The organism is Nitrincola sp. (assembly GCF_048264025.1).
In the GTDB taxonomy this organism is placed as follows: Bacteria; Pseudomonadota; Gammaproteobacteria; order Pseudomonadales; family Balneatricaceae; genus Nitrincola.
On the sequence record NZ_JBLXDN010000030.1, the window covers coordinates 1 to 43,710 of the forward strand.

A 43,710-nucleotide genomic window follows, 5' to 3' on the forward strand; every position below is an offset into this window, starting at 1 on the left:
ATAAGGTATCACCAGGTCTTCTCAGACCACTTAAGGATGTGAAGTAAGTCTATAACGTCCTAGAATGAACGATTACCCCTGCAGGTCAACGAAAAGTACAATATTGGTACCAAAATTGAGAAAGGTATTCGGGTACAAATTTGCTTCAACATAACCCGCATTACGGTCTTGGGCAAAGGTGTAGGTGTCGTCCCAGGCAGACCAGTCGTAAACGGTCGCATCGATACTATTAAGCTCCAGCGAAAATCGATTGATAATCCGGTCAATGTTAAGCTTAGCAAACTCCTGCTCCAGAAATTGAAACTCGGTGTTCACCAAATAGCGCTGTAAACCAACGACGGTTAGGCCCAAAACCAAGGCCATAAAGAGCATTGCTGTGGTTACTTTGAGAGAAATAGACACCTTGATTCACCACGCTGGATAATACGGCCAATGACCAGTAACTACCTATTCATGCTATAAACATCAGTTCAGCGCGTCTGCACGGCATCTAGATTAATTAAACCTAGACATAATAGAGATTATAGTAAATATAAAAGTATTTATTTGGGCTGCTTCATACCCAAGTTCCGGATGACACCTGAGTATAGGAAAACTATATGATATTTAAATTAAAATTATCTATATATACTATATTTTTTTATACCCATCATCAACGAAATTTTAAATATCAATCGACACCAGTCGCTCTATTAGACTTCAAAACAAACCATAATTCTTAAATAAAAAAGACGCTTACGACGACAATCAAGCGGCTGTTTCATTTTACAAACACATAAAAATAGACACACCAGGAATCTGCGCTTTCGGCGTAAACCCTCTCTCTTTTTGCACCTATTTAGGTCAAGAGAGAAGGTTTGGCACCGACCTAATATTTACAGACGTTCAAAAATGGTCGCGATTCCTTGGCCACCGCCAATACACATAGTGACAAGTGCATAACGCCCACCAGTTCGCTCAAGCTCGTAAAGCGCCTTGGTAGCAATAAACGCCCCGGAGCAACCCACCGGATGCCCCAACGCAATTGCACCACCATTTGGATTGGTTTTCTGCATATCTAAGCCCAAACCCTTGGCAACAGCCAAAGCCTGCGCGGCAAAGGCTTCATTGGACTCAATGACATCCATATCGTCCAGAGACAAACCAGCCTTCTTCAGTGCCAGACGTGATGCAGGTATCGGGCCTTCACCCATGATATCGTTAGGTACGCCGGCTACAGCGTAAGAAACAATGCGTGCAATCGGCTTATGTCCGGCACTGGCGGCCGCGTCGGCAGAAGCCAGCACCATAAAGGCAGCGCCATCATTAATACCGGAGGCATTGCCCGCAGTTACTGTTCCATCTTTTTTGAAGGCAGGACGCATTTTGCCCAAGCTCTCAAGCGTAGTGCCTGGTTTTACATGCTCATCGGTGTCAATCACCACGGTCCCTTTGCGGGTTTCAAAGGTGATCGGTACGATTTGAGACTTAAACCGTCCTTCTTCAATGGCGCGTGCCGCACGAGCGTGTGATTCTACCGCAAATGCATCCTGCTCCTCGCGGCTGATACCCCATTTTTCAGCCAGATTCTCGGCGGTAATCCCCATATGTCCGACACCAAAAGGATCATTCAGCGTCGCGACCATCATATCAATCATACTGGTGTCACCCATGCGTGCCCCCGAGCGCATCGCTGGAGACAGGTACCCTGAACGAGACATCACCTCAACACCGCCACCGATACCGTAATCACAATCGCCCAACAGAATATTCTGCGCGGTGGTCACTATTGCTTGTAGTCCTGAACTACACAAGCGGTTGACTGCCATGGCGACAGATTCCATCGGCAGGCCAGCCTGGATAGAGGCGACGCGTGCCACATAGGCAAAGCGTGCGTCCGTGGGTATGCAATTACCCACTGTGACATAGTTAATCAGGTCCGTATTTACCTGTGAACGACTCACGGCCTCTTTCATCACTTTACCGGCAAGCTCATGCGGCTCTATGGAACTCAATCCGCCCCCAAAGGCACCAATGGCTGAACGTACGGCACTTAAAACAACGACTTCTCTACCCATTATAATGTTCCTTTTGTTGTTATTTGCATCTGACTACACAAGCCTGGTAATCATTCACCAACCCTTGTTTGAGAATAGCACAGAGTCGTTTTCTTAGTCGCCGCCCCCTTTAGCCTTATACTGGCCGTTATAACGCAGCGAATTCCAGGATTTGATCGAGTTAGATGTGTTTCATCAGTCGATATACAAACAAGCCTAACCATTCATGCAAGGCTTGAGAGCTTTGTCGAAAATGGTAGGACGTTGGTAGCCAGCTGACTAACCCCTCAGGTGGCGGAGTAGCAAATTGGATAGGCGCGGGCAGTACCTGTAAACCCTGTGCTTCAAATACCGGCACAGCCCGGTTCAAATGCCAGGCCTGACTGACCAGAACAACCTGCGACAAGCCGGCCTGTCGAAGCATTTCAGCTGAGTAAGCGGCATTCTCATAGGTGTTGCGGCTACGATCTTCAACCCAATCGGCACTCAGATCAAAGCCCGATTTAAGCAGCCACTGCATCAGTTCGGCTTCACTGTATTCTTCACCATAAACTCGCCCTCCCGTGAGCAGAATAGGTAAGCCACTCTGCCGCTGCAGGAATGCCGAGTAAGCCAGCCGACTGATGGTTTGCTCACTGGGAGCATCCGGCCAACCGTACTCAGCACCATCAAAAGCACGCCCGCCTCCCAACACAACAATCACCTCAGCGGAGCTCACCGCTTCCATACTGACCGGTGGAAAGTGCTCCAGCGATTGCTGTAGTGAGTAACTGATAACGGGCAACCCCAGCAACCAGAGTGACAAGCCCGCAAAAAACACTAACAAGCCACCCAGAAAACGCCGCCCCAACCCGATCAATAGCAATCCAAACAGCACAGTTAATGCCTGTAACGCTGGAGGTAGCAATAGGTATTTCAGCAAATTTATCATCATAATGAATCTCAGATTAACGCATCTATAAGTAACGGCAATAAATAATGGCCTATGTCAGCCTGATATAACTGCTTTGGCCAACATGTATCAACTTTATTTATCCTCTTTATGATGGCCTGCTAGTGCTAAAATCGGTTATGTTACGCCTTTTTGTTCAGCTTACCAGCCAACACCTTTGCTGATAGGTAGAATGTCTGTATCTATTTTCAGGATTTAAATCATGTCGTTAAGCCAACGTCCGGCAACCTGGGTAGTCATTTTTCTGCCCTTTGCTCTCGGTTATTACCTATCCTATCTGCTGCGTACAGTGAATGCTGTCATTTCACCCGATCTGACTCAGGACCTGGCCCTATCTGCCGCCGACCTTGGCTTACTAACGAGTGTGTATTTCTTAACCTTTGGGGTGGCACAAATCCCGCTGGGCATTGCCCTGGATCGTTACGGCCCCAAGCGTGTACTGGGTAGCTTGTTGTTGCTGGCGGCTGTGGGCTCTGCAGCCTTTGCCATGGGCGACTCGCTAGGACAGCTAACCTTGGCACGTGGTCTTATAGGCTTGGGCGTTTCAGCCTGTTTGATGGCAGGCCTGAAAGGTTTCGCCATGTGGTATCCAGCTGAGCGTCAAAGCTCAATGACCGGGTTTATCATGGCCGCTGGTGCCTTGGGCGCCTTAACCGCGAGCACCCCAATGGAAGCAATGCTCCCCTTTCTCGGCTGGCGGGGCGTTTTCTGGGTGATCGCCAGTCTTGCCGCCGCCCTGTCCGCATTAGTGTTTTTTGTACTACCCGGGGATATAAAGCAAACCTCTCACGAGTCCCTGGGTTCAACACTGAAATCTGTAGCCGGAATTTTTATTGCACCAGATTTTCTTCGCTTCGCCGGGTCTGCCACCTTTTTTACAGGGGGGTTTATGGCGATGCAAAGTCTCTGGGCCGTCCCCTGGCTCATGAATGTAAATGGCTTACCCTTGAACCAGGCTGCCAGTTACTTGATGATTCTCAACCTCGGTATGCTGACAGGCCAACTCTCCGTGGGTCTGTTTGGCACGAGACTTAGCCAGCGGGGTGTCACGCCACTTAATTTTATGCAAGTCGGCTACGGTATAATGTTGCTGGTACAGGGATTGATCCTGTCTGGTTGGGGGCCAATACTGCTCTTTTGGTTCCTACTGGGAGTTTTATCCTCAGTAAATGCACAAACCTACATTGCCACAGCCGCTAACTTCCCTAAGTCAGCCTTTGGTCGTGTCAGTACAGCCATCAATTTGATGGCCTTCGCTGGTGCCTTTATCGTCCAGTGGGGATTGGGGATTGCGCTGGATCTACTGCAGCAAAACGGCGCATCAGTACCTGGTTCACTTCGCATAGCTTTTGCCGGACTTATTGCACTGCAAGTGATGAGTTTTATACCCCTCATATATAAGAAAAAACTAAACAAACAGCTTTAAGATAATATGAATTAAGCCATCCAAGAAAAGCTTACATAATAGCCCTTATAATTTAAGGGCTATATATCCATACAAGTAAAAATTTAAAATCCTAACCACTTGTTCAGGATTAACAACAAGTCTCCAATATACCAGGATCATTGAATTACTTGTCGCTTACTGGCAGACATATGTCGCATTCGTGTTAATTAAATTTTTAACTCAATATAGTCTGAAAAGGTATTCACCAACATTAGGACTAAAGCATGACAAGCAACGCTATTACGACCAAAGGCTTTCGATTAAGCCATAAATTATTAACTTCAATGATTATCGGAGCAAGCGTTTTTTCAATCCAGGCATTCGCTGAAAATATCAGCATGGATTTTTCTAATGAATATAACGCCAGCTCTATTCATGCAGAGGGCGATGCCTATTTTATTGATAGAGTAACTGAATTAACCGAAGGTGGTATTAATATCACTTTACATACCGGGGGTGCTCTGGGATTCAACTCCGGTGATCATTTCTATGCTGTTGCAGACGGAGCGGTTGAAATTGCAGACACGCTATCTGGAACAATGAGTGGTATTGATCCTATTTTCCTGCTCTCTTCACTGCCATTCATTGTCGATGATATAAATGACGCTCATCGTCTCTACGAAATCGCCAAACCCTTCTATGAAGAAGTCTTTGAAGATAATGACCAAATCCTGCTGTATGCATCCCCCTGGCCGCCTAGCGGGGTCTGGTCAAAAACAGCCATTAATAGTCAAGATGACCTGCAAAACCTGAGAATCAGAACATTCGACCGTAATGGTACAGAAACCTTTCGTAATATCGGCGCAGCGCCTGTCAGCTTGTCATGGGGTGATGTCGTACCGCAACTGGCAACAGGCGGTATTTCGGCTGTGTTGACATCAGCGGAAGCCGGCGCAAGCGGGAGCTTCTGGGAACATCAGGATCACTTTGCAGCCATTCAATATGCGATTCCATTGAACATGGTTCACATGAACAAAGCCGCGTTTGATAGTTTAAATGAAGCGCAGCAGGCAGCCATTATGGAAGCCGCAAAATTAACTGATGAGCATAATTGGAAAGCGGTTAAAAATCGTACAGAAGAAAACTATAAAACGCTGAGTGAGCATAACATAACCATCAATGATCCGGTTTCCGAAGAATTATTTGGAGCTCTGTCAGAAGCGGCTTCAAGCGTGGTTGAAAACTGGCTTGAAACTACTGGCGAAAACGGCGTAACGATTATGAGTCAATTCCGAGGTGAATAATGCTCTTGTTACGACTCTTTGAAAGCTTATCAAAAATACTTAACAGAATTGGTGCTACCATTTCCATCATTCTAATCATTTATATGCTTGCTCATATACTCATTGAGATCATATTAAGAATGTTAGGAAAGTCTACATTTATTCTGGATGAGTATATTGGATACGCTGTAGCAGTCATGACATTTCTAGGGCTTCCTTACGTACTGGAAAAGGGGGGACTCATTCGAGTCTCCCTGATTCTGGATCGTTTCCCAAGCAAATATCATTGGCCACTGGAGCTATTCAGCAGTCTGATAACAGCAGGCTGTTTTTTATGGATATCTATCTTCTGGTTCAAAAATGTTCAGCGTAGCTATAGTCGCGGAATCATCAGCGATACCATGGCAGAAACGCCAATATGGATTCCAGAAGGTGCTGTTCTGATCGGCATGTGGCTGGTTGGATTAACGCTGTTAATTCGATCATTAAAAATACTGGTACTTCGCACAAACTACCTTTCTGAAAAGCAATAAGCTGAACTTGAATAGGCATTCGTATGGATATTTTCTGGGTTGCTATTGGTGTAGCGGCATTTCTAATATTTTTCTTATCCATGGGCACATGGATCTTTGCATCAATGCTGGCGGTTTCAATCGCCTCATTGTTACTCTTGGGCGATTTTCAGCCTGACAGAATAGGTCTGATTTTTTCAAGAATCCTCTATCGCGCCAGCAACAGCTGGGAACTATCAGCAATTCCTCTGTTTATTCTGATGGGAGAGTTGATATTTAGATCCAATCTCTCTGAACGTCTTTTTAAAGGCCTGGTGCCGCTTACCAGCCATTTGCCTGGTGGAATACTTCACACCAATGTGTTGGGGTGTACACTATTTGCAGCCGTCAGTGGCTCCAGTGCCGCGACAACCGCTACGATAGGAAAGATCACCACACAAGAACTCAAGGCGCGCGGTTACGACCGCAATCTGTCGATAGGTTCACTCGCCGGTGCCGGCAGCCTGGGATTGCTGATCCCTCCTTCTATCGTAATGATTGTTTACGGTGTACAGGCCGAGGTGTCGATTAGCCAATTGTTCATGGCAGGCGTCATCCCCGGATTACTTATTGCGGTACTCTATGCGCTGTATATTATCGCCAGATCAGTGTTGTCTCCCCACCTGGCACCAAAACAGGAAATACCAGGACAGACTATATGGCAGTCGCTGGTACTCTTATCTCCTATTCTGGTATTGATATGCATTGTTATCGGGTCAATCTACACCGGCATTGCAACTCCCTCTGAAGCCGCTGCTGTAGGTGTCGCTGCGACACTGGTACTCTTGTCATTAGAAAGGCAACTCAACATTAGCCTGCTGATTGAAGCCCTCAAAGGGACTCTCATTACGACTATTATGGTGTGTAGTTTGCTGGTAACCGCCATGCTGCTATCCACAGCTATGGGTTATCTGCACCTGCCCAGAGAGTTGGCGGCCTGGATTGCCGGTCAGAATTTCAGCCCCTTAATGCTGCTGGTTGCACTTGCCGTGTTTTACATTGTGCTGGGTCTGTTCCTCGATGGTATTTCCATCACTGTGATGAGTCTGCCCATTACTTTACCCATTGTCATCATGGCTGGGTTTGACCCTATCTGGTTTGGTATTTTTCTCATCATCATGATTGAGTTGGGACAAATCACACCACCAGTAGGATTCAACCTGTTTGTGCTACAAAGCCTGACTGGGGAAAGCATCAGCCGGGTTGCCCTGGCCGCTTTCCCCTTCTTTATTTTGATGTGTATTGCGGCAGTCATCATCAGTATATGGCCGGACATAGCCCTCTGGCTGCCCAGGTATATGACTCAATAAAAAAAGGGAGCCCAGGCTCCCTTTTTGATGCGTTCCAAGTGTAGGTTATAGGCGGGTAATCCAGAGAATAATGTCAGGATAGAGGGTGAACACCAGCACCGAACCCAACAGTATCAACCAATAGGGTAATGACGCTTTGGCAGCATCTGTAATAGTGACATCATTATTCGATATAGATGACAATACAAACAGATTCAACCCAACCGGTGGTGTGATCATACCTATTTCAATCAGCAACGTAACAATAATGCCAAACCAGATAGGATCAAAACCAAGGCTGGTAATCATCGGAAAGGTGATTGGTAAGGTCATTAACAACAGTGAAATACCATCGAAAAAGCACCCCAGCACGATATAGACAATCACGATCATAAAGAGCACACCGTAGGGGCCCAAGCCAAAACCACCTATGGCATCCACAGCGGCTCTGGGAATACCCAGGATACTGACAGCCTGAGACAGGATCACTGTACCTACAAGAATCATACCGATTGCAGCAAACATAAATGAAGCACGCTGGAAGGCGATCCAAAGCCGTCTAAGGTTAAGATCCCCCCAGGTAAAGCCAATCAGAATGCTTGCCATAACACCCAGCGCAGCCGACTCTGTCGGCGTTGCAATCCCCAGATAGATCGTCCCCAGCACAAAAAATATCAGGATGGGCAAAGGCCAAATCTGCAGAATGCCACGGCGCACCTCACCCCAATCCATACGATCCATCGCCGTGGGTGTAACAGGCTCTCCTATTTTGGAACGTATCATGATCCATACTGAAAAGCTGAAAGCAATCAACAGGCCTGGGATCATCCCGGCAAGAAACAGCTGTCCAATGGATACGCTTTGTGTCGCTCCATAAATAATCAATGCAAGACTAGGTGGTATCAACAGACCCAGCGTTCCTCCGGCCGCCAGGGTTCCCACAACAATGCTGGGATTGTAGCCTCGCCGCTTAAGTTCTGGATAACCTACCGAACCAATAGCCGCCGCCGTAGAGGTACTCGAACCACTGACAGCTCCAAATATAGTGCAAACAGCTATATTAGTGTGCAGCAACTGGCCCGGAACTCGTTTGAACAAGGGTGTCAGGCCATTGTATACACGCTTGGAAACACCGCTGGCTAATAAAATCTCGCCCAGAAAAATAAACAGTGGCACTGCACTTAATGTGAAATCGGTCAATAGGTTCCAGGTAGCCGTTATTGCCAATGGCGTTGCACCATTAGCCTGGAAATGCAGCAAAATCATACCGGTAAGACCTAGCGCAGCCCCTAACACGGCTCCCGTTGACAACAAAACAAATAAACTTCCACTCAATAGTACCCAGCTCATAAATACACATCCTCGTTATCATGTCTTTGAAGAGCCGGCTGCTTAAAACCATGCCGAAACTGCACTAAAATGCATAAAACCATAGAGAAAGGCATAATGGCCATCCAAGGCCACAAAAGAATACCGCTAATATCTGTTGTTGAACTAATCTCTTTAGAGAAGTTCATAAAATCATAAGATTCATAAAGAAAAATTGCACAAAACAAAACTAACGCAACCGTGGCAAAAAAATCAGCAATCATAACTAATTTCTTAGGTAAAATTTGCAGCAAAATTTCAATACGTATATGCCTGCCTTTATTCAGGATATGCGGCAAGCAAAAGAATGCCAATGAGATAAATAGCAATCCAGCTAATTCATCAGAAAATCGTACCGGCTTACCACCAATATAACGCATTAACGTACTGACAAATATCAGCAACGTCATAGCCATGCCACTAATAACGCCTAGCAAAAAGCAATAATGTGCCACTCTATCAATAATTGTTTTATAAAAATTCATTTACAACACCTATAAGCCCCTAGGCCAAGACCCAGGGGCTATATAAATTCATTTACGTTAGTTAGAAAGGTGGCTGGTTACCGTCTCATAGTATCTGACGCCATCGTCTCCAGCATTTTCTGCCATTGACTGCCATACCTTCCAGGCCGCATTTACGAAGGTTTCCACATCTTCATCTGAAAAAGGCTCCAGAAGGGTGATACCCAACTCAGCACGCTCTTCCCTTGCCAAGCTTTCACGCTCTGGATCGACAGACAGTTCACGGGTGATATCCCATACTTCCATAGCGGCTTCCCGCAATGCTGCCTGCTGTGTATCGGTTAGTTTCGCCAGGCTTACATCACTGATACCAAACTGCCAGGGTGAAGCCGCCCAAGGATGCAGGTAAGCCTCATACTCTGTCACTTCATGCAATGAAACGGTTTTTGCGACCGTTGATAAATAATAAGCACAGTCGACTACACCCGTCTGAAGTGCCATATACATATCATTCTGAGGGATAACCTGTGCAGCAATGCCCAGCTCTTCAAAGGTATCTACCAGGTGACGAGACCATACGCGAACTTTTTTCCCTTGAAGACCTTCCAGGGAATTAATCGGCTCTTTACAATGCAAACCGACATCAAAAATAGGCGCAACTACTCCACCAATAGTGGTGATGCCCCATTTTTTATAGCCTTCATTATAAAGCTCAGTAATCACCGGCAGGATTTCAAGGTGTTGCTCAGATTGGGTAATAGCACCCTGAGCATAAACTGTCGAAAGCGCTGGGGCGTCACGTGTATAGTATTCACCATACATTAGCGCCATATCGACCATGCCACGTTGCAAAGTACGTAGTATATCGGCTTCTTTAAGGCCTAACCCACCGCCATGATAAACCTCAACCTTGAGCTCGCCATTAGACTTTTCACTGACCAGACGAGCAAACTCATCAATATGCGCTGCTTCAGGACGGCTTTGAGCCAGACCGCTATGAAAACGCAAGGTAGTTTCAGCTACTGCAGTTCCACAAAAAGCAAATACACAAGCCACAGAAAGCGTCTTTGCTATTTTTTTTCCGATTAGATAATTCATTAAGACAACCCCATTTAATTAAACACGCTTCATTAAATGGTCTACCCAATGTAATTACAACTTCGAAAACGACACAGTATTATAATATAGCGACCATAGACCCTATACCATTACTTTACATATGCCTTTAACAATTAAAAAAACTAAATAAACACACTTAAACTGAGTAATAAATTAATCTTTACCCGGTTCAAAGGGTTCAAATGGCTTTATGGCACGGAAGTGGCATGCAGAATCCATATCACGACGCATGATAAACTGAGCCAGAACCACAAGCGGATCGAGCTGATCCAGTGCTGCAAAATTCAACTCCAAAAAACCTTGCCGTGGAACACGTACTGACAGCAGATACTCATCCTGCTCAAAACCTGTTTCCGGATTGACCCGCTGGGTATACCCGGAGGCGGTAATCTCATCAATCGCCGGTAAACTAGCCAGCAATACGCCAACCAATCTGAATAAGGTACCATGGGCATAACGGGCATACTCCCGGTGTCGCTGAGCTTCCGATTTTGCTTTCAGCTGCAGACTCTGGCCTCCACTGGCAAGTTGCGCACTCTGCAGAGGAATAGCATCCAGAGCAGGAAGTTTCAGATCTAGCCATATCTGCTTATTATCCAGATCAAGCTGAAAATCTACCAGCGTTTCACAAGGCCAGTCCAACTGTTCAAGCTCAGCAATCAGTACCTCCGTCATCAGACCTTCATCAGTCATTAACAGGGTCACAAACTGCTCGGCATACACAGACTGCTCGGCGTCATGCGCGGCTTTACGAGCCTTCCATACTGAGGTATAGGCTTTATAGCGCTGCCTGGCACGATCAGCCGCAGACCTGGCCTGATGTGTTTCAGCTTTCCAGCGCAGCTTGGCTGTCTGCCACTCATGAACGGCCTGCTGATGAGCCCGAACCAATTGTTGCTGCCGCCCTGGAACCAGACGATGCCAAAAGCGCACAGCGGGTGGCTGCGGATAGATGGGTTCAGCTGGCAGTTTTAGTAGATCCGGACGTAACGGTTCAGGATCTGCAAAAGGTGCAGGCAAATAACAAGGTACTTTGGTGTCAAGCGCAGGGACTTCCTGATATAGATCGATATAATCAGCAATATCACCATTGACCAGCGCAGCCTGCTCGTCCAGCCAGCCCCGCAGTAACTGCGGATGGGAATCCCACAGGGATATCATTTGTTCATCGGTCAATTGACGACCATCCGGCAGTGACAGCTGCAGCCGTCCCTGATCACCTAAAGAGACACTTAGTTGTTTCGGATCAATGCCAGATTTTTTTGACTGTTCATTTTCAGCAGCATAGAGCAGCTCCCGCTGTTTCTGCTGCTGTTTCTGCTGAAATGCACGGTGCTGATGTGCTCTGGAATTATCAAACCTTGTACGATAGGTCAGGCCAGCACTGGGCATATTAATATTGCCATACATGGCCTGATCATGATCATAGAGAGCCTGAGCTCTTACCGTATCAGCAAGATTGATGCCCCGTTTACCGCTTTTCAGGCGAACGCCGGGTACAATCCGAATAGAATGACGAAATCGAAATGCCAACGCTTTATCCTTAAGACCTGTGTTCAAGTCATCCACTTTGCCAGCCCCGGTAGTAGGGGGCAAGCGCTATATAACAAAAATACTCGCTTGGGTTTACAAGCCAAAGCACTCAACGCTTGTTCTGGATCAATACCTGTAAACGCTATACACCCTAGTATCCCTGTGAAAGTGCGCACCTTCGTATTTTGTGTGCAAACGGCCCTGCCATATCTGAAACTCTGGGGATACCATGAATGCAGTCATGTTGTTACGTTGCAGGTTACCAATCAGTGCACTAATCCTTCTGTTGTGCCTGCTCCCTGTTACCTCTGTTCTGGCAGAATCCCCTCCCATTGTTTCAGCTGAATGGCTACAGCAAAACCTGGCTGACGAAAATCTACGCATCATTGACATGCGTGAGGCCGAACAGTTTGAGCAAGGGCATATTACATCAGCCGTCAACATCCACTACATGATGTTGTTTGACGAAAATTTCAACATGCCGCGACTGGATTATCTGCGTGAACTCTTCAGCCAGGCAGGCATAGACCACCATACCCATGTAGTCGCCATGGATGACGGCAGCTTCACCTGGGCTGCACGCCTCTATTGGTTGCTTGAAACCCTTGGTCACGAAAAGGTTAGCCTGCTGAATGTCGGTTATGGCAACTGGCCTGATGGCTTATTACCCACGAGCACACAAACTATTGTAGCCGAACCCAGAGAATTTATTCCGATGGTGGATAACACCCGGTTACAAACCAAACTGGGAACACTGCTGGCCATCGACAAAAAGCCGATCCTTGACGGTCGCAGCCAATCACATTATCAAGGACTGGAGTCTACAGCAAAACGCTTTGGCCATGTTCCAACCGCACTGAATTTTCCTTGTTCCCAGAACTTTGAAACCTCTGACACAGGTAATCAAATACGCGAACTGTCTGCACTGGCCCCCATTTATGAAGCGCTTCCTCAGGATCAGGAGATCATTCTCTACTGTGACGGTGGCGCAGAAGCGGCTTTGAATTACGTCATTATGCAAGCCCTGGGTTACAAGGTAGCCGTCTACGATGGCTCATGGATAGAATGGGGCAATGATCCAGCCTTGCCAATTACCAATCCGTCTAATGAATCCGATGCAACCGATTAAATTATCGTCTTTTAATAAGCCGTATTAAGAAGTAGAGCATGAAAGACCCTAGATTTAAAGGATCCATCCGCAGACGCTTAATTGTCATGATTATGTTATTGGTGTCGATCACCGGTTTGAGCGGTTATTGCTCATTTCTCTACTGGTTTATGTCTAACCAACAACAACACGCAGTCAGTCAGGCAGAAACGGTTGCATTGGTATTGAGTCAGGATTTTGCCCGCCTGCTGCTGTTGAACGATGTTACCGTAGCGGCTGATATTTCAGCCAAGCTTGTCTCCTTCCCCACCCTGAAATCGATGGTGCTCTATAACCACGACGGAAAGCCGGTACATCAATACCAGCACAATGCTGAACGAATTATTCCAGCCGATCTGGCTGACCAGTCGGCGGCACTGGCAAAGGGAGAACTCCGGGATGACCGGCTGCATTTCATGCTGCCAGCCAGCTATCAGGGTAGTATCTTTGGTCAGGTCTACATTCAGTTGCAAGCAACCCGGATTTTGCAGATCATTCAACGCGATGCCCCGGCGCTGGTGGTGATAGGCCTGCTGATGATGCTGGCATCATACATACTAGCGGCAACCGTAGAAAAACGCTTCAGTGGACCCATTTTGCGCCTGGTCAGTTTTCTTGAACGCATCAGTGACTCAAATCAGTTACAGCAGTGTATCGTTACGCGTGAAAACAATGAATTCGGAAAGCTCTATCTGGAAGTGAACACCATGCTTGAACGCCTGGATCAGTCGCAGAAAGCACTGCAATTGGCGGCTATTGCCTTTGATACACCCAGTGGCATGTTCATTACCGATGCTAACAACCGAATTTTGCAAGTTAACCGCGCTTTCACTGAGATTACTGGCTTCACCGCTGACGAGTGTATTGGTAATACACCCGCCATGCTCAAATCCGGCCGCCAGGACCTAACCTTTTATGAAGCCATGTGGCAGCAGATAAAGACACGTCACTATTGGGCAGGTGAAATCTGGAATAAGCGTAAAAACGGTAAGATATATCCTGAATATCTGACCATACAACCGGTACTCAATGATAACCAGGAACCGCTCAACTATGTGGCAGCCTTTATTGATCTCAGCCGCCAAAAGTCCGCTGAAGACAAACTGGAATATTTCACCCTGCATGATCCATTAACGGGTTTAGCCAACCGAAAGCTACTCACCGAAACCTTGGAGCAGCAGCTAAAAACTAATGCGGCTGGAGCATTGCTGTGTTTCGACCTGAATAACTTCAAGCTGGTAAACGACTCTTTTGGTCAGGAAACCGGCGACCACTTGTTACTGCAGATCGCTCACCGGATGCGCAACAAGCTCAAAGATGCCGATTTGATGGTGCGTCTAAGCGCTGACGAATTCGCACTCTGGTTTAACCAACTCAGCGATCAACCTCAATCAGTTGCTCTGGAAGCCGAAGGCTTGGCAGAACGCGTCATGGATCTGATGGCCTCGCCCTTTATTATCAACAACCAACCGTTATCTTGCAGCGCCAGTGTCGGTATAGCCATCGCCACCTCATCAGATCCAGTTTCGGCTACACAACTGGTTCAACAGGCTGACTCAGCCTTGCACCAGGCCAAGCAGGGAGATGGCAGCCAGACAGCCTTCTACGATGCCAAGGCAGCGACGATTGCCAGAGAATATATTCAATTGCACACAGCGCTGCTCCAGGCATTAAAAAACCATGAATTCTGCCTGTACTATCAGCCACAAACCAATGCACAAGGCCGAGTAATTGGTGCTGAAGCATTAATTCGTTGGATAAATCCAGAAAAAGGACTGATCTCACCACTGCATTTTATACCCACCGCTGAGCGCTCAGGGCTCATCCTGGCGATAGGTGAGTGGGTACTGCAAACCGCCTGTATGACACTGCGAAGCTGGCAGGAATCCGCCTCTACTCGCGGAATTTCACTCTCGGTGAATGTCAGCACACGCCAGTTTTACCAGGAGGACTTTATTGATCAGGTCAAGCAGGCGCTGCAGCTCAGCGGAGCAAATCCACGCCAGCTAAAGCTTGAGCTGACTGAATCATTATTAGCAGATGATCTCAGCCGGGTGGTTGAAACCATGAAAGCGCTGACAAGTCTTAATGTGCAGCTTTCACTGGATGACTTCGGTACAGGCTACTCCTCTCTGCAGTACTTACAGCGCTTGCCACTGGATCAAATAAAGGTCGACCAATCCTTCATCAAGGATATGCTCAACAGCCATAGTAAGAATGAAGCCATCGTACGCACCGTGCTGTCACTGGGAGAAGCCTTCGGTTTTGAAGTCATGGCCGAAGGGGTAGAAACTCTGGAGCAACTAAAATTCTTACAGCAAATAGGCTACCGGCAGTTTCAGGGATATTATTTCTGTCGGCCAATCCCCCAGGGTCAGTTTTTGGATTACTGCATACAATACAACTACAATCCGCCGGATAGGATGCACTAGGCTGCCACAAGCAGATTATCCCAGGCAACGCCGCCCCAGAGTAGCAGCGTTATCATCAGTGCAAAGAATACAGCGGCAGAACCCAGATCCTTGGCAAAGCCTGCCAAGGTATTAAATTCTGTACCGGTTCGATCAACAACGGCCTCTATCGCGGTGTTCAATAGCTCGAAAATCAACACCAGCAACAGGGAACTAATCAGTAACCCTAACTGCAATCCCGACTCGGCCAGCCAGAATGCGCCTGGTAACAACACCACGGCGGCCCAGATTTCATAGCGAAAGGCTGGCTCACTCACATAAGCCGCTTTAATCCCCTTAATAGAATACCGGGTGGCATAATAAAAGCGCTTCAGCCCGGTTGTTTTAGTGATCATCATCAATTGACTTCCTTACTATCACCGAGCAAATATTGATCAAACAAGTTGCGATAACTCAGCTCCCACTGCGTATAGGGGATCACAATCTCACTCCCGGGAATGCGCACATTGCCATGCTCAAAATCGATTTCATAAATACTGCGATCTGGTAAAACCAAGGCGGCACGCGGATCATTGTGCAGTGTTTTCATATAGGCAGTGACTATGCGCAAACGATTTTCCGGTATCGATGCTAACAGACTTAATCCATCTATTGGTGTGACCGCATCCACCTTCATCAGCGCCAGCATTGTTGCAAATACATCTGCCTGAGACAGTGGCGCATCGACCTTAGCTGCTATTGCGTCATAAGCCGATTCCGGTGGAAAAACCAGCAAAGAGTTATGCGTCACCTCGTCCTGAAAATCACCATGAAACGCACCACCCTTCCCGGTTACATGCTCACCATGATCGGAGGAATAAAACATCCAACTATCAGGGGATAGTGCACGAACGGATTCCAACAATGCATTCAATACATAATCGGTATACCAGACGGTATTGTCATAGGCATTGATACTGTTTGGGTTTTCTTCTGGCACAAACTGCTTCATCGACTCAGGTACTTGCTGAGAGAAAGGTGTGTGGCTACCACTCATCTGCACCACGAGTATAAAGGGTTGGTCACTTTCACGCTGTTCAGCCAACCAAGGACGAATGCCCTTTTCCAGAACCAGCAAATCATCGGCACCAACTGAAACACTCACATCCGGGCTGAAGTCACTGCCTTGTTCGAAATGATCCATGTCCTGATCAACGAACAACTTATCCATATCACGCCATTGAAAATCTTGTGCTGTAATTAGCGCCGTTGAATAGCCAGCACTTTTGGCATAATTGAATAGTGTTGGTACAGAATAGATACGCCCCTGCGGATCGATACCCTGTAGTCCGGTCAACATATAGGGCACCGATGCCAGCGTACGTGGACCGATGCTGACGGCATTACGCATGGCTACTACTTGTTGAGTTGCAGATAAACGGCTTAGGTTGGGTGTCGTATCACGTTCATAACCATACACTCCCATATGATCAACATTCAGGGATTCACCAATAACAAACACCATTGAGGGGCTACCGGCTGGTGCAATATCACGGTATACCAGCGTCGGTTTTGCCGGATAATTATCGCGATTAAAGTTAAATTCAAAGGCACTGATCAAATTACCTGCATAAGCCACCGGTGCCAACTGAAAGTGCGGGGCACTATACCAGTTCAAAGTCACCAGCATAAACAACCCGACACCCAAGGCCCCTTGGCTCCAGCGCAGCCAACGCCTAGGCGACGGACGCATGCGCATCACGCCGAACAAAATACCACAAGCAACCAGTGTAACCACGGCGGGCTTTACAAGAAGGCCATGCTCCCACCAGAGCTCCAAGGTCATAACCGGGTCTGTAACAAAAAAACGGAAATCAAAAACCGTAACAAATTTACGGTACACACCGAAATAACTACTTTGTGCAAAATAGGCAGTTGCACTAAAAACCAGCAAGGCAATAGCAACCTTTCGGTGCCTGTGCCAGTAACCTCGAAGATTAAACAACAACACCCAAAGCACAAAAGCCGTAATGAGATAATTTACCCAGAAGCGTTTACCGCTGTAGTTCTCTACTACCCATGCTGTATCCCTGACCCAAAATAAATCCATCAAAATCAGAGTAAAAAGGCCTGTTAGTAGCCACAAGCCATGGAGAAAGCGAGTATCTCGAAGAGTCACGAAAATGCCTCAAAAACAAAAATTGTGCCGTATTTTAGGCCGCTATTGGCGATATTAAAAGTCCGCTTATAGTACATTGGCACTGTGCTTAAGACGTTCCAACTCATCGCGATAATTAGCCGCTTTTTCAAACTCAAGATTGCGGGCCGCTTCATACATCTGATCTTCCAGACGGGACAGCGCTTTAGCCAACTCTTTAGGTGACAAAGCCGCTTCATTAACCAGGTACTCACCCTGCGTCTCGGCCGCCTTGCGTGCGCCACGTGACGATTTACGTGAACCCGGTGCCTGCGCACCTTCCATGATATCGGCTACGGACTTAAAGATACCTTTCGGGGTAATACCATGTTGCAGGTTATATTCAATCTGCTTGTTGCGGCGTCGCTCGGTTTCATCCATAGCACGCTGCATTGAACCCGTAATCCGGTCGGCATAGAGAATCGCCCGGCCATTGACGTTACGTGCGGCACGGCCAATGGTCTGGATCATCGAGGTTTCTGAGCGCAGGAAACCTTCTTTGTCCGCATCCAGAATAGTCACCAGCGATACCTCCGGCATATCGATCCCTTCTCGCAGCAGGTTAATCCCCACCAGCACATCAAACTCACCTATACGCAGATCGCGGATAATCTCCACCCGCTCCACCGTATCTATATCAGAATGAAGGTAGCGTACCCTGACACCGTGTTCAGCCAGGTACTCGGTGAGATCCTCCGCCATACGTTTGGTCAGTACCGTCACTACCACACGTTCTCTCAGCGCAGTAACTTTATGAATTTCACCCAGCAGATCATCCACCTGAGAAACCGCAGGGCGTACCTCAACCATGGGGTCGATCAAGCCGGTAGGTCGTACCACCTGCTCGACGATCTGCTGCGCATTCGCCGCTTCATACTTGCTCGGCGTGGCTGAAACGAAAATCATCTGTGGCGCCAGCTCTTCCCACTCTTCAAATTTGAGTGGCCGGTTATCCAGCGCTGAAGGCAGACGGAAGCCATATTCCACCAGAGTTTCCTTACGCGAACGGTCACCCCGGTACATCGCCCCGATTTGTGGCACGGTTACATGCGACTCATCTATCACCAGCAAGGCATCGTTCGGCAGGTAATCAAACAGTGTAGGCGGTGCCATACCCAGATCACGCCCAGACAAGTAGCGTGAGTAGTTCTCGATACCGGAGCAATAACCCAATTCCAGAATCATTTCTATGTCATATAAGGTGCGCTGCTCCAGACGCTGCGCCTCTACCAGTTTATTGTTCTCTTTCAGCAGTGCCAGGCGTTCGATCAACTCAGCCTTAATATATTGCGTCGCCTCGACCAGCGTATCGCGAGGGGTTACATAGTGAGTCTTGGGATAAATTGTAGCGCGCGGCACACGGCGCAACACTTCACCGGTGAGAGGATCAAAATAACTAATCTGCTCCACCTCTTCATCGAAGAGTTCGATACGAATCGCTTCCATTTCCGATTCAGCCGGAAACACATCAATCACATCGCCACGCACCCGGTAATTACCGCGATGCAACTCGACATCATTACGGGTGTATTGCAGTTCCGCCAAGCGGCGTAACAGGGTGCGCTGGTCCACCTGATCGCCACGGTCCAGATGCAGCATCATCGACAGATAGGATTTCGGATCACCCAAACCATAGATGGCCGATACCGTTGCAACGATGATCGCATCCTCGCGCTCTAGCAGCGCTTTGGTAGCTGACAGGCGCATCTGCTCTATATGGTCATTGATCGAGGCATCTTTTTCGATAAAGGTATCGGATGACGGCACATAGGCTTCCGGCTGGTAATAGTCATAATAGGAAACGAAGTACTCTACGGCATTATCCGGGAAGAACTCCTTGAACTCGCCATAGAGCTGTGCCGCCAGGGTTTTGTTGTGCGCCATGATGATGGTGGGGCGCTGCACAGCCGCAATCACGTTGGCAATTGTGAAGGTTTTCCCCGACCCGGTTACTCCCAACAAGGTCTGCGAAGCCAGGCCGGACTCTATCCCATCGACCAGTGCGCTGATCGCTTCAGGTTGATCCCCTGCAGGCTGGAAACCGGAATGCACTTTAAAACGCTGCTTCACATTAAACTCCTGGAATTTTTCATCATTTTCAACCTTTCGGGGATTTAGAGAAACGCGTCTATACTGTATGCTTAACTTAGTTATTTACACCAGACAATCATGAGGGTTTTAGCTTGGACGTGCAGCTTTCCAACCGTGTAAACAGCATCAAACCATCCCCCACTCTTGCCGTGACCAACCGTGCTGCGGAACTGCGTGCAGCCGGTAAAAATATTATTGGTTTAGGTGCCGGTGAGCCAGACTTTGATACCCCCGATCATATCAAAGCCGCCGCCATTGAAGCGATTAACAACGGCTTCACCAAATACACAGCGGTTGACGGCACCCCCGGCCTGAAAAAAGCCATTATAGCCAAATTCAAGCGCGATAATGGACTCGATTACCAACCCAACCAGATTCTGGTTTCCAGCGGTGGTAAACAGAGCTTTTTCAACATGGCGCTGGCACTGTTGAACGAAGGCGATGAAGTTATTATACCAGCACCTTACTGGGTATCTTATCCCGATATGGTACTGGTTGCCGAAGGGCAGCCGGTGATCCTGGAAACCACTCAGCAGAACCGTTTCAAGATCACGCCAGAACAACTGGAAGCCGCCATTAACGACCGTACCCGTGTTGTGGTATTGAATAGCCCATCCAACCCATCGGGTGTGGCCTACACACTGGAAGAACTGAAAGCACTGGGCGAAGTGATCAAACCTTACCCGGACATCATCATCGCTACGGATGATATGTACGAGCACATTCTGTTTGGCGACCAGCCGTTCTGCAACATTTTGAACGCCTGCCCAGAACTTTATGATCAAACCATCGTGCTCAACGGCGTCTCCAAAGCTTACTCCATGACCGGTTGGCGTATCGGTTATGCCGCTGGCCCAGCCAAGCTGATTGGTGCGATGAAAAAAATTCAGTCGCAGAGCACCTCGAACCCCAACTCCATCGCTCAGGTAGCTGCCGAAGCCGCGCTGAACGGTGAACAGGGTTGTGTAGCCGAGATGGTCAAAGCCTTCAAAGCACGTCATGACTTTGTCGTCAAAGCGCTGAACGAAATTGATGGCGTTGATTGTATTGCCGCCGATGGCACCTTCTATGCCTTCCCAAGCTTTCAGCAAGTGATCGATAGCCGCGCTGATATTGAAGACGATATCGCACTGGCCGAATTCCTGTTACTGGAAGCCGGTGTCGCACTGGTTCCGGGCTCCGCCTTCGGCACCCCCGGCAACCTGCGCCTGTCCTTCGCCACCAGCATGGAAAAACTTGAAGACGCCATCGCGCGTATCAAGAAAGCCTTGCAGTAAAGGTGCAGTAAATTCACATATGACCGCGGCAACTCTGTCGCGGTCATATCATTTAAATTGCGCAGGTAATCCAATGAAAACAAAGATCATTCCCGCCCTGCTGGATACAGCAGACGCCCCGATGCTACTGATCAATGATCAGGTACACGAATGGTCCAATGCACGTTTTCGTGATCTGCCGGAAGCCCTGCGCTCCCCGATACTTACCTGGGCACAAAACCAGGACTCAGAATGGCTAGAACTGGAAGGCTATCGCTTTCAGCGCCTTAGCGCCAAAAAACATACCGCAATTATTGGTTATATCGTTGACCGTAACCGCCTGCAACGCACCCTGCTGCTCAAATTATTACCAGGCCTCCAGGCCGGTGGCGACCCCTACCAAAACACCGCGAGAGTACTTGGGCCACTACTGGGCTGGAAAAACTGCCTGGTTGCAAAGCGTAAAACTGACAGATCACTGGAAGTGCTTGGCCACTGGCAGGATGGCAAGCTACTACCACCGGCTTCGCAGAAGCTCATCGGCAATGCCGCTCAAGGCTTGTATGAAGGTGAATCAACCCACATTTCCATTAAAGCCCTGTGCCGGGAGTTCCCTCTGGATGAGCTGCTCAGCGAAACACCATCGGCTTTATGGATAGGACACCGCATCGACCTGCCCGAGCAAAATGGTGTTGGACACCTGTGCGTCTGGGGTCAACCGGAACACGTTGATACCGAAGCCACCGAATGGTTAATGGGCCTGGCCGTTGATACCCTCAGCGCCTGGCTGTTAAGTCAGCATCATGCTGAAAACAAGGATTATGAACCCTCCAGCGAACCACGCGATCAACTAACGGGTCTGCCTGGCCCCAAAACTTTTGATCTGGCATTGACACATGCTGCTAGCACCTACCAGCAAACCCAACAGGATTTTCTGGTTGCTCTGGTCGATATTGATGGCCTTACCCATATCAATGACCAATACGGCAAGCTGGCCGGAGACAAGTTAATCCAGCGTTTCGCCGACGAACTACTGAACATGTGCCGTCGCCGGGATCAGGTATTTCGCCTGGGTGGAGATGAATTTCTGCTACTCATGCCCATGACCCACACCCCTCCACCTGTTGCTAAACGGCTGAATCGAATCAGTAAACAGCTTCAGTCGAATATACCCGAATTCAGCCTGAATCTGTCTATGTCTACTCTGTCCGAAGTTAAAGGCAGCAGCGAAGAGCTGATGCTGACCATCGATCAACGCCTTAAAGCGAATAAAGATAGTAATAAAAAATAAACCGGATGATCTGATCACACTGTTTTACGTATTTTTCTGCAACATTAATATTGAACTGACCGGTCAGTAAATATATCATTAGCACCTTTCTAGAACAGTCGGTTTAAAATATGACCAAAGGCAGACCCCCTACTCACAGTCGTGAGAAACTCCTTGAAAAAGGGATAGAACTGTTTCATCAAAATGGTTATCACGGCACTGGGCTCAGCACCATCCTAAAGGCCTGCAAGGTCTCCAAGGGCTCTTTTTACAACTTCTTCAACAGCAAGGAAGAGTATGCTATTGAAGTCATCGAATTTTACCAGGCACTGGAGATTGATCGATGGAATCAGGAGTTTGACCAACTCAGCGGCTCACATTTTGTAAAGTTACGCAAAACTTTGGCCCTACTGGTTGAAGAACTGGACAGCTGCAGTGAGAATATAGGCTGCCTGATTGCCAACCTGTCCGGTGAAATCGGTAACGAATCACCCGCTTTTCGGCAAGCGATAAGCCGATCGACATCTCGGGTAATTAAACTGATAGCCGAAGATATGCAGATCTGTCAGCAGGAAGGTTGTGTTCGAACCGACCTACCTCCTCATGTGCTGGCCTCACTGATATGGGATTGCTGGCAAGGCGCGCTGCTACGTATGAAAGTGGAAGACACCCGAACCCCACTGCGCGAGACACTGGCACTGCTATGGGACTATATTTTACCACCGGCTACATCCAAGACTGATCAAGATTTCAACAAGGGACCGCATGCATGAAATACCTACGCTCACCACTTACGTCCAGTCTGCTTTGTTTCAGCTTGGCACTGACAGCACTTCCCCTATTGGCTCAAGAATCACAGGGGCTGCCAGCTGAGGTTTATCAGGTTGAAACCTCTTCACTAAACCATGTGCTTAATGCAGTCGGCACCCTGCGAGCCAATGAGTCAGTGATTCTTCGTCCGGAAATCACTGGACGCATCTCAGACATTCTGTTCGGAGAAGGTGAAGCGGTCGAAGCAGGACAGGCTCTGATACAACTGGATGGCGCGTCCTATGAAGCCGAATTGGCGCAAGTGCAGGCTCAGGCCAACCTCAGTCGGGTTGAATATCAGCGAGCCGCTGACCTGCTGGAACGTCGCGTCGGTTCTCAGACAGATCGTGATACACGACTGGCGCAGCTGCGGGTAGATGAAGCGCAAGTGGAGCTCGCCCGTACACAACTGGCAAAAACCACGATTCGTGCACCATTTGACGGCATGGTTGGTCTTCGTCATGTCAGCCCAGGCGACTTCATCTCTGCCGGACAAGACCTGGTTGAAGTGACTGACTATTCAGAAATGAAAATGGACTTCACCCTACCGGAACGTAACCTCAGCCAGGTTAAAGTGGGGCAGCAGATAGAAGTGCTGGTCGATGCACTCCCAGGTGAAACTTTCCAGGGAGAAGTTTATGCCATCTCCCCTTCATCGCGCAGCAGCAGCCATAATCTGAGCATTCGTGCCCGCATACCCAATGACAGCGGCAAACTGCGCCCAGGACTGTTTGCTCGTATCATCATTATTACCGGACAGGATGACCAGGCGCTGATGGTTCCTGAAAGTGCCATTATCCCCGAAAACAATGACTTTTTTATTATGCGACTGGATGAAAACAACCAAGTCAGTCTAGTGCCAGTAACACTCGGCAGTCGTCGCTTTGGTATTGTACAGATACTCAGTGGAATTGAAGCTGGTGATGTCATCGTGACCGCAGGCCAGATCAAACTGCGTCCCGGCATGCCAGTTACTCCACTTTTCCCTCAGACTAACAGCCAGGGATCGGATGCATGATTCTTTCTGACATCAGTATAAAACGACCCGTACTTGCAACCGTTATCAGCTTGCTGGTACTGCTGGTAGGTTTTATCTCTTATGACCGCCTGACACTACGTGAATATCCACATATCGATGTACCCGTGGTTACGGTTGATACAACCTACACCGGGGCCAGCGCTACCATCATCGAGTCACAGGTGACAAAAATCATTGAAGACTCGCTGTCAGGTATTGAAGGCATCGACTTTATGAGTTCGATCAGCCGCTCTGAACGCAGCCAGATCACCATCAACTTCCGTATTGACCGCGATCCGGATGCTGCCGCCAACGATGTACGCGATCGCGTCAGTCGTGTCAGGGGGCAGTTACCCGATGATATCGATGAACCGATTGTGGCCAAATCTGAAGCCGATGCACAACCAATTATCTGGATAGCACTATCGTCTGATGTGCATGATCCGATGGAAGTGACCGACTTCGCTCAACGGCGTGTGCGTGATCCACTGCAAACCGTTTCCGGTGTAGCCAGTGTGCGCATGGGTGGTGAACGTCGTTATGCTATGCGTCTGTGGCTGGACCCAGACAAAATGGCCGCTTATGAAGTGATTCCGCAGGATATTGAAGCCGCGCTGCGTTCTCAGAACATCGAGCTGCCCGCTGGGCGTATCGAGAGCCAGGACCGTGAATTCACTATCCTGGCACAAACTGATCTAAACGAAACTGAAGAGTTTGAACAGATCATCATTCGTCAGGATGGTGATTATCTGGTGCGGGTATCTGATGTCGCTCGTGTCAGCATCGCACCCGAAGCTTCACGTAACTACGCCCGTTTCAACGGCGTCAGTGCACAAGGCCTGGGGATAGTACGCCAGTCAACCGCCAACCCGCTTGATGTATCATCCGGTGTGCGTGAAATGCTTGCCACTATCGAACCGACCCTACCGGAAGGTATGAAGATCCAGGTTGCCTACGACTCATCCATATTTATTGAACGCTCAATTGAGTCAGTCTACGAGACGCTGATCATCGCCGGACTACTGGTGGTCGTGGTGATTTTCTTCTTCCTGCGCAACCTGCGTGCCACGCTGATTCCAGTAGTCACCATCCCGCTGTCCCTGATCGGGGCATTCGCGATGATGTATCTGCTGAACTTCTCCATCAATACCCTGACACTGCTGGCACTGGTTCTTGCCATAGGTCTGGTAGTGGATGATGCCATCGTTATGCTGGAAAATATTTTCAGACACGTGGAAGAAGGTCTGCATCCGATTCAGGCCGCGTTCAAAGGCAGTAAGGAAATAGGCTTTGCCATCGTTGCCACCACGGCTACGCTGGTTGCGGTATTCGTACCCGTGAGTTTTTCCAGTGGTCAGACCGGACGCCTGTTTACCGAGTTTGCCCTGACGCTGGCGGGTGCCGTCGTAGTGTCTACCTTTATTGCACTGACCCTGGCACCCATGCTCTGCTCTCGGTTACTGCATCATGAGAAAAAACACAGCGCCATCTTCAACCTGATCGAAGGCTGGCTGGTAGGCCTGAGTAACGGCTATCACTGGTTGCTTGAAAAAACCCTGAATGCACGCATCTTTGCCGTGGCATTGATGCTTGTCAGTCTGGCAGGTGCAGGCTACTTCTACACCCTGCTGCCGCAGGAACTGGCACCGATCGAAGACCGCGGCACCATCATGACCTTCTCGGTCAACCCTGATGGCTCGTCTGTAGAGTACGTGAACCGCTATGCCAAACAGGTTGAAGCGATTATTTCAGGAGTTCCTGAACGCACGCACCACTTTGCCATCACCGGCTTCCCCAGCGAAACCAACTCACTGACCTTCGTGCGTCTGGATGACTGGGAAAATCGTACCCGCTCACAACAGGATGTTGCCGCTGAACTCACCGGTAAACTCTATGGTGGCGTACCGGGCAATATGTCCTTTGCCATCAACCTGCCATCGCTGGGTCAGAGCTTCATCTCCAGACCGGTCGAGTTTGTCATCAAGACCACTGGTGACTATGACGACCTGAAAGTGATCACCGATCAGATGCTGGCAAAAATTGCAGAAAATGAGAACTTTCAGCAGGTTGACACAGATCTTAAGCTCAACAAGCCGGAACTGAGACTGACACTCAACCGCGAAAAAGTGGCTGAAGCCGGTTTAAGTGTTGCTGAAGTCGGCCGTAGCCTGGAAACCTACATGTCGGGTCGTACCCTAACCCGCTTCAAGCGTGGTGGTGAACAATATGACGTAATACTTCAGATTGAAGACAGCTTCCGCGAAACACGTGATGACCTGTCAAAAGTCTATGTGCGTTCCGCCGATGGCGAAATGATTCAATTAAGCAATCTGATTACGGTTGAAGAAACCGTAGCACCGCGCGAACTGAACCACTTTGACAAACTCAAAGCGGTCACAATTGAATCCATGTTAGCACCTGATTATAGTCTCGGAGATGCTCTGGACTATCTTGAAGCCGCCTTGGCCGAAGTTGCACCGGATGCGCTGTTCGACTATGCCGGTCAATCGCGTGAATTCCGTGAATCAGCTAATACCATGCAGGTCACATTTATCCTGTCGCTGATCTTTATCTTCCTGGTATTGGCCGCACAGTTCGAAAGCTTCAAAAACCCGCTAATCATCATGTTGGCGGTTCCGCCGGCACTGGCAGGTGGACTAGTCGCGCTGTACTATTCGGGTGGAAGCTTGAATATCTACAGCCAGATTGGCTTGATAACGCTTGTTGGTCTGGTCACCAAACATGGTATTCTAATTGTCGAATTCGCCAACCAATTGCAAGACAAAGGCATGGATATTAAAGAGGCTATCATTGAAGCCGCTTCACTACGCCTGCGCCCAATTCTGATGACCACCGGTGCAACTGTACTCGGTACTCTGCCGCTGGCTATGGCCGTTGGTGCTGGTGCCGAATCACGTCACCAGATAGGTTGGGTTATTGTCGGCGGTATGATGTTAGGTACCTTGCTGACATTGTTTGTCATACCCACCATTTATAGTATTTTTGGTAAACGTAACTTTAAAGTGATTGAGCCCGATTATGAAATCTAAGGACTGTTCTGTGAAAATGCTGAAAAGACTTTTACTCCCAACCCTGATCAGCTCAGCCCTGACAGTTTCCGGTTTCGCTTCTGCCGGACCTCTGGCTGACCTTTATCGTCTGGCGTTGGATAACGACCCACAACTGAAGCAGGCCGAAGCCGAACTCATGGCAGGTCTGGAAGCCCCGGTTCAGGGACGCGCTGGTCTTTTGCCAAGCGCTAACCTGACGGCCAGCACCAGCGATACCTCCGGGGGAGATCACACTACCGGCTACAGCGTAAGCCTGGAACAGCCGGTTTTTGATGCCGCCAGCTATTATAACTTCAAACGTACCGAAGTATTGGCTGAGCGTTCCAACATTGAGTTTGATCAGGCACAGCAAACCCTGATTCTACGCAGTATTGAAGCCTATCTGGAAGTGCTCAGAGCGCTCAGTACTCTGGAAAACTCCCAGGCACAGGAACGCGCATTACAGCGCCGCCTGGACCAGGTCAATGCGCAGTTTGAAGTGGGCCTGATTGCCATTACTGATGTGCAGGAAGCCCAGGCAGCCTATGACCTGGCTGTCGTTGTGCGCATCGATGCTGAAGGCGATCTGCAAAACAGCTATGAAGCACTGGAGCGTCTGGCTGGCCAGCCGTACAGCCAGGTTGCTGAACTCAACGCAGACTATCCAATAGTCGCTGTTGAGCCCGCTGATCCGCAGGTTTGGTTGGAAAAAGCTCGCCAGGACAATCTCAGTCTGAAAGTGGCTGAAGCACAACTTGAAGTGACTCGACGTAATGTACAAAGCAAACGCAGCGAACATTTACCCACTGTCACCCTAGGCCTGACACACAACAACAACCGTATTCATGGCAGCAGCACACGTGACGGCTGGAATGACAACAACACAGTTGCCCTGCGCATGAATCTGCCACTGTACGCAGGTGGCAGCATCAACTCAGTGCAACGCCAGGCTGAGCATGAGCAGATAGCAACCACACACCTCCGTGAAGACACCCTTCGTGCTGTAACAGAAGGTACGCGCTCATTGCTGCGCACCCTGCAAACCAGCTCACAAGGTGTTAAAGCACGTCAGCAGAGTATTCTGTCTCGTGAAACCGCTTTACGGGCAACAGAAGAAGGGTTCAATGTGGGAACACGTAACGTGGTGGATGTACTCCAGGCAGAGCAAAATCTGTTTGAAGCCCGCCTGGCTTACGAAAACGCCCGCATCGACCACATAAACGCTCTGTTTCAGTTCAAACAAACCATCGGCACCCTGAATCCCGATGACTTGTTTGCCTTAGATGAGTGGTTAATACCCTAAGGCATCGCCCAGAGACTGGGCTCCTACAATCATAGAGAACCCTGCCTGTAGGAGCCCAGTCTCTGGGCGATAGGGTTGTTCGCCCGCAGAGCGGGCTCCTACAATCATAGAGAACCCTACCTGTAGGAGCCCAGTCTCTGGGCGATAGGGTTGTTCGCCCGCAGAGCGGGCTCCTACAATTACAGAGAACCCTACCTGTAGGAGCCCAGTCTCTGGGCGATAGGGTTGTTCGCCCGCAGAGCGGGCTCCTACAATCATAGAGAACCCTACCTTGTAGGAGCCCAGTCTCTGGGCGATTTGGAGTTGTTCGCCCGCAGAGCGGGCTCCTACAGAAAAACCCTTCACATCAGTGAAGGGTAATCCCCAAGGGCTTGACCTGTTCTTTAATCACATCAAATCGATCACGCAAATCTTCCAGCGGGAACAGGCCAAAATCCAGCGGATCAACGGGTAGCTCATACCAGTCCAGGGTCCACACGCGAGTCATCAGTTCAAACTCACCAATCAGTGCGTCCATAAAGATCATCACCGCTTCTACGCGCGGGTCCATTTCCAGAATATCTGGCATATCATCCAGATACACCGCCAGCTGTAACTTGCCCTCGATCAAACGCAACGAGCACCAGTAATCTTCAATCTGACAGATTTCATCACCCAGATTCACCCGAGCAGGCACGGGATTGCAGCGTTCATTAAACGCCTTGAACTCTATACCCCGCAGTGCCGGCGCCATACTGACCAGACTCAACACCGAATGAATCGATTCGGGATAGCCATCACAGCCAAACACCATTTCAACCGGGCCTTCTTCGTCATCGCGCTCAAAGTGGAAGGTCAGATTGCGATCAATTTTCTGCAAACGCTCACGGTACTCTTCCAGTAACCGGTCAGCATCAAAATGACTTTCATGCTGGCTTTCCAGCAACTGATCCAGTGTTTTTTCCAGCTGACTCCAGAATGCCTGAATCTGCTCAAAGTCGTTTACCATAGTACCTCAATAATACTTCAATGATTATGCTCAGGTTCTCGGAACAACAACGCCAGTCTGGCCCTGATACTTGCCTGCACGGTCCTTGTAAGAGGTTTCACAGACTTCATCCGCTCCCAGGAACAGCATCTGCGCGACGCCCTCATGTGCATAAATACGAGCGGGCAGTGGCGTGGTGTTGGAAAACTCCAGCGTCACGTGACCTTCCCACTCAGGCTCCAGTGGCGTGACATTAACGATAATTCCGCAACGGGCATAAGTGCTTTTACCGAGGCAAATCGTCAAGACTTCGCGGGGAATACGAAAATATTCAACCGTACGCGCCAGTGCAAACGAATTGGGTGGAATAATACAAACATCCGACTTCACATCGACAAAACTGCGATCATCAAATTGTTTAGGATCGACAATACTGGAATTGATATTGGTGAATATTTTGAATTCATCGGCACAGCGAACATCATAACCATAACTGGATGTGCCATAAGACACGATCGGTTGGTTATTGGAACGTCGCACCTGATTTGGCTCAAACGGCTCAATCATTTGCCGCTCCTGCGCCATCTGCCGAATCCACCGGTCTGATTTAATACCCATACACGCTCGCATTGTTATTTGTGACTGAACAACCAGCTATTTTAACCTGTTACGCAAAAAAAAACCGCCTCTTTTTACAGAGGCGGTAACAACCTGATACTAATATGTGGGGAACAAACTTCTTACTAAACTCTTGTATCAGTCATTTAAGACAGCGATAGACGGACCTTGGTTCCCAGCTTCTGCAAGTTTTTTCGTCAATTCGACTGTTTTTTGTGCAATACCCCGGTATATCTGCGCTACACGACCCTCCGGGTCAGCTACTACGCTGGGAACACCGCTATCCGTCTGCTCACGAATCTCAATAAGCAGCGGCAACTGTCCTAAAAGTTCAGTTTCATAATCCCGAGCAATACGCTCGCCACCACCAGAACCGAAAATAGCCTCTTCATGGCCACAATTACTGCAAATATGCAGGCTCATGTTTTCAATAACCCCTAACACCGGAATATCCACCTTGCGGAACATTTCAATGCCTTTTTTACAATCCAGCAGGGCAATGTCCTGAGGGGTTGTCACTATCACAGCACCGGTGACTGGCACTTTTTGTGACAAAGTCAATTGAATGTCGCCGGTACCTGGCGGCATATCAACAATCAGATAATCCAGATTATCCCAACGCGTTTGCATCAGCAGTTGCTGCAAAGCACCTGCCGCCATGGGGCCACGCCATACCATCGGCGTTGAATCGGTTACCAAAAAACTCATCGACATGACTTGGATGCCGTGCGCCTTTAATGGTAGAAAGTGCTTGTCTTCATCGGCCTGGGGACGTGTACCTGAAGGGATACCCAACATCATACCCTGACTAGGACCATAGATATCAGCATCAAGAATACCCGTGCGATAACCTTCAGCGGCCAGCGCCAGCGCCAGATTAACTGCAGTAGTCGACTTACCAACCCCGCCCTTGCCCGAAGCAACTGCAATAATCTGCTTAACACCGTCCAGACCTGGGCGACCACCCATCTGTTGTACTGCTGACATATTCTTCTCCTGTGCACGTGCATTGACTTGTGCGTTAATTCCTACCAAGTTACCTGTAGGAGCCCGGTCTCCGGGCATCTGTGGGAGCCCGGTCTCCGGGCATCTGTGGGAGCCCGGTCTCCGGGCGATTATCGATTGTGTTCGTGATTATATTCGCTCGCGGAGCGAGCTCCTACAGGAACACATCATAACGCATCTCTGTGGGAGCTCGGTCTCCGAGCGATTGTTCGCTCGCGGAGCGAGCTCCCACAGGTGATGGGCTTAACCCTTTTTAACTAACCATACTCCACATTCTAAATGATCGGTATAGGGAAACTGATCAAACATGGCAAAGCGCTCGATTGTGTGGGTTTTACAAATTTCCCGCAAATTCTGCTGCAGGGTATCGGGGTTGCAGGATATGTATAGAATCCGCTCATAGGCAACCACCTGCTGAACTGTATCATCATCCAGACCTGAACGGGGTGGATCGACCAGAACGGTACTGAAGTTGCAGGTATCCAATGCCAAACCAGCCACTTTACGCGTTTCCTTCTCACCGCGGAGCACCTTGACCAGATCTTCCGAGGGCATGCGCAGCACATCGATATTGTCGATGCCATTATTGACGATGTTATCCCTCGCTGCATTTACCGAGGTTTTAGAAATCTCTGTCGCTACTACGCGTCGAAAATTCTGCGCCAACGGCAGGGTAAAATTACCGTTACCACAGTAAAACTCAACCAGATCTGTCTCACCGGCACTGTCACCAGTGACATCCAGTGCCCAGTGAATCATATGCCGACACACTTCGGCGTTGGGCTGAGTAAAGCTGTTTTCCGTCTGAATATAGCGATAATCCCGACCGTTGATAGGCAGGGTTTCCACCACATAATCCCGGTCCAGCATAATCTTGGATTTGCGTGCACGCCCCACTATGTCGATATTGAAGGCTTCCCGCAGGGGTGTTACCGCCGCCACCCAATCATCCCCAATTTGACGGTGATACAACAAAGAAACCAGCAGCTCACCCGACAAGGTGCTTAGGAAATCTACCTGAAACAAACGGTAACGTAGCTCTTTAACCGGGCGAATCGCATCCAGAAGTGCAAACATCACCTCATGAATACGCTCAGACACCATCGGACAATGCGTCACCTTAACCGGCGCGCGATTGTTCCCCGGCTCGAACATTACATAATACAGATCATCACCCTCATGCCAGGTACGAAACTCGGCACGCATGCGATAGTGTTCACGTGGTGACTCATAAACTTCAACGGCAGGTAGTTCAAATTCAGCAAACTGCTGCAATAAACGCTGCTGCTTGGCGGCCAGCAGCTGCGAATAACGTTCAGGATCGACCTGAGGAAGTGACATAAAAAGCCTCTGTATACATCGGACAACAAAGGCGGGATTTTATCAGGCAAATGGCTTGAAAACGACTTAATCAGCTACGCATAGCCTGGGCAACTTCATGCGCCGCCATCTCCCATTTGGGCAGTTGATCGATCACCCCAATAGAAGTCAGGTATTCACGCGATAGCCGCCCTCCCAGATTGCACCCCATCGCATTAAATAAAGGTGGCAGCAACGAGTCCGCCAAGTGAACGGCAGTGAGTGCCGAAAACGCAGTATCACCGGAGGCACCAGGCACATGGTGAAACAGCACGGCATGCACCATTTCCGGTGCCAGATTCCAACGATCCAGTAAGAAAGCTCCGGCCTGCGCATGGGTTGCGCCCAGCAGCATTTTTTCTACCACGTACAGCGGTTGATTTAACTCTTGTGCCCGGATCATCACTTGATGGTATTGCTGACCATCGCCCATGGCCAGCAAAATCATACCCACATCCAGTAGCAGCCCAGCAAGTCGTGCCTGTGCCTGCATATTGCGGTCGTAACCCGAATCCCGGCAAATATCAGACGCCAACTGACTAACCACAACAGAGCGCTCTTGCAACTGATCGAAAGAGAAGCCCCGCCACTGCGCCGTTTGTGGCATAGACTCAAACAAGTGTGCTGTCAGCACCAGATCACGGATAGTTCTTAAACCCAACAAATTGACCGCTTCTTTAACGGTAAAAAAGTTATGCGATGACAAACCGAAATAGGCTGAATTCACCAACTGAAGGATTTTGGTCACTATGCCAGGATCACGCTGGACGATATCGGCAATCTCTTTCACACCCGATGTTTCAGAGCGCAAGGCTTCGTCCAGATCGACCAGTATGGCGGGAAAAGACGGTAGATGCCCCAAAGAGGAGATGTAATCACGCAGCTCGGGTTGGGTCAGAAACTGTTCCGCTTTGATGGCGCGATCAACCGCCTCATGCAGCGCGCGCTCAGTATATTCCAGCGATAAACAACGGTGTGCTACTTCTGCCGCATGCCCCGCTTCAAAGGGTTTCATCGGATGAGTGATGAGAATACGACCGATACCAGGGCGCATTTTACGCACTTTTCGCAACAGCTCGATCGATTCTTTTACATGCGAATGTGTTTTAATTACTATCACATGATACTCAGATTCCGGCAGGGATAATATCTGAAAAGCTTCATCAATACTGAACACTTTGCTCTGCTCCGCACGCAAAGGAAGCGTAGCGGCGCCTTTTTCATCGCGCAAATCGCAAAACAGCACTTGTGTATCAATATTGGATGATGCCATTACCGGACCCTTTTACAACACATCGCAGATTATAATTTTTGTTTGAAAATAGCACTTGAACTTAAAAGCACTGTCACTGAGGTTCATTAGGCAAAAAAAACAGCGTAGAATCAATATACAAATCCAATATCCTTATTGTAAATATAGCTTTGAGCCGAAAATGACCGCAAATTCACGCAATATACTCGTCACCAGTGCCCTGCCCTACGCAAATGGCCCTATCCACCTGGGTCATATGGTTGAATACATCCAGACCGACATCTGGGTAAGATTCCAGAAACAGCGTGGAAATACCTGTATTTATGTGTGTGCAGACGATGCACATGGCACACCGATCATGCTCAAAGCCAGCCAGATGGGCCTGACGCCAGAAGAACTGGTCAGCAAAGTGAGTATAGAACATCAGCGTGACTTTGCTGGCTTCATGGTCAATTTTGATAATTACCACTCCACTCATTCAGAAGAAAACCGCTACTACGCCTCATTGATATATGAGCGTCTGCGTGATGCTGGCCATATAGCGCGCCGCACTATTACCCAAGCCTTCGATCCTGAAAAAAACATGTTTCTGCCAGATCGTTTCATCAAGGGTGAATGCCCTAAATGCGGTGCGGCGGATCAATACGGTGATTCCTGTGAGGCCTGTGGTGCTACCTACAGCCCGACAGAACTGAAAAATGCCTATTCGGCCATTTCTGGCGCCAAACCCATCGAAAAAGATTCAGAGCACTTCTTCTTCAAGCTGGCCGATTTTGAAGACTTCCTGCGTACCTGGGTGGATGGCCATGTACAGGAACAGATGTCGCATAAACTGAATGAATGGTTTGAATCCGGTCTGCAGCAGTGGGATATTTCCCGTGATGCGCCCTATTGGGGCTTTGAAATACCCGGTGAAACCGGCAAGTACTTCTACGTCTGGCTGGACGCGCCTATCGGTTATATGGCCAGCTTCCGCAACTGGTGTGAACAGAACCAGGTAAATTTTGATAGCTACTGGGGCCCAGAGTCGACAGCTGAACTGTACCATTTCATTGGTAAGGATATTGCCTACTTCCATACCCTCTTCTGGCCAGCCATGCTCAAAGGTGCGGGTTTCAGAACGCCGACCGGCGTTTTCTGTCACGGCTTTCTGACGGTGAATGGACAAAAAATGTCCAAATCCCGCGGCACCTTCATTATGGCAGAAACCTACCTCAAGCACCTGCGCCCGGAATACCTGCGCTACTACTTTGCTGCCAAGCTAGGCTCCGGCATTGATGATATCGATCTGAGCCTGGATGACTTCCGCATGCGCGTGAATGCTGACCTGGTCAATAAAGTAGTCAACATAGCCAGCCGCTGCGCCGGTTTCATCAGTAAGAAGTTTGACGGTCAACTCGACAGTCAACTTGCCGACCCGGAGCTATATCAACAGTCCGTCGCCATGGGTGAAACCATCGCCAAAGCCTATGAAGCGCGCGAATACAGCCGTGCTATGCGTGAAATCATGCACCTGGCTGACAAAGCCAATCAGTATATCGACACCGCCGAACCCTGGGTTCTGGCCAAGCAGGAAGGCAAAGAAGCCGACGTACTGGCGTGTTGTACCCAGGGCATCAACCTGTTCCGCGTCATCATCAGTTATCTGGCGCCGGTATTACCTTCTGTGGCAGAAGAAGCTGCCGCGTTTCTCAACATTGAAGGATTTAAATGGGATGCGATTGAACAACCTCTGCTGAATCACCGTATCAATAAGTTCAAACCACTGATGCAGCGAGTTGATCCTGAGATGATTGAAAAAATAATTGAAGATTCGAAACAGGATCTGCTGGAAGCCAAAGCAATCACCAACAAGCCTGTGATGCAGACAGAACTGGAAAAAGAGCCGCTGGCAGACACCGTCGAGTTCCCTGACTTCGCCAAAGTAGACCTGCGTGTTGTGCGCATCGCCAAGGCGGAGGCTGTTGAGGGTGCTGATAAACTGTTGCGACTGACACTGGACCTCGGCGGTGAAACGCGCAATGTGTTTGCCGGAATCAAATCCGCTTATAAACCGGAAGAGCTGGAAGGCAAACTCACCGTCATGGTCGCTAACCTGGCACCCAGAAAAATGAAATTTGGGGTTTCTGAAGGCATGGTGCTGGCGGCCGGTCCTGGTGGCAAGGATATCTGGATACTGGAGCCGCAAGCCGGTGCTCAGCCGGGTATGCGTATTCGCTGAGTTTTTCCTGGAGACCCAATGGCCAATAAAGACCTACAAAAAACGTCTGACACCCAGGCCATAGATCTATTCATAGATCAAGTAAACAAGATGCCGGCTATTCACACCCGTGAAGGTCGGCTGATCTTTGCACTGGATGCCACCGCCAGCCGCCAGGCTAGCTGGGATCAGGCGTGTCAGTTGCAGAGCGAGTTGTTTCTTGCCACACGCGACCTCGGCGGCCTCAGCGTTCAGCTGTGCTATTACCGAGGTTTTGGTGAGTTTCGCGTCACCCCCTGGATTAATGACACCAACGAACTGTTACGCCAAATGAACGGCGTCAGTTGTCTCGGTGGCCATACCCAGATCCGCAAGGTACTCAGCCAGGCGGTAAAAGAAACCCGCATCAAACAGGTCCGAGCCATCATCCTGGTGGTCGATTGCTGTGAAGAAGATTCGGACACTCTGTGCCAGAAAGCCGGCGAATTGGGTATGCTCAACACCCCTGTATTCATCTTTCACGAAGGCCAGGACAGCCAAGCTGGTCAGGTTTTTCAGCAAATTTGTAAACTCTCCGGTGGTGCCTACACCCCGTTTGACAGCCGTAGCGCCGATGTACTCCGTGAACTGCTGGCTGCCGTTGCTGTCTATGCCAGTGGCGGGCGCAAGGCACTGGAACATTTATCCACTTCTCAGAGTCAGCATATTAAGCGTCTGACACAACAACTGGGTAAATAGGAGTAACGCGTGCACCCTTTCGGTTTAATTGTTCTGACAGCCATCGGCCTGATCGGGCTGCTGTGGTTTCGCGCCCAGCCCAATGGCCAAAAACGTATGGCTCTGGCCAAACTGGTTTTGGTAATGCTGATTCTGGGGCTGGTCTATCTCAGCATCAGTGGTCGACTGCATATCATGGGCGCCTTGCTGGCACTGGCACTGCCATTCATTCAGAAACTCTTGCCTTTGATACTGCGCTTTCTGCCGGTAGCCGGCCTGTTCAAACAGCGCAAATCCGCGACTGGCCAGAACAGCCGTGCCGGAGGTAACAGCTCCCGCGTGACCACCGCTTTACTGGAAATGACACTGGATCATGATAGTGGCGTCATGGATGGCACCGTACTCCAGGGAGAACTGCAGGGCCGTGCGCTCAGCGACCTAAGTGAATCTGAGTTTATGCAGTTGCTGAAGACTTGCCGTAGCCAGGATGGCGACTCAGCCCGATTGCTGGAAACCTATCTGGACAAGCGCTTTGGTGACAGCTGGAGAGCGGATGATACAGGACCGACTACCGATCAAAGTCCAGAAGGGTCCGGTGAACTAACCCATCAAGAAGCCTATGCCATCCTCGGCCTTGAACCGGGAGCCAGCCGTGAAGAAATTATTCAGGCCCATCGCCGACTGATGCAGAAAATGCATCCAGATCGGGGTGGCAGCACCTGGCTGGCGGCGCGCATCAACGAAGCGAAAAAATGCCTGACTGACTGATCTGCTCTAAGGCACTCGATGGCGGCTGCCGGTTTCCCAAGGCATGGGACCCGCTGCCGGATGCAGGCGCAGCCCATTGTGACCATAGCGTGGATGAAAGCCGCGCATATATAACCCCCCATCAGTGGCTATATCAAACAACAAGGCTTCCTGACGCAGTTGAGGGTCAGGGTCATCCAAAGTAACCAATAAACGCCCACCGGAAAGCAATTTCCAATGACCTTTGCTCTCCAGAGCGGCTTGATTATTCAGATAATCCTCGCTGAGTGCCGCCGCTCCTTCTGGACTCAGATTCAGACGCACATCACGTGTGGTAACAGTCTCAGATAACTGATAGCGGCTAAACAGTGCAATCCGGGCTAAATTGCCGCGCTTGGCACAACCTGTATACACTCGGCCATCCAGCTGCATTTCAACCGTCAGTCCAAACCAGCTCTGAGTATCCTGGCAAACCTTGGGTTGCACCCGCAATGACAAGCGGTGTTTACGCTGACGCCCTTCGGTATCACTTTCCCAGAGCCAGTCGGCCCCTTCGCGAATGACATAGTTGATCGGAAACACCATCGTGCGCCGCTGCTGTGGCAAAAACACGGTGATTTTATCTTCGCTGATATCAGCCTGCCAGCCCGCTACACCCTCGGCGCGCAGTAAAATCCCCTCCAGGGTTTTCTGACAGGACGATGGGTCAGCGGACACATAACGCATCTCGTTAATGCGTAGGTGGCTACTGGAGCCATTGGCAAAGGCACCCAACCATTCAACATACAGGGGGGCTGAAACACCTCGCTGATTAAACAGGCGCTCAAGTTCATTCGGTACGGCGGCAACCGGTATCACCGCCGTACGCTGACAAGAGCGGAAATAAAACTGCCCATCCTCAACACTCACCCATCCCCGCTGGTAATGCTGTTCTACCGAACTGGTAAACGAAAAACCGGCACAACCTGACAAAAGCATCAGGCTGATCAAAATCAAACCCCGAATTAACTGCACACACCACGCTCCTTTAACCAGCATCGCAACAAGGCTCCAGCAACTGAGCGAGCAACTGAGCAACCCAATGGCGCAAACGTTGAAGCTGTAATCGCTGCCCCTGAATATGGCAACGATAAGCCGCCTGTTGCGGAGACTCCAAACGTAGCACCCGCGCAATCAACAACTCCTGATCTGCGTCAGGCAAGGCGGCTATATACTTCATCATATTAGCAGACTCTGTTCGACAACCCAGTAACTGTCTGATTTCTGGCAAACTGTCTTCAAACCCGCGCTGCTGATGCGCAAAACCCTGCAAACGCTGCAAGCTATCCTGGCTACAGGACTGCTGAGCCCTCAATCCGGTCAGGCAGGCCAATATCAATGCCGTATCATACGCCTGCGGGGTTGCCGCCAGACGCAGCAGAAAGCGTGATTCAAAACGTAACTGTGCCTGGTGCGACACGACCTCAGCCCTGTCGGATAAGGCCTGAAACACCAGCACTGGCCAACCGGCCGTCACCGCATCACAACGCTCGCCCATCCGCAGCGGAGCATACGCATTGTGTTGCCAAAAGCGTAGCAGTCCGGGGGTTGCAGCAAAAGCAGCGGCGCAGAAATCCAGCTGTTTCTCCCGCGCCTCTGCCTGTACCTGTGTCAGCAAGGCCGATCCCAGCCCTTGCGACTGAAGTGCGGGATGTACGGCAATGCGCATCACCCGCCAGCCCTGCAACTCAGCCGCCTCCAGCCAACCTTCACGTGCCACCAACGTCTGCGGAATTAAATCACCACCCGGACGACGCTGTCCTGCCCAGACACCCTGCGCCAGCTCTGCATCCAACGGGCCCTCTTCAACCAGTAAGGCAACCGCGACGGGAAACCTGCCCCGCTGCAATACACGCAATTGCAGGTCGGGACTGTCGAGCAATTGCCGCAGGTCATTGGGGGTAGTGCGATAATGTGCCGCTATCAGCAAGCCAAACAGCTGGTGTAACAAGACTTCATCAGTGAGTAGATCCACCGCACTCAGCGTCCGGTAAACCAGCATGGAGTCGGCGACCTCACTAAGAGCCGGTGGCTCAGCATCCAACAACAGTAACCGATAACTCAACGCTTCCAACGGATCCTGCTCAACCCAGCGCACCGGCGTATGCAGCTGGTATTCTTGCCATGGTCTGCCACTGTGGGTCAGATACTGCAAAAACCGCTGTTCAAAGCCGCGTCCATTGCCTTCATAGCCATGCAGCGTGGTAGCAAACCACTGCCGCGGCCAATGCTGACAGATAGCCTTCAGTAGCGTGACGGAGATGGCAGCCGCTTCATCGACAATAATCAGATCGGCCTCTGGGCTCTTTTGCACCAACACCGCAGGTGGATAAAAACGCACTTGTAATGCCGGATGACTGAAACCACTGCCCTGCAACTGTCCCTCGGGTAGCTGACGTTGCAAGGCGACAAAGAGTGCATCCACGGCACTGCGCTGAGGAGCACAAACACAAACATTCAGTGCCTGCTGCTGACACAACGAAGCCAATGCCAGCCCCAGTGAAGCACTCTTGCCTCGCCCGCGGTCGGCGGTAATAACCACCGTTTGCGCTAAAGCGGCCGACTGGAAATGCGCCGACAGTGAAGCCACCAGGCCTTCCTGATCTTTGCTTAAATAGGGATGATGATAGGGTGTTGTTGCCGACCTATCGGGTAATGGCAAACACCAAGCCAGCGCTCCAGGCTGCATAACCTGCAGCAGCTCTCGAGTTAAGCGCTGCAAAAAGTAGCCAGCAAGCGGTGTCTGATGATAACGGCTGCCACGCAGCGCGGCATATTCAGGATCAGCATAGGCTGACCACTGATCGGCGGGCGGTGTCAGTAAAATCAATTCGCCCCCACCCCGTAAAGTACCGCATACCTGTGCAAACGCATTGGGGTTAAAGCCGCAAAAGGCATCAAAAATAACCCGATCAGTTTCACTACCCAGCCACTGCAGAGCCTCGCGCGCAGAAACCGCTGCGATTCCAGCCAGCGAACGCTCAGAAATCAATAACGTCTGTTCTACGACAGGTTGCTGTGACAGGAAGTGTTGCAGACTGGCCTCAGCGGCGTCTTCTGCCGCCTGTAACCAATAGCAGGCACGAAACTGACTGCCAGGTGGAAGCTCGGTATTCATTAGGCGTAAGTTGGATTAAAGTCGTGGCTGTATTCTGCGTGAAACACTACCGTGCCAGGCGCTGTCTCCAGCGCACTAACCAGGGTTTCTGTAACCAGTTGTTGAGCCATTTCGCCACTCAGCGCAGATGTGGGTTGAAAGGTGCAAGCTCCCAGGGTCAGTTGTATCTGCCCAGGTTCAAATGCAGCTAAAACCGCTTGATGGCAACGCTCAGCAAAACTACCGGCATGCTCATTGGTGACAGGCAGCAACAACGCCAATTGCTGCTCGGAACAACGACCCAGTTGATCTCCGGGCCGAGATAGCTGATGCCCCAGAATATCAGCGGCTTGTCTAAGTGCAGTCGAAAAGTCCAGTTCGCTATCCAACAACTGAATATCCAGTTTCATCAAGGTCAAGGGTGTAAACTCCCTGACAGCTCGGCGGCACTCATTATCCAGCTGTTCAAAGAAAGGCTGAGCTTTTAACGCGCCGGTTTCAGCGTCAGACCGACTCACCCGTTCAAGCTCACTTTCAGCCCAGTGTTGATAGTCCGACAACTGGTGTTTCAGGCGATTAATCTGCAAGGTCAAACCGACCGAAAGGAGCGCCAGCAACAACGCCAGAATGATGAATAAAGTCAGAGCCACACTTTCTCCGCGACACAAGTTGGATTATCCTGCTGATCTGACTCAAGCTTATAACGTAGACAGGGTAATGAAAAGCCCGATTATAAAAACCTTACGGAGAGTGGGATGATAGATTTATATACCTGGGGCACCCCGAACGGCCAAAAAGTTTCCATCATGCTGGAGGCCTGTCGACTGCACTATTCCGTTCATCCCATCGACATTCTCAATAACGAGCAATTCGGTGAGGATTTTCTTAGCATCAGCCCCAACAACAAGATTCCGGCCATTGTCGATCCCGAAGGCCCTTCCGGCGAACCTATCAGTCTGTTTGAGAGCGGTGCCATTCTGATTTACCTGGCCGACAAGACCGGTGAGTTTCTACCACCCGAGGGTGCTGAACGCTATGAAGTACTGCAGTGGTTGATGTGGCAGATGGGCGGTTTCGGCCCCCTCCTCGGTCAAGCACATCACTTTAACCGCTTTGCGCCAGAGCAGGTCCCCTACGCCATTAAGCGCTACAGCGATGAGGCCAAGCGTCTTTGGGGTGTGCTGAACACACAGCTGACCAAGCGCCAGTTTGTTTGTGATGAACTGACGATTGCTGACTTTGCTATCTACCCCTGGGCCGCTCGCTTTGAATGGCAGGGCATTGATACAACAGCCTTCCCGGCGGTGAATGCCTGGATGGAGCAAATGGCAGAGCTTCCCTTTGTCGAGCGTGGTATGCAGGTTCCGTGAAACCGACAAAGGAGAAAAGTGTGCCTAATATTGCCATTATCGGCAGCGGTCCGGCGGGCTGCTTTCTGGCCGAAATACTGGCTCTTAAGTTGTCAGATGTGCAGATCGATATCTACGAGCGACTATCACATCCATTTGGACTGGCCGTCAGTGGCGTTGCCCCGGACCACCTGCATACTCGCAAGGTAACCGAGCAATTTGAACGTACACTGGCGCGCGATAATGTGAAGCTGATCGTCAACACCGAAGTAGGCAGTACAATCAGCTACAGCGAACTAAAACAGCACTATGACCGGGTGGTATTTGCCACCGGTGCCAGCGAAGATCGCCGGCTCGGCATTCCCGGTGAACACCTTACGGGTGTCTATGGCTCCGGCTGTTTCACTCGCTGGTACAACAGCCACCCTGAGCATAAAGACGTACAGCCGCTGATCGGTCAACGGGTTGGCATTATCGGCAATGGTAATGTGGCACTGGATATCGCCCGTGTTCTGGCCAAAACTGCGCAAGAACATCAGGCAAGCGCACTGTCTGAACCTGTCAGAACCCATTTAGCCAAGAGTAACATCAGCGAAATACACATTTTTGGCCGTCGAGGCCCCGCCGACGCCAGCTTCTCATTACCCGAACTGACTGAACTGGGCACCCTGGCTCAGGCAGAGGTGCAGGTGTCCTCTGATGCTCTGATCGGGATAGAGGCACAAAACCTGCCACCATCGCAGAAAAAAATGCTGCAACAACTGCAGCAGTATGCCGAAACACCGGCGGATGCATCCGCCGCCATACAGATACAGTTTCACTTTTATGCCACACCGGTAGCGGCCATTGGCACCACCCAACTGGAAGCCCTGGAAATTCGTGACAGCCGCCTGGACAACCTGGACTCTTCGTCATTAGAATCTTTGCCACTGGACTCTTTGCAACTGGACACGCTAATCACCGCTATAGGTTACTATACCCCAGCCATTGCTGGCGTTCCCTACGATGCAGAACGAGGGCGTTTTGCCCATAATCAAGGTAAAATTGAACCCGGTGTATATTGCCTGGGATGGTGCCAGCGAGGCCCTCAGGGTGTGATCCCAACAAACCGCAGCGAAGCCATGAACCTGGCACGCCAACTGATCAGGGAACTGGAGAGCCAAGATGTTGATTGATCGTAAGCTGTCGCGCCTGCTGGTCGTGGACCTGCAGGAAAAACTCATGCCATCCATACATGATGGCGAAAATCTGCTGAATAACTGTCGCTGGATGATTCAGGTTGCCAATACAATGGATGTACCTGTTCTGGCATCGGAACAGTACCCCAAGGGCCTGGGGCCAACGGTCGAACCGATCAGAGCGCTGTTAAAAGACCATGCCTTGATGGAAAAACACTATTTTTCCTGCCTCGCCGATGACGGCTGTCGCAGCACACTGTTAGACAAGCACTACCCACAGGTAGTGATCATCGGTACCGAAGCCCACGTCTGCGTCATGCAAACCGCACTGGAAATGAAAGAAGCAGGCCTGAACGTATTTATCGTAGAAGACTGCATCGGCTCCCGAGACCCCAACAATAAACAGCTAGCCATCGAACGTATGCGCCAGGCAGGCATCATCCTGGTTAGCCGAGAAATGGTCGCCTTCGAATGGCTACGCCGAGCCAAAACCCACGTATTCCGCTACGTAAACCGCACCTTCATCGCCTAAATAGCCCCACCCTGTAGGAGCTCACTCCGTGAGCGAACCAAATCACAACATTCGCCCCCTGTAGGAAATAAGATGGACCCGCCCCCCTAACAATGTGCCATGCTTAATCTGTAGAGAAAGCAAACCGGCATCTGAG

36 protein-coding genes are annotated in these 43,710 nt (G+C 49.8%); 18 read left to right on the plus strand and 18 right to left on the minus strand.

Annotated features, from left to right (window positions below; translation table 11 throughout):
* Nucleotides 1-72: 72 nt before the first annotated feature.
* From ACN0R1_RS16590 to ACN0R1_RS16600, 3 genes are all read right to left on the minus strand, one after another.
* Nucleotides 73-402, minus strand: a complete 330-nt coding sequence (locus tag ACN0R1_RS16590; RefSeq protein ID WP_417584878.1) for a CHASE4 domain-containing protein — start codon at nt 400-402, stop codon at nt 73-75.
* A gap of 473 nt (nt 403-875) precedes the next feature.
* Entirely contained in the window at nt 876-2,057 is a 1,182-nt protein-coding gene (locus ACN0R1_RS16595) for an acetyl-CoA C-acyltransferase family protein (RefSeq protein WP_417584880.1), read from the minus strand.
* A gap of 160 nt (nt 2,058-2,217) precedes the next feature.
* Nucleotides 2,218-2,970, minus strand: coding sequence for a YdcF family protein (locus tag ACN0R1_RS16600; protein WP_417584882.1), 753 nt, complete (start codon nt 2,968-2,970; stop codon nt 2,218-2,220).
* A gap of 220 nt (nt 2,971-3,190) precedes the next feature.
* On the opposite strand from ACN0R1_RS16600, the gene ACN0R1_RS16605 reads away from it, so the two are divergent.
* The 4 genes from ACN0R1_RS16605 (at nt 3,191) to ACN0R1_RS16620 (ending at nt 7,519) form a co-directional block, all read left to right on the plus strand.
* On the plus strand, nt 3,191-4,414 hold the full coding sequence (locus tag ACN0R1_RS16605) for an MFS transporter (protein WP_417584884.1): 1,224 nt from the start codon (nt 3,191-3,193) through the stop codon (nt 4,412-4,414).
* Between the two features lie 245 nt (nt 4,415-4,659).
* Nucleotides 4,660-5,679 carry a TRAP transporter substrate-binding protein gene (locus tag ACN0R1_RS16610; RefSeq protein ID WP_417584886.1) on the plus strand — a complete coding sequence of 340 codons (1,020 nt, stop codon included), beginning with the start codon at nt 4,660-4,662 and terminating at the stop codon, nt 5,677-5,679.
* The gene (locus ACN0R1_RS16615; RefSeq protein ID WP_417584888.1) at nt 5,679-6,191 is read left to right on the plus strand and encodes a TRAP transporter small permease; all 513 of its coding nucleotides are present in this window, start codon (nt 5,679-5,681) and stop codon (nt 6,189-6,191) included. The genes ACN0R1_RS16610 and ACN0R1_RS16615 overlap by 1 nt, the downstream gene beginning before the upstream one ends.
* A gap of 23 nt (nt 6,192-6,214) precedes the next feature.
* Nucleotides 6,215-7,519: a TRAP transporter large permease gene (locus ACN0R1_RS16620; protein ID WP_417584890.1), complete on the plus strand. Its 1,305-nt coding sequence runs from the start codon at nt 6,215-6,217 to the stop codon at nt 7,517-7,519.
* A 45-nt stretch (nt 7,520-7,564) separates the two neighbouring features.
* On the opposite strand, the gene ACN0R1_RS16625 is transcribed toward ACN0R1_RS16620, so the two are convergent.
* From ACN0R1_RS16625 to ACN0R1_RS16640, 4 genes are all read right to left on the minus strand, one after another.
* Nucleotides 7,565-8,848 (minus strand): TRAP transporter large permease, encoded by a 1,284-nt coding sequence (locus ACN0R1_RS16625; RefSeq protein ID WP_417584892.1) that lies wholly within the window; start codon nt 8,846-8,848, stop codon nt 7,565-7,567.
* Entirely contained in the window at nt 8,845-9,351 is a 507-nt protein-coding gene (locus ACN0R1_RS16630) for a TRAP transporter small permease (RefSeq protein ID WP_417584894.1), read from the minus strand. Before ACN0R1_RS16630 ends, ACN0R1_RS16625 begins: the two co-directional genes overlap by 4 nt.
* A 57-nt stretch (nt 9,352-9,408) precedes the next feature.
* Nucleotides 9,409-10,428, minus strand: a complete 1,020-nt coding sequence (dctP, locus tag ACN0R1_RS16635) for a TRAP transporter substrate-binding protein DctP (RefSeq protein WP_417584896.1) — start codon at nt 10,426-10,428, stop codon at nt 9,409-9,411.
* A 174-nt stretch (nt 10,429-10,602) separates the two neighbouring features.
* Nucleotides 10,603-12,018 carry a DUF4236 domain-containing protein gene (locus tag ACN0R1_RS16640; RefSeq protein WP_417584898.1) on the minus strand — a complete coding sequence of 472 codons (1,416 nt, stop codon included), beginning with the start codon at nt 12,016-12,018 and terminating at the stop codon, nt 10,603-10,605.
* Between the two features lie 193 nt (nt 12,019-12,211).
* Between ACN0R1_RS16640 and ACN0R1_RS16645 the strand changes: the two genes are divergently transcribed.
* Nucleotides 12,212-13,111, plus strand: a complete 900-nt coding sequence (locus ACN0R1_RS16645) for a sulfurtransferase (protein WP_417584900.1) — start codon at nt 12,212-12,214, stop codon at nt 13,109-13,111.
* A gap of 38 nt (nt 13,112-13,149) precedes the next feature.
* The gene (locus ACN0R1_RS16650; RefSeq protein WP_417584902.1) at nt 13,150-15,561 is read left to right on the plus strand and encodes a putative bifunctional diguanylate cyclase/phosphodiesterase; all 2,412 of its coding nucleotides are present in this window, start codon (nt 13,150-13,152) and stop codon (nt 15,559-15,561) included.
* On the opposite strand, the gene ACN0R1_RS16655 is transcribed toward ACN0R1_RS16650, so the two are convergent.
* From ACN0R1_RS16655 to uvrB, 3 genes are all read right to left on the minus strand, one after another.
* The gene (locus ACN0R1_RS16655; RefSeq protein WP_417584904.1) at nt 15,558-15,938 is read right to left on the minus strand and encodes a diacylglycerol kinase; all 381 of its coding nucleotides are present in this window, start codon (nt 15,936-15,938) and stop codon (nt 15,558-15,560) included. The genes ACN0R1_RS16650 and ACN0R1_RS16655 overlap by 4 nt on opposite strands.
* A complete protein-coding gene (locus ACN0R1_RS16660; protein ID WP_417584906.1) occupies nt 15,938-17,629 on the minus strand; it encodes a phosphoethanolamine transferase in 1,692 nt (563 codons plus the stop codon). Before ACN0R1_RS16660 ends, ACN0R1_RS16655 begins: the two co-directional genes overlap by 1 nt.
* A gap of 135 nt (nt 17,630-17,764) precedes the next feature.
* The gene (uvrB, locus tag ACN0R1_RS16665) at nt 17,765-19,786 is read right to left on the minus strand and encodes an excinuclease ABC subunit UvrB (RefSeq protein ID WP_417584908.1); all 2,022 of its coding nucleotides are present in this window, start codon (nt 19,784-19,786) and stop codon (nt 17,765-17,767) included.
* 113 nt (nt 19,787-19,899) lie between these two features.
* Here uvrB and ACN0R1_RS16670 point away from each other — a divergent pair, with 113 nt between their 5' ends.
* The 6 genes from ACN0R1_RS16670 (at nt 19,900) to ACN0R1_RS16695 (ending at nt 28,514) form a co-directional block, all read left to right on the plus strand.
* The gene (locus tag ACN0R1_RS16670; RefSeq protein ID WP_417584910.1) at nt 19,900-21,084 is read left to right on the plus strand and encodes a pyridoxal phosphate-dependent aminotransferase; all 1,185 of its coding nucleotides are present in this window, start codon (nt 19,900-19,902) and stop codon (nt 21,082-21,084) included.
* Between the two features lie 73 nt (nt 21,085-21,157).
* Entirely contained in the window at nt 21,158-22,354 is a 1,197-nt protein-coding gene (locus ACN0R1_RS16675) for a GGDEF domain-containing protein (RefSeq protein WP_417584912.1), read from the plus strand.
* A gap of 110 nt (nt 22,355-22,464) precedes the next feature.
* The gene (locus tag ACN0R1_RS16680) at nt 22,465-23,106 is read left to right on the plus strand and encodes a TetR/AcrR family transcriptional regulator (protein ID WP_417584914.1); all 642 of its coding nucleotides are present in this window, start codon (nt 22,465-22,467) and stop codon (nt 23,104-23,106) included.
* Nucleotides 23,103-24,161, plus strand: coding sequence for an efflux RND transporter periplasmic adaptor subunit (locus ACN0R1_RS16685; RefSeq protein WP_417584916.1), 1,059 nt, complete (start codon nt 23,103-23,105; stop codon nt 24,159-24,161). Before ACN0R1_RS16680 ends, ACN0R1_RS16685 begins: the two co-directional genes overlap by 4 nt.
* Nucleotides 24,158-27,211: an efflux RND transporter permease subunit gene (locus ACN0R1_RS16690; RefSeq protein ID WP_417584918.1), complete on the plus strand. Its 3,054-nt coding sequence runs from the start codon at nt 24,158-24,160 to the stop codon at nt 27,209-27,211. The genes ACN0R1_RS16685 and ACN0R1_RS16690 overlap by 4 nt, the downstream gene beginning before the upstream one ends.
* A 16-nt stretch (nt 27,212-27,227) precedes the next feature.
* Nucleotides 27,228-28,514 (plus strand): TolC family outer membrane protein, encoded by a 1,287-nt coding sequence (locus tag ACN0R1_RS16695; RefSeq protein WP_417584920.1) that lies wholly within the window; start codon nt 27,228-27,230, stop codon nt 28,512-28,514.
* 346 nt (nt 28,515-28,860) lie between these two features.
* Here ACN0R1_RS16695 and ACN0R1_RS16700 read toward each other — a convergent pair whose 3' ends face one another.
* The 5 genes from ACN0R1_RS16700 to ACN0R1_RS16720 form a co-directional block, all read right to left on the minus strand.
* The gene (locus tag ACN0R1_RS16700) at nt 28,861-29,502 is read right to left on the minus strand and encodes a hypothetical protein (RefSeq protein ID WP_417584922.1); all 642 of its coding nucleotides are present in this window, start codon (nt 29,500-29,502) and stop codon (nt 28,861-28,863) included.
* A gap of 30 nt (nt 29,503-29,532) precedes the next feature.
* A complete protein-coding gene (dcd, locus tag ACN0R1_RS16705; protein WP_417584924.1) occupies nt 29,533-30,099 on the minus strand; it encodes a dCTP deaminase in 567 nt (188 codons plus the stop codon).
* 138 nt (nt 30,100-30,237) lie between these two features.
* The gene (apbC, locus tag ACN0R1_RS16710) at nt 30,238-31,086 is read right to left on the minus strand and encodes an iron-sulfur cluster carrier protein ApbC (RefSeq protein WP_417584926.1); all 849 of its coding nucleotides are present in this window, start codon (nt 31,084-31,086) and stop codon (nt 30,238-30,240) included.
* Between the two features lie 261 nt (nt 31,087-31,347).
* Complete coding sequence (gene trmA, locus ACN0R1_RS16715; protein WP_417584928.1) at nt 31,348-32,445, minus strand: tRNA (uridine(54)-C5)-methyltransferase TrmA; 1,098 nt, start codon at nt 32,443-32,445, stop codon at nt 31,348-31,350.
* A 70-nt stretch (nt 32,446-32,515) separates the two neighbouring features.
* Entirely contained in the window at nt 32,516-33,736 is a 1,221-nt protein-coding gene (locus ACN0R1_RS16720) for an HDOD domain-containing protein (RefSeq protein WP_417584930.1), read from the minus strand.
* Nucleotides 33,737-33,896: 160 nt separating this feature from the next.
* Between ACN0R1_RS16720 and metG the strand changes: the two genes are divergently transcribed.
* From metG to ACN0R1_RS16735, 3 genes are read left to right on the plus strand one after another with little or no spacing between them, the layout of a single operon-like run.
* Nucleotides 33,897-35,936 (plus strand): methionine--tRNA ligase, encoded by a 2,040-nt coding sequence (gene metG, locus ACN0R1_RS16725; RefSeq protein WP_417584932.1) that lies wholly within the window; start codon nt 33,897-33,899, stop codon nt 35,934-35,936.
* Between the two features lie 18 nt (nt 35,937-35,954).
* Complete coding sequence (locus tag ACN0R1_RS16730) at nt 35,955-36,653, plus strand: VWA domain-containing protein (RefSeq protein ID WP_417584934.1); 699 nt, start codon at nt 35,955-35,957, stop codon at nt 36,651-36,653.
* 9 nt (nt 36,654-36,662) lie between these two features.
* Entirely contained in the window at nt 36,663-37,400 is a 738-nt protein-coding gene (locus ACN0R1_RS16735) for a J domain-containing protein (RefSeq protein ID WP_417584936.1), read from the plus strand.
* 6 nt (nt 37,401-37,406) lie between these two features.
* Here the strand turns inward: ACN0R1_RS16735 and ACN0R1_RS16740 are convergent, their stop codons facing one another.
* The 3 genes from ACN0R1_RS16740 to ACN0R1_RS16750 are packed head-to-tail and all read right to left on the minus strand — an operon-like array spanning nt 37,407 to nt 41,165.
* The gene (locus ACN0R1_RS16740) at nt 37,407-38,417 is read right to left on the minus strand and encodes a hypothetical protein (protein WP_417584947.1); all 1,011 of its coding nucleotides are present in this window, start codon (nt 38,415-38,417) and stop codon (nt 37,407-37,409) included.
* Nucleotides 38,407-40,536 carry a tRNA(Met) cytidine acetyltransferase TmcA gene (locus ACN0R1_RS16745; RefSeq protein WP_417584938.1) on the minus strand — a complete coding sequence of 710 codons (2,130 nt, stop codon included), beginning with the start codon at nt 40,534-40,536 and terminating at the stop codon, nt 38,407-38,409. Before ACN0R1_RS16745 ends, ACN0R1_RS16740 begins: the two co-directional genes overlap by 11 nt.
* Entirely contained in the window at nt 40,536-41,165 is a 630-nt protein-coding gene (locus ACN0R1_RS16750; protein ID WP_417584939.1) for a GGDEF domain-containing protein, read from the minus strand. Before ACN0R1_RS16750 ends, ACN0R1_RS16745 begins: the two co-directional genes overlap by 1 nt.
* A gap of 105 nt (nt 41,166-41,270) precedes the next feature.
* Here ACN0R1_RS16750 and ACN0R1_RS16755 point away from each other — a divergent pair, with 105 nt between their 5' ends.
* The 3 genes from ACN0R1_RS16755 to ACN0R1_RS16765 are packed head-to-tail and all read left to right on the plus strand — an operon-like array spanning nt 41,271 to nt 43,574.
* Nucleotides 41,271-41,885: a glutathione binding-like protein gene (locus ACN0R1_RS16755; RefSeq protein ID WP_417584941.1), complete on the plus strand. Its 615-nt coding sequence runs from the start codon at nt 41,271-41,273 to the stop codon at nt 41,883-41,885.
* Nucleotides 41,886-41,905: 20 nt separating this feature from the next.
* Nucleotides 41,906-43,039 carry an FAD-dependent oxidoreductase gene (locus ACN0R1_RS16760; RefSeq protein ID WP_417584943.1) on the plus strand — a complete coding sequence of 378 codons (1,134 nt, stop codon included), beginning with the start codon at nt 41,906-41,908 and terminating at the stop codon, nt 43,037-43,039.
* Nucleotides 43,029-43,574 (plus strand): hydrolase, encoded by a 546-nt coding sequence (locus ACN0R1_RS16765; RefSeq protein ID WP_417584945.1) that lies wholly within the window; start codon nt 43,029-43,031, stop codon nt 43,572-43,574. The genes ACN0R1_RS16760 and ACN0R1_RS16765 overlap by 11 nt, the downstream gene beginning before the upstream one ends.
* The last annotated feature ends 136 nt before the right edge of the window (nt 43,575-43,710 follow it).

Excerpts from the sequence above, each read along its gene's own strand:
- ACN0R1_RS16595 (WP_417584880.1), bottom strand. The coding sequence starts at position 2,057 with ATGGGTAGAGAAGTCGTTGTTTTAAGTGCCGTACGTTCAGCCATTGGT.
- ACN0R1_RS16600 (WP_417584882.1), bottom strand. The coding sequence starts at position 2,970 with ATGATGATAAATTTGCTGAAATACCTATTGCTACCTCCAGCGTTACAG.
- ACN0R1_RS16605 (WP_417584884.1), top strand. The coding sequence starts at position 3,191 with ATGTCGTTAAGCCAACGTCCGGCAACCTGGGTAGTCATTTTTCTGCCC.
- ACN0R1_RS16610 (WP_417584886.1), top strand. The coding sequence starts at position 4,660 with ATGACAAGCAACGCTATTACGACCAAAGGCTTTCGATTAAGCCATAAA.
- ACN0R1_RS16615 (WP_417584888.1), top strand. The coding sequence starts at position 5,679 with ATGCTCTTGTTACGACTCTTTGAAAGCTTATCAAAAATACTTAACAGA.
- ACN0R1_RS16620 (WP_417584890.1), top strand. The coding sequence starts at position 6,215 with ATGGATATTTTCTGGGTTGCTATTGGTGTAGCGGCATTTCTAATATTT.
- ACN0R1_RS16625 (WP_417584892.1), bottom strand. The coding sequence starts at position 8,848 with ATGAGCTGGGTACTATTGAGTGGAAGTTTATTTGTTTTGTTGTCAACG.
- ACN0R1_RS16630 (WP_417584894.1), bottom strand. The coding sequence starts at position 9,351 with ATGAATTTTTATAAAACAATTATTGATAGAGTGGCACATTATTGCTTT.
- dctP (WP_417584896.1), bottom strand. The coding sequence starts at position 10,428 with ATGAATTATCTAATCGGAAAAAAAATAGCAAAGACGCTTTCTGTGGCT.
- ACN0R1_RS16645 (WP_417584900.1), top strand. The coding sequence starts at position 12,212 with ATGAATGCAGTCATGTTGTTACGTTGCAGGTTACCAATCAGTGCACTA.
- ACN0R1_RS16650 (WP_417584902.1), top strand. The coding sequence starts at position 13,150 with ATGAAAGACCCTAGATTTAAAGGATCCATCCGCAGACGCTTAATTGTC.
- ACN0R1_RS16655 (WP_417584904.1), bottom strand. The coding sequence starts at position 15,938 with ATGATGATCACTAAAACAACCGGGCTGAAGCGCTTTTATTATGCCACC.
- ACN0R1_RS16660 (WP_417584906.1), bottom strand. The coding sequence starts at position 17,629 with ATGGATTTATTTTGGGTCAGGGATACAGCATGGGTAGTAGAGAACTAC.
- ACN0R1_RS16675 (WP_417584912.1), top strand. The coding sequence starts at position 21,158 with ATGAAAACAAAGATCATTCCCGCCCTGCTGGATACAGCAGACGCCCCG.
- ACN0R1_RS16680 (WP_417584914.1), top strand. The coding sequence starts at position 22,465 with ATGACCAAAGGCAGACCCCCTACTCACAGTCGTGAGAAACTCCTTGAA.
- ACN0R1_RS16685 (WP_417584916.1), top strand. The coding sequence starts at position 23,103 with ATGAAATACCTACGCTCACCACTTACGTCCAGTCTGCTTTGTTTCAGC.
- ACN0R1_RS16690 (WP_417584918.1), top strand. The coding sequence starts at position 24,158 with ATGATTCTTTCTGACATCAGTATAAAACGACCCGTACTTGCAACCGTT.
- ACN0R1_RS16695 (WP_417584920.1), top strand. The coding sequence starts at position 27,228 with ATGCTGAAAAGACTTTTACTCCCAACCCTGATCAGCTCAGCCCTGACA.
- ACN0R1_RS16700 (WP_417584922.1), bottom strand. The coding sequence starts at position 29,502 with ATGGTAAACGACTTTGAGCAGATTCAGGCATTCTGGAGTCAGCTGGAA.
- dcd (WP_417584924.1), bottom strand. The coding sequence starts at position 30,099 with ATGGGTATTAAATCAGACCGGTGGATTCGGCAGATGGCGCAGGAGCGG.
- apbC (WP_417584926.1), bottom strand. The coding sequence starts at position 31,086 with ATGTCAGCAGTACAACAGATGGGTGGTCGCCCAGGTCTGGACGGTGTT.
- trmA (WP_417584928.1), bottom strand. The coding sequence starts at position 32,445 with ATGTCACTTCCTCAGGTCGATCCTGAACGTTATTCGCAGCTGCTGGCC.
- ACN0R1_RS16720 (WP_417584930.1), bottom strand. The coding sequence starts at position 33,736 with ATGGCATCATCCAATATTGATACACAAGTGCTGTTTTGCGATTTGCGC.
- metG (WP_417584932.1), top strand. The coding sequence starts at position 33,897 with ATGACCGCAAATTCACGCAATATACTCGTCACCAGTGCCCTGCCCTAC.
- ACN0R1_RS16730 (WP_417584934.1), top strand. The coding sequence starts at position 35,955 with ATGGCCAATAAAGACCTACAAAAAACGTCTGACACCCAGGCCATAGAT.
- ACN0R1_RS16740 (WP_417584947.1), bottom strand. The coding sequence starts at position 38,417 with ATGCTGGTTAAAGGAGCGTGGTGTGTGCAGTTAATTCGGGGTTTGATT.
- ACN0R1_RS16745 (WP_417584938.1), bottom strand. The coding sequence starts at position 40,536 with ATGAATACCGAGCTTCCACCTGGCAGTCAGTTTCGTGCCTGCTATTGG.
- ACN0R1_RS16755 (WP_417584941.1), top strand. The coding sequence starts at position 41,271 with ATGATAGATTTATATACCTGGGGCACCCCGAACGGCCAAAAAGTTTCC.
- ACN0R1_RS16765 (WP_417584945.1), top strand. The coding sequence starts at position 43,029 with ATGTTGATTGATCGTAAGCTGTCGCGCCTGCTGGTCGTGGACCTGCAG.